The organism is Actinomadura sp. 9N215 (assembly GCF_044326345.1).
Lineage (GTDB): Bacteria > Actinomycetota > Actinomycetes > Streptosporangiales > Streptosporangiaceae > Spirillospora.
Genome location: NZ_JBIRBA010000013.1, coordinates 1 through 57,671 on the forward strand (window position 1 = coordinate 1; position 57,671 = coordinate 57,671).

The window sequence follows — 57,671 nt, forward strand, 5'->3', positions numbered from 1 at the left end:
CCCCCGACCGCAACGCCGGCTTCTCCGCCTGCGACCCCGCCCGCCTCTACCTCCCCGTCATCATGGACCCCATCTACGGCTACCAAGCCGTCAACGTCGAAGCCCAAACCAACAACCCCGGCTCCCTCCTCCACTGGACCCGCAAAATGATCGAAATCCGCCAACGCCACCCCGTCTTCGGCGTCGGCACCTACGTCGAACTCTCCGCCTCCAACCCCTCCGTCCTCGCCTTCACCCGCGAGATCACCGAGGACGAGAGCCCGTGGGGCGAGATGGACACGGTCCTGTGCATCAGCAACCTGTCGCGTTTCCCGCAGCCGGTCGAACTCGACCTGCGCCGTTTCGAGGGCTACTCCCCCGTCGAATGCATGGGCGGCGTCCAGTTCCCGGCCATCGGCGAACTCCCGTATCTGATGACGCTTCCCGGGCACGGTTTCTTCTGGTTCCAGCTGACCCCTCCGGACGACGGCGGCGCGGAATCAAATGCCCGCGCGGAAAGGGCCGTCTGACCGTGCTGCCACCCCATCCGTCCCTCACGCGGGCCATCGCGGAATGGCTGCCCGGGCAGCGGTGGTTCGGCGGCAAGGACGGGCCCGTCGACGACCTTTCCATCGGCACCGCCACCGAACTGCGCACCGGCGACCCCGCACTCCACCACCTCATCCTCGACGTCCACCAGAACGGCACCGTCGACCACTACCAGCTGCTCCTCGGCGTCCGCCGCCACCTGCCCGACCGGCTCAGGCACGCCGAGATCCGCGTGCCGACCGACGCCGCCCCGGACGAAACGGACGGGCCCGGCGGCCGGAAGGCGCGCCTGTACGACGCCGCCCACGACCCCGACCTGACCCGCACGCTGCTGGACGAGCTGGCCGCCGACGCGTCCGTCGGCCCGCTGCGGTTCCGGCACGCCGACGGCGCCCATATCCGGACGGACCTGACGAGCCTGCCCATCACCGCCGAGCAGAGCAACACGTCGCTGCTGTTCGGCGACGCCTACATCTGCAAGCTGTTCCGGCGGCTCAGCCACGGAGTCAACCTCGACCTGGAGGTCAACCTGGCGCTGACGCGGGGCGGGTGCGCGCGCGTCCCGGCCGTCCTCGGCTGGATCGAGCTGGACCCGGGACCCGCCCCCGGCGGGGAGACGGCCCTCCCCGGCGCGCCGGCCGACGCGCCGGCCGGTGAACCGGTCACGCTCGGCCTCCTCTCCGACTATCTGCACACCGGCGCGGACGGCTGGAGCCTCGCGATCGCGAGCGTCCGGGACTGGTTCGCGCACACCCCGCCGCCGCGCGACGCGGGCTGGGAGGGCGAGTGGGCGGAACTGGACGCGAGCGCCGCCGGCGGCGACTTCGCGGGCGAGGCGGAACGGCTCGGCGCGGCGACCGCGGAGGTGCACCGGGCGCTCGCCGACGCGTTCGGCGTGGCGGCGCTCCCCGCCGGCGAGGTGCGCGCGATGGCGGCGCGCATGAACGCCGAGCTGACCGCGACCTGCCGCGCCGTGCCAGAGCTGGCGCCGCACGCGAAGGCGCTCACCGCGGCGTTCCTCGACCTGGCCGCGCGGGCGGAGCCGCTGCCCGTCCAGCGGGTCCACGGCGACTACCACCTCGGCCAGGTCCTGCGCACCGAGAGCGGCTGGACGCTGCTGGACTTCGAGGGCGAGCCGGCGCGGACGCAGCACGAGCGGCGGGCGCTCGCGCATCCGCTGCGGGACGTCGCCGGGATGCTCCGCTCGTTCGAGTACGCGGCGCGGTTCCTCATCGCCAAGCCGGGGACGATGCCGCCCGAGCCCGGCGGCCGCCTGGAGACGCGGGCGCACGCGTGGGCGGCGCGGAACCGGGCCGCGTTCTGCCGGGGCTACGCGGCCGCGGGCGGCCCCGATCCGGCGGCGCATTCGGCGCTGATCCGCGCGTTCGAATTCGAGAAGGCCGTGTACGAGGTGCGGTACGAGGCGCGGAACCGTCCGGCCTGGCTGCCCGTACCGCTGAAATCGCTCGCCCATCTGACCGCCTGAGCAAAGACACCAAAGGCCGCCGCTAATTCCGAGTCATGATCATGCAAAATCGGCGCGCGCGCCAAAATCTCGAAGCGTTCGACGGGTACCCGAACTCTCGGCAGGGAGATCACCTGCCCCGGTGAGAAACCGGACGACGACCCCCGTACCGGGGGAACGGAGAGCACCCGAATGTCCACCGCACATCACGCGCACGGAAACGCGGCAGAAAACGCGGCCGGAAACGGCCCCAGGAAGGGAGCGGGCGTCGGCCATATCGGCCGCGCCCGGGCGGCCATCCGAAAACGGGGAATGCTCCGGGCGGCCGTCACCGTGACGACGACCGGGCTGGCGCTGGCGGTCCCGCTGGGGTCGCAGGCGCTGGCGGCGCTCAATCCCGCCGTGCTGAAGAGCCTGCACCTGGACTCCGCTACGCAGAAGAAGGTCCAGGCGTACGACAGGTACCGGACGCGCGAGGCGACGCAGCGCGAGCGGGCCGGGGAGGCGCTCGCGTTCGCCCGCAAGCAGCTCGGCAAGCCGTACCGGTGGGGCGCGGACGGGCCGAGCGGCTACGACTGCTCCGGCCTCGCGATGGCCGCATGGCGGAAGGCGGGCGTGAAGATTCCCCGCGTCACTTACTCCCAGTACCGGCACGTGAAGCGGAAGGTGAGGCTGGGCGACCTCAAGCCCGGGGACCTCATCTTCTTCCGCGGCCGCAGCCACGTCGGGATCTACGTCGGGGACGGCCGGTACCTGCACGCGCCGCATTCCGGGGCGAGGGTCAGGATCGACAAGCTCAGCGCGCGGCGGAAGAGACAGTTCGCGGGCGCGGTACGTCCTGGCGCTCCCGCCTACAAGGAGTGGTCGCCTTCGGTGAAGGAGCTCGTCGAGAAGATCGACCGGATGAGCGAGGAGAAGAGATCCGACCATAAACCGCCAGATAAGGAGCGGACCCCCCAAATTCCGCCACCTGCCGACACATTGCCCAGATCATCCGACAATCTCCCCGATCACTCCCCCGGCGACGATCCCGCCACGGCGGGCGATCTCGCGGACCGGCCTCCGGGCGGCGACGCACCGCCGGAAGAGACCAGGCCCGAACCGCGACCGAAGTACAAGGCGAAGCCCGCGCCGCGGAAGCCACGCCACGTCCGGCACCACTCGGAATCCTGGGAGAAGTACGCGGGCCCGCTCGACGAACTGACCGCGCCTGGCCACGTACCCCACTGACCACCGGCCCGCCGACCCGCTGAGCCGGCGCGCCGAGCGGCCGCCGAACGGCCGCTGACCAGCCGACTCCCGGTCACGGACAACAGCCACCGCCATGGACGTCGCGCCCATGGCGGTGGCGTACGCATGCCGTCGGCCCGACGATCCGCGCGGACATTTTGGACAGTCCATGCTACGTTGCAGTGAAAACCGTTTTCATTCTCGGGAGTCCTCATGTCCTGTGTTCTGCGCGCCCGGGTGCTCGGGACGGGCGCCGCGCTCGGTGCGGCGGCACTGCTGGCCGGCGGCTGCGGATCGTCGTCGTCGGACGCCACGGCGGCGCCGGACGGCGACGCCGTCTCCGTCGTGGCCTCCACCAACGTGTACGGCGACATCGCGCTGCGGATCGGCGGCGACAAGGTGAAGGTGACGTCGTTCATCAGCGATCCCGGGCAGGACCCGCACTCCTTCGAGGCGGGGACGCGCAACCGCCTCGCGCTCACCAAGGCCCGGGTGGTGATCGAGAACGGCGGCGGCTACGACGACTTCGTCGGCACGCTGCTGAAGGGCTCCGGGTCCAAGGCGGAGGTGCTGAACGCCGTCCGGATCTCGGGGAAGACCGCGCCCGCGGGCGAGGAGCTGAACGAGCACGTCTGGTACGACCTGCCGTCGGTCGGGCTCCTCGCCGACCGGCTCTCGACGGCGCTCGCCAAGGCCGACCCCGGCGACGCGTCGACGTTCACGGCGAACGCCGCCGCGTTCAAGGCCGAGCTGAAGACCCTGGAGGGGAAGCTCGCGAAGCTGAAGGCCGCGCACGCGGGGGACGGCGTCGCGATCACCGAGCCCGTGCCCGGCTACCTGCTGGCGGCCGCCGGGCTGGAGAACCGGACGCCCGAGGCCTTCAGCGAGGCGATCGAGGAGGGCGACGACGTGCCGCCCCGCGTCCTGCGGGACACGCTGGCGCTGATCACGGGGAAGAAGGTCGAGGCGCTGGTCTACAACGCGCAGACCAGCGGGCCGCAGACCGAGCAGCTCCAGAAGGCCGCCAAGAACGGTGGTGTGCCCGTCGTCCCCGTCACCGAGACCCTCCCGGCGGGCCAGCGGTACGTCTCGTGGATGGACGGCAACATCGCCGCCCTGGGGAAGGCGCTGTCGTGATCGCGCTCCGCGACGCCGTCCTGTCGTACGGGGAGCGCAGGCTGTGGCGGCTCGACCTCGACGTCGCGGCGGGCGAGTTCCTGGTGGTCGTCGGGCCGAACGGGTCGGGGAAGACCAGCCTGCTGAAGGTGCTGCTCGGGCTGCGCCGCCTGTCCGCCGGGACGGTCACCGTGAACGGGCGCGCCCCGCGACGGGGAAGCGACCTCGTCGGGTACGTCCCGCAGCACAGGACCGTCGTCCCGCACACGCCGCTGCGGGCCCGTGACCTGGTGCGGCTCGGGATCGACGGGCACCGCTGGGGGCTGCCGCTGCCGAATTCCGGGGCGCGCCGCCGCGTCGAGGCCGCGCTGCGGGACGTCGGCGCCGAGCGATTCGCGGACGTCCCCCTGGAACTGCTGTCGGGCGGGGAGCTGCAGCGGGTCCGGGTTGCGCAGGCGCTGGCGACCGACCCGCGCATCCTGCTCTGCGACGAGCCGCTGCTGTCCCTGGACGCCGAGCACCAGCGGATCGTCGCCGGGCTGGCCGACCGGCGGCGGCGCGACCACGGCACGACCGTCGTGTTCGTCACGCACGAGGTCGACCCCGTGCGGCCGCTGGCCGACCGGGTCCTGGACATGGGCGAGGCCGCCGCATGAACTGGCACGAGATCGTCAACTTCGAGGACTACGGGGCGCTGCTCGCGCTCGTCCAGAACTCGATCATCGCGGGGGCGGTGCTGGGGCTGGTCGGCGGGCTCGCCGGGACGTTCGTCGTCATGCGCGACCTCGCGTTCGCCGTGCACGGCATCAGCGAGCTGTCGTTCGCGGGCGCGGCGGCGGCGCTGCTGCTCGGCACGGGCGTCGCGGGCGGCTCGATCGCCGGGGCGCTGGTCGCGGCCGCGCTGATCGGGGTGCTCGGCTCGCGGGCGCGGGACCGCGGGTCGGTCATCGGCGTGCTGATGCCGTTCGGGCTCGGGCTCGGCGTGCTGTTCCTGTCCCTGTACGAGGGGCGGGCCGCCAACAAGTTCGGGCTCCTCACCGGGCAGATCGTCGCGATCGACACGCCGAAGCTGTCGTGGCTGCTGGCGACGTCGGCGGTGGTGCTGGTGTGCCTCGCGATCATGTGGCGTCCGCTGGCGTTCGCGAGCCTCGACCCGGAGGTGGCGGCGGCGCGGGGCGTGCCGGTGCGGGCGCTGTCGCCGGTCTTCATGCTGGTGCTCGCCCTCGCGGTGGCCGTGTCGATCCAGATCGTGGGGGCGCTGCTGGTGCTGGCGCTGATCTGCACCCCGGCCGCGGCGGCGGTGCGGGTCAGCGCGTCGCCGGTCCTGGTGCCGCTGCTCAGCGCGGTGCTCGCGACGGTGTCGGTGGTCGGCGGGATCCTGCTGTCGGTCGGGTCCAGCATCCCGGTCAGCCCGTACGTCACGACGATCTCGTTCGTCCTGTACGGGGTGTGCCGGGCGGCGGGCGCGCTCCGGACGCGGCGCGGCTGGACGGCCAGGCGCGCCGCCCTGCGGCTCGACACCGTCCCCACATGATCTCTTGGTGCCCGCCCGGCACTCGCGGCCGGGCGGGCGCCGCGCGCCGGACGACGTTCCGGACATGCCGGACGCGTGTTCGCCATGACCTTGCGATTCGCTTACCTGGCTATGGGCATCGTCACCAGACGTGAGGGCATCATCAGGGCTCTTGCGACTTTCGGGGCGATTGGGAGGGACGCGATGTGGGACTTCGCGGGCCGGGACACCGCTATCGACCTGGGCAGCGCCACCGTGCGCATGCACGTCCGAGACCGCGGCGTCGTCTGCCGGGAGCCGTCGCTGCTCGCCCGCTGCAGACGCACCGGACGCATCCTCGCGCTCGGCCGGCCGGCCCGGGACATGGCAGGACGCAACCCCGACGTGACCCTCGTCCGGCCGATCCGGGACGGCGCGCCGACCGAGACCGACGAGGCCGAGTACCTGATGCGGCATCTCGTCCGCAAGCACCACCGGCGCCACTACACGGCGCGCCCGCGGCTGGTCGTGACGGTGCCGAGCGGGCTGAGCTCCGTCCACTTCCGGGCGCTGCAGTTCTCCGCGTACCAGGCGGGCGCACGGCGCCTCACGCTGGTGCCGACGCCGATCGCCGCCGCCATCGGCATGGGCCTGACGTCGTCGGCGCGGCGGGACGTCGCGGTCGTCGCCGACATCGGCGCGGACCTCACCGACGTCGGCGTGATCGCGTTCGGCGGGCTCGTCACGTCCCACACCGCGCACGTCGGCGGGTCGGCGCTGGACCGCGCGATCGTGGCGCTGGTCCGGCGCGAGCAGAACGTGGCGCTGTCGGTGTCGGCGGCGGAGGCCGCGAAGCTGGAGGTCGGGGCGGTGCCGCCGCTCGGGCGGCGGCCGGTGCGGCAGACCGTGGTGCACGGGCGCGACATCGCGACGGGGATGCCGCGCGAGGTCGTCCTCACGACCGTGGACGTCGGCCGGGCGATCGCCGGGCCCGTCGGCGAGATCGTCGAGGCGATCGGCGCCGGGCTCGCGGGCTGCTCCCCCGAGATCTCCGGCGACCTGCTGAGCGTCGGCGTCACCCTCACCGGCGGGTCCGCCCGGCTGCCGGGTCTTGAGCGGCTGATCCGCGACAGGACGGGCCTCGCCGCGCGGATCGGGGACGACACCGGCGACGCGGCCGTGCTCGGCGCCGGGGAGGTGCTGCGCTCGGCGCACTCGCACGAGCCGTCCGCCAGGGAGAGCTCGCCCCGCCCGCACCTCGTGACGACCGTGCCCGAGTTCGAGCACTGATCCCCGGGGCTAGACTCCGGTGCTCATGAGCGACGCACCGTCCTCCAGCCCCCACCCACCGCAGCGCGAGGGTCTCGGAAGCCCGCAGTTGCACGAGGTCTCGGACGGGGTGTTCGCCTACGTCCAGCCCGACGGCACCTGGTGGATCAACAACACCGGCTTCCTCGTCGGGTCCCGCGGCGTGACCAGCGTGGACACCTGCTCGACCGAGCGCAGGACGCGCGCCTACCTGGAGTCGATCCGGTCGGTGACGGACCGTCCCGTCCGGACGCTGGTCAACACCCACCACCACGGCGACCACACGTTCGGCAACTACCTGTTCTCCGGCGCGACCGTCGTCGGGCACGAGGAGACGCGGGCGGGCGCGCTCGCGTGGGGCAAGCCGTTCGACGAGCCTTTCTGGACGAAGGTCGACTGGGGCGACGTCGAGCTCGAACCGCCGTTCCTCACCTACACCGAAGGCGTGACCCTGTGGGTGGACGACCTGCGATGCGAGGTCAGGCACGTCGGCACGGCGGCGCACACCACCAACGACTCGATCGTGTGGATCCCGGACCGGCGGGTCCTGTTCTGCGGCGACCTGCTGTTCAACGGCGGCACCCCGTTCCTGATGCAGGGGTCGGTGTCCGGCGCGATCAAGGTGCTGGAGGAGGTGATCGCGCCGCTGGACGCGGACGTGATCGTCCCCGGGCACGGCCCGGTCGCGGGGCCCGAGCTGATCGACCGCGTCGTCGCGTACGCGCGGTTCGTGCAGACGACGGCCAAGGCGGGGAAGGCGGCCGGGCTGGCGCCGCTGGAGGCCGCGCGGGAGGCCGACCTCGGCCCGTTCGCGGAGCTGACGGACGCCGAACGGCTCGTCGGCAACCTGCACCGCGCCTACGCCGAGCTGGACGGCCTCGAACCCGGCGGGCCGATCGACCTGGCCACCGCCCTCAACGACATGATCGCGTTCAACGGCGGCCGCGCGCTGACCTGCCGCGCCTGACCGCTCTCAGCTGGCCCGCCGCTCCTGACCTCTCAGCGGAGTTCGGCGGTCGTGACGAGGCGGATGCAGGCGGCGGCCCAGGCCCGCGTGGTGCGGTGCGGGTCGTCGCCGGTGAGGGCTTCGGTGAGCGCGTTGAGGGTACCGGCGGCGGTGCTGAGGCCGGTGTGTTCGAGGTCCTTGGCCGCGCGGGCGAGCCGTTCGCGCAGGGCGGGCGTGACGTGCAGGATGCCGCGATGCGCGATGTCGGCGCAGGCGGCGAGCGCCTCGTCCAGGACGTGCCCGAGGGGGTCCGGGGCGGTCGGGGACGGTCCGTCCAGGGCGGTGGTGCCGTCGCCGGGGGCCAGGTCGGGGACGACGACGCCGTCCGGGGTCAGGACGGCGAACGGGTCGACGACCAGGCCGCCGCGGTCCCGGCGGACGGCGCCGCCGACGAGCCGCGGCCGGCCGGCGAGCGCCACGGCGAGCGCGTCGAGCGCGGCGGGACGGTGCGGGCTGTAGGCGGCGGAGACGACGGCCGCCGTGCCCGCCGCGTCCGCGACCACGGCGTCGAGGCGCTGCGCGCCCGGGTGGTAGCCGATGTCGCGGACCTCGGCGATCTCGACGACGTGGACGAGTTCCGCCTCGACGCGGGGCCTGATCAGGCGGGGCGGGAGGGCGTCCAGGGCGCGTCCCGCCGCCTCGAAGTCGCGGACGAGGAGCCCGGCGGGCAGTCCGTACCAGGCGTCGCCGAGCGGCGTGACCGTCGTCTTGGCGATCCGTCCCGCGGCGACGCGCACGACGCGTCCGGCGCTCCGGGTCGCGTTCTCGGACACGACGTTGCCGGTGGCGAGCGACCGGAGCGACGCGCCGATGATGCGGCGTCCGGCGAGGTCGGCGCCGGTCGGCCGCTCCCCGTCCGGGACGCTCCAGCGGCGTTTCAGGACGAGCACGATCCCGGTGCCGGTGTGCGCGAGGAAGACGTCGGCGGTGCGGGACTCGGGGGTGCCCGCGACCCGGCAGCCGACGGCGGCGAGGCGGACGCGGCGCAGCGGCGTCTCCACCGCCTCGTCCGTCCCGAGGACCTGTGAGCGCTGCCCGCCCGACCCGGCCGCCCTGTGCCGGGCGTGGAGCTCGGCGATCAGTTCGGCGACGCGTCCGGGGTCGTGGTCGGCGCGGCGCTCGTGGTGGGCGGTGAGCTGCCCGGACAGGTCGTCCAGCGCGGCGGCGGGCCAGTGCATGCCGCGCGCCGACAGGTCGGCGGAGGCGCGTCCCAGCGCGGCGGCCAGGACGGGACCGGCGTGCATCGCGCCTTCGAGGAGGACCTGGCCCGCGAGGTCCATCGCCGCGTCGAGCCCGTCGCCGCCCGCCGCCCGCCCGGGTTCGCCGCCCACGTCGAGACGGATCTCGCCGCCGGTCAGGCCGCGCTCGTCGGCGGCCCGGAACGCCCACACGGCCAGGACCGTGACCTCGCCGCGGAGCACCGTGACGGCGTCGGTGTGGACGTAGCCGAGCTCGCCCGGCACGAGGAACCGGACGACGCACGTCTGCAACTCCACCTGCGCCACCGGATCGTCGCCGGCCGGACGGCGGATCCTGGCGGAGTAGCCGGTGCGGAACGTGCGGCGCGCGGCGGTGAGGGCGCGCTGCCCGAGGACGCGGGCGAGCGCGTCGTCGTCGAACGCCCCCGGCGACCAGGCCACCTCGGGCTCCGTCCGCTCAGGCTGTTCCTGTTCCTGCTGTTCCGGCTCGGCGGCGGTGTGGCGCTGGTAGGCGAGGATGAGGCAGATCTGGTGGCGGCACGTCCCGGTCGCGGCGCAGGAGCAGGTCGCGGCGTCCAGTCCGCCGCCCGCCGGGAGGGACGTCGTCGTGCCGTCCGGGTACGTCCCGCCGACGGCGCCGTCCGCCGCGACGGTGATCTCGGGACCGCCGCCCGCGTCCAGATCCTTGGCGGCGCGCTTGACCAGGCCACGGTTGGCGAGCGCCGCCAGTGCCTCCGGCGTGAGGGCGACCAGGTCGGCGCGCGCCGGCGGGCTCGTCATCGGCCGATCTTCTCCGCGACGAACCCCGCGAGCTCCCCGGGCGTCATCGCGCCGACGTGCGCGCCGGCGTCGGCGAGGCGGCGCGCCATGTCCCGGTCGTAGTCGGGGTTGGCGTCCTCGCCGAGCGCGGCCAGGCCCAGCACGTGCGTCCCCTGCTCGGCGAGCCGCTTCACCTGCCGGACGAGCAGGTGGGCGTCGCCGCCCTCGTAGAAGTCGGTGATGAGCGCGACGATGGCCCGCCGCGGGTTCTCCACCAGGCCCGCCGCGTACCCGACGGCGCGCGCGATGTCGGTGCCGCCGCCGAGCTGCACCTTCATCAGCAGCTCGGCGGGGTCGGTGACGTCGGACGTCAGGTCGACCACGGACGTGTCGAACGCGACGAGGTGCGTCTTCAGGCCGGGCAGCCCCCACAGGCACGCGGCGGTGACGGCGGAGTGGATCACCGACGCGGCCATGGAACCGGACTGGTCCACGAGCAGGATCAGCTGCCACCGCTCGACGTGCCGCCGCGTCCGCGCGACGAACCGGGGGCTCTCGATGTAGAGGCGGCGCTCGTCCGGACGGTAGTGGGCGAGGTTCGCGCGGATCGTCCGGTGGAAGTCGAAGTTGCGGGAGTTCTTCAGCCGGGTGGGCCGCCGCGACCGGGTGCCGTGGAACGCCTGCCGGACCTCGGTGGCGAGCCGTTCCATCAGCTGCCGGACGACGGTCTCGACGATCCGCCGGGCGAGGGCGAGGACCTCCGGGTCCATCAGGTGCTTGGTGCGCAGCACGGCGCGCAGCAGGGTCTCGTCGGGCTCGATCCGTTCCAGGACGTTGGGGTCGGTGACGACCTCGTGGATCTCGTAGCGTTCGACGGCGTCGCGTTCGAGCCGCTCGATCGTCTCCTTCGGGAAGAGGCGGTGGACGGCGTCGAGCCAGTCGACGGTGGTGAGCTGCGACGGCCCGTCGCCGCCCGTCCGGTCGCGGTCGGCGGGATCGCACTCGCCGCCGGAGCCTGACCCCGCGCCCGAGCCTGGGCCGCGCCGGACGCCGCGTTCGCCCAGGTCGGGGTCGCGGCCGTAGAGCCAGTCGAGCGCGGCGTCCTGTTCGGCGGCCGCGCCGCCGAGCGCGCCGGTGCAGGCCTCCGCGGGCGCGCCGAGCACGAGCCGCCACCGTTCCAGATCAGGCGGGATCACGACTCTCCTTCCGCGGCCTCCATGGCCTCCGGGGCGAGGCCCGCGGCCGCGAGGGCCCGGTCGACGCGCGCCTCCCGGGCGCGCGCCTCTGCGATCCGCAGCGGCGGGGCCTGCGTGCGCAGCAGCGCCCGGGGCGAGCCGCGCAGGCCCCGGCGCTCCAGCAGCCCCCGCGCGATCGTCTCGCGCTCGCGGGGCGGGAAGAACCCGAACGCCTGCCGCAGCGCGGGCAGCGCGACGAGGAAGTCCTGCTCGCCCATCCCGCCGATCAGCTCGTCGAGGACGCCGAGGACGGACGCGTCCGGGTCGAGCACCTCCTGCCGGGCGAGCGCGAACAGCCCGGCGAGCCAGTCGCCGAACGTCCTCGGCCCGGCCGCGCCGCGCACCGCCCGCGCCGCGTCGGACGTGTCGCCGAGCGCCCGGCCGAGCCCGAACGCCGCGCCCCGCAGGTCGGGCGGCGCGTCGGTCCTGGCGGCGACGCGCCGCGCGACGCCGAGCGCCGCGGCCGTGTCGAGCCGCAGCGGGCCGGCGGCGTGCAGCAGCGCGTCCCGGGTGGCGGCGACGGCGCGCAGCCGGCCGAGGTCGGCGGGCCGGGGCCCGCCGCGGATGCCCTCGACCAGCCACAGGACGCGGGCCGCGCACTCGGCGACGACCGTCCCGAACAGGGGGCTGGCGGCGGTGCCGAGGACGCGATCGTGCCGCCACAGCCCGAGGACGACGTCCAGCGCCGCGCCGAGCCCCGCGAGATCGGACGCGCCCGCGATACCGGCGGCGATCGACTCGGCGATCCGCCCGGACTGGGCGGCGCAGCCGCAGAGCGCCGCGTCGAACAGCACGTCCGCGAGCTCCCCCATGCCGGTCCCCGCGGCCGTCATGCGCTCGTCCAGGACGGCGGCCGCCGCGTCGCCGAGCGTCGGCCCGTACGCGCCCGCCTCGATGAGCGCGGACGTCCGGCGGCCCCCGTCATCGGTGACGTCCAGGACCCAGCGTTCGTCCAGCACCGGGTCGGCGCCCGTCGCGGGCCCGGACGTGCGCTCGACGCCGGGGATCCGCAGGACGCGCAGGCGGTGCAGGGCGCGGCTGCGTTCCAGCCCGCGCGGCGCCGTCAGCTTGAGCGCGACCGGCCCGCCGCGGTCGAGGCCGAGCCGTTCCAGCTCGGCGGCGGCGTGGTGGACCAGCGGCGGGGCCGGGGTGTCGCGGTGCAGGCGCCCGACCCGCCGCCCGCTCAGCGCGGCCACCATCTCCGCCACCGCCGGATGCGCGCCCGTCCCCCCGCGCGGGGACGACCCTCCGGCGGCCGGGCCGCGGGACGTCCATGGGAGCCGCTCGTCCAGGTCGTCGTTCACCAGGGCGGAGACCAGGCCGTCCAGGAGGTCGGTGCGCGCGGGCGCGCGGTGCCCGCGCAGGCGCGTCAGCCCGTCGGTGAGGGTGCGGGCGGCGATCAGGTCGGCGGTCGACACGGCCTGCCCGCGCTCCCGCAGCCGCGCCACGACCGTCTCGGTCAGCGCGGCCGCGGCCGAGTCCGGGCCGCCCTCCCAGAGCCGCTGGTAGTACTCGGGGGACGGCATGCCCGACTGGTATCCGGTGAACGCGTCGAGCCGCTGGAACGAGTACGGGACGAGGAAGCTCCCGCCGGTCGCGCCCGCGTTCGGCTCGGGCACGTCCGGCCACTCAGCGTCCTCACCCGACTCGGCGAGGGCTTCGAGCGCGGGCTTGTGGAAGCCGCCGGTCACCACGACGACCGGACGGTCCCCCGCGTCCGCCGCGGCGGCCCGGACCCACTGCGCCATGTACGCCTCGCGCGCCGCGTCGTCCGGCCCCGCCTCGGCCTCGCCGCGCAACAGGGCGAAGTACGCGTCGAGCCGCGCCGCCACGTCCTCGGTGTCGATCTCGAAGAGGTGGTCCCAGAGGATGTCGGTGTTGTCCACGGCGAACTCGCGGCACAGCCGCTCGGTCACCTCGGCGTACCGGCGCTCCGCGTCGGCGTACCGGTTGCTGCGGGCGGCGAACGCCGGATGCCACGCGGGCAGGTCGATGAACCTGAGCTCCGCTCCCGCCGCCCGCCCCTCGTCGAGCGCGACCCACTCCGGCGAGTAGGCGCAGAACGGCGTCCAGCAGGAGTGGACGCGCTCCGCGTCCCGGTGGTAGCCGAAGATCGCGATGGGCGGTTCGTGGCCGAGGAGCAGCTCGCCGATCCGGCCGCCGAAGTCGGCGGGGCCCTCGACCAGCACGTACGCAGGGCGCAGCCGCCGGACCACGTCCCGGACGAGCCGCGCGCACGCCGGGCTGTGGTGCCGGACGCCGACGAACGTGACGGCCATCAGCCGGGCAGCAGATGCCGGGCGGCGTGCAGGGCCCGCCACTGCTCGCCGTCGCGGCGCGGCGCCTGCTGCTCCAGGTAGCGCCGCAGGCGGGCGAGGTCGTCGGGGCTGTCCTTCGCGGCCGTCCCGGCGAGGCACTCGACGATGTCGGCCGCGCCGCCCGCCTCCCCGCGCAGGAACCAGCCGCGGACGCCGACCTGGTGGGCGACCGACACCGCCTCCGCCGTGCTCATCACGGCCGACAGCCGGTCCATGGACCGGCCGTCCTCGGTCGTGGCGTTCCGCAGCTCCCGGAACGTCGTGACGAGCACTTCGAGGACGTCGCGGCGCGGCGCCACCTGGACGCCGCTGCGCTCCAGCAGCCGCGCCGCCTCCCGCTCGACGAGGTCCAGCTCGGTCGCGAAGTCGCCGATCGGGAACACGGTCTCGAAGTTGAACCGCCGCTTGAGCGCCGCGCTCATCTCGTTGACGCCCCGGTCGCGGGTGTTCGCGGTCGCGATGACGTTGAACCCGTCCCGCGCGAACACCATCGCCTCGTCGCCCGACAGCTCGGGGACGGCGAGGACGCGGTCGGACAGCGGCGACAGCAGCGAGTCCTGCACCTCCAGCGGGCAGCGGGTGATCTCCTCGAACCGGACGACCTTCCCCTCCGCCATCCCGGTCAGCAGCGGCGCCGGGACCAGCGACCGCGTCGACGGCCCCTCCGACACCAGCAGCGCGTAGTTCCACGAGTACTTGATCTGGTCCTCGGTGGTCGCGGCGCCGCCCTGGATCGTCAGCGTGGACGTACCGCTCACCGCCGCCGCGATCAGCTCCGACAGCAGCGACTTGGCCGTCCCCGGCTCCCCGACGAGCATCAGCCCGCGGCTGGTCGCCAGCGTGACGAGGGCCCGGTCGATGAGCGCGGTGTCGCCGACGAACTTGCGCCGCACGCCGAGCGCGTCGTCCCCGACGATGAACCGCCGCGCCGCGGTCAGGCCGAGCGCCCAGCCGGGCGGGCGCGGGCCCGCGTCGTCGTCCCGCAGCCGCTCCAGCTCGTCGGCGAACCGGACCTCGGCGGGCGGACGCTGGTGATCGGCGGTGTCGGCGCTCATCCCTCTCCCGGGTCGGCGGGTTCGGTCACGTCGGGGAGGTCTTCCATGGCGCCCAACCGTAGAGGAGGACACCGACATATCGGGATGCCCACCCGCACCGGAAAATGTCGTGAAACCCGCCGGTCACCGGTTGTAGCGTGGCCGCCCATGAGTGAAGCGCGGGCACTTCTGGACAGCGGGGACATCCCCGGACTCATCCGCCATCTGCGTTTCCACGCGGACGGCATGGACCTCGCCGAGGTGGCCGGGCTCATGGAGGGCGCGGCGGCCCGGTCCGGGTTCGACGACATGCGGGAGGCGGCCGCCGCGATGGTCCGCGCGCGCGGCCCGCAGGAGCTCTACGACTTCGGGTACGCGTGTATCGAGCGCGGCGTGCCGTTCCTCGCGATCCCGGCGCTGCGGCGCGCGGTCGACCTGATGCCCGACGAGCCGGTGCTGCTGATGGAGCTGGTCTCCGCGCTGGAGCGGGAGACCCGGCACGCCGAGGCCGTCGGCGCCCTGGAACCGCGCGTGGCGTCGCTGGACCCGTGGCCCGCCCGGTACCTCCTCGCCTTCAACGCGCTGCTGGCCGGGGACGCCGACCGCGCCGAGCGGGAGGCGGCGGCCCTGCCCGCGCCGGACAACGCCGACTGGGAACCCGCCCACAACCGGCTGGCGCGGATGCTCGGCAGGGCGCGGACGGCACGCACCGTCAGCCCGCTGGACGCCCAGGACCTGCGGGGCTGGCATTTCACGATCGGCGGCGGACTCCTCGCCACGATCTCCCCGCACGGGTTCGACCAGGGCATGACGGGACGGTACGCGTACACGTCCGACGGGGTCACGACGTGCCGGCGGGTCCTCGACCGGCTGCGGGTGATCCTGGCCGCGGCGGGCCGGCGGCCCACGTCCGTCGGCCTGCTCCCGGACCGGTCGAGCCAGATCCTGGGCCTGGCCGCGGCGCGGCTGTTCGAGCTCCCGGCGGAGGCGTTCGTCCCCGGGCGGCCCGGCGTGCTGGTGGTCGCGTACGACCTGAACGAGACCGAGACCGACGGGCTGTGGGAGCGCGCCGAGGGGCAGGTGCTGTTCGAGCGCGCCACCTGCTGGACCGACCCCCCGGCCGTCAGCGCCGACGTCAGCGGGCTGCTCCACCAGGTCATGGTCGCCCCGTGGGGCGAGCGGCTCCGGATGGCGCCCGGCGGCGAGGCCGAGACCGTCCCGCCGGACGGGCGACCGGCGGAGGAGCTGGCCGCCGAGATCGTCCAGGCCGTCCCGGAGGCGGACGAGGACTCCGCCGACGGCGCGCCGCCCGACCCCGACGAGACCCTCGCCGCGTTCGCGCGCGCGGTCGCCGGGCAGTGGCTCAGCGGCCCACGCGACGCGGTCCACTCCCCCGGCCCGGTACCGAGCAGCCGCTTCGCCTAGCGGCGCCGCGGCAGACGCCTACGAGCGGGACATGTCGCGCTCCACGGCCTCGGCGGCCTTGCGGGCGGCGATCAGCACCGGGTCCCAGACGGGCGCGAACGGCGGCGCGTAGCCGAGGTCGAGGCCCGTCATCTCCTCGACGGTCATGCCGTTCCACAGCGCGATGGCGAGGCCGTCCACGCGTTTGGCGGCGTTCTCCTCGCCGACGATCTGCGCGCCGAGCAGCCGTCCCGAGCGGCGCTCGGCGACCAGCTTGGTCTTCATCAGGGTGGCGCCCGGGTGGTAGCCGGCGCGGGTCGTGGACTCGACGACCACGCTCAGCGCGTCGAACCCGGCGGCGGCCGCCTCGCGCTCGTTCAGCCCGGTCCGCGCGACCTCGATCCGGCAGATCTTGGACACGGCGGTGCCGACGACGCCGGGGAACGTCGCGTAGCCGCCGCCGAGGTTGATCCCGGCGACGCGGCCCTGCTTGTTCGCGTGCGTGCCGAGCGCGATCGCGACGGGGCCGCCGGAGACGAGGTGGCGGGTCTCGACGCAGTCGCCCGCGGCCCAGACCCGCTCGGTGCGGGTGCGCATCCGCCGGTCGGTGACGATGCCGCCGGTCGGGCCGGTCTCGATCCCGGCGGCGCGGGCCAGCTCGGCGCCCGGCTTCACGCCGAGCCCGAGGACGACGAGGTCGGCGGGCAGGGTGCGGCCCGCGGTGCGGACGGCGGTGACGTGCCCGTCCGGGGACGTGTCGAAGCCCTCGACCGGCTCCCCCAGGTGCAGGTCGACGCCGATGCCGCGGATCGCGTCGGCGATGATCGCGCCCATGTCGGGGTCGAGGGTCCGCATGGGCTGGTCGGCGGCGTCCACGATGGACACCGCAAGGCCCCGCGTCACCATCGCCTCGGCCATCTCCAGGCCGATGTAGCCGCCGCCCACGACCACCGCGCGCTGCGGTTTCCGCTCTTCGAGGACGCGGCGGATGCCGATCCCGTCGTCGAGGATCTGCACGCCGTGGACGCCCTCCGCGTCCGCCCCGGGCAGGCGCGGCCGCAGCGGGACGGCGCCCGTCGCGACCATCAGCTGGTCGTAGGGCTCCCAGCGCTCGCCGCCGCCCTCGTGGTCGCGGACCCGCACCCGGCCGCCCGCCGTGTCGATCTCGACGGCCTCGGTCCGCAGCCGCAGGTCGATGTCGCGGTCGCGGAACTCGGCGGGCGTGCGGGCGATGAGCTTGTCGAGCTCCTCGACCACGCCGCCCACGTAGTACGGGATGCCGCACGCCGAATAGGACGCGTGATGCCCGCGTTCGACGACGAGGACCTCCAGGTCGTCCGGGCCGCGCCGCCTGCGGGCCTGGGACGCGGCGCTCATCCCCGCCGCGTCGCCCCCGATGACGAGCAGCCGTTCCCGTGCGGCCATGGCACATCCCCCTCAGATTCGGTAAACGCGGCGGGCGTTGCCGGACGCGATCAGCCCGGCGACGCGTTCGGCGTCCGCGGCCGTCCAGGCGCCGTCGTCCACGCCCCCGGCGAGAAATCCCGCGAGGCCGCGCCGGAACAGCAGCGCGCCCAGGTGGAACAGCTCCGCCAGCCCGAACGCGTCCGACGAGTAAAGCACCTTCCCGAACGGCGCCAGCTCCAGCAGCTCGGCGATCAGCGCGGGTGCGCGGTGCCCGAGGTTGTGGGTCGCGAGGCCCGCGTCGACGTACACGTTCGGGAGCACCTGGGCGAGGTAGCCCGCGTGCCGGTGGAACGGGTAGTTGTGCAGCAGCATCGCGGGGACGGGGTCCATGGCGCGCAGCAGGTCGATGAGCAGCAGCGGGTCGCCGCGGCGGAGGTCGGCGTCCACGTCGCCGTACCCGACGTGGAACTGGACGGGGAGCCCGGCGTCGACCGCGCACCAGACGAGGAACCGGTGCAGGACCTCGTCGCCGACGCGCGGAGCGCCCGTTCGCATGAGCCGACCGGCCGCGGCCGTGACCTCCGCGGCGGACGGACGTTCGCCCGACAGCTCCAGCCCCGCCCGATACGCGGCGATCGACTTCGCCCCCACCGCGCCGTGGCCCTCGATGCGGGAGCGGACCTCGTCCGCGAAGCGCGCGGCGTCGGCGCCGTCCCTCGCGACCTGCTCCGCGACGGTCTCCAGCCGGACGATCTCGTGCGCGGCCGCGCCCGCGAGGCGGCCGAGCTCGGGCGGGGCCAGGATCGACTGCGGCGTGTATCCGGTGTCGACGCACAGGGCGTCCAGGGCGGCGGCGTCCAGGAAGCGGCGGTTCACCTCGGCCGCGCCCAGCTCGGCGCGGCGGGCCAGGTAGGCGTCCGGCTCCGCGTGCGCGTCGAGGCCGAGGACGGGCGGGCACCAGCGCCGCAGCGCGAACCCGACCTGGGTGTCGAACATGGTGACGCCCGGCGGTCCTGGATGGTCCGCTTCGGTGAGGAGTTCCTCGAACTCCGCGCGGTCCAGGTCCCGGTCGAGGACGCCGTGGCAGTGGTGGTCGACCAGCCGCAGCGACTCCAGGTGCTCCAGCACGGGCCCGTCTCCTCCCTGAAAGCGGGTGATCTCTCTACGATGCCTGTGCGGGACGTCACACGTCGCCCCGTCACGCCGACGCCACTCCGATCGGGAGCCAGCACCGTGGAACAGATCCCTGAGACCGTCCCCGCCGGGCACAGCCTCGACGGGCACGCCCGTGCTCGGCTCGGCACCCGCGCCGCCGAGACCGCGCGGCGGCTGGCCGGGCAGGACATCGTGGCCGTCGCGCTCACCTGGGTGGACGTCAGCGGGATCACCCGGACGAAGACCGTCCCGGTGCAGCGGCTTGAGCACGCGGCGACCTGGGGCGTCGGGATGTCCCCGGTGTTCGACGTGTTCCTGCTGGACGACTCGATCACGTCCGGGAAGCACATCGGCGGCCCGGCGGGGGACCTTCGGCTCCACCCCGACCTGGACCGTCTCCGCATCTTGGCGGCGCTGCCGGGCTGGGCGCACGCGCCCGCGCTCCGGTACGCGCAGGACGGCTCCGTCCATCCGCTGGACACGCGGGCGCTGCTGCGGCGCGAGACGGAGCGGCTCGCGGAGGGCGGATGGTCGGTGAAGGCCGCCTTCGAGATCGAGTGGGCCGTGTCGAAGGGCGACGGCGACGCCTTCACGGCCGCGTGCCGCGGGCCCGCGTACGGGATGACGCGGGTCACCGAGCTGGCCGGATACCTGCGGGACGTCCTGTCGGCGCTGAAGGCGACCGGCGTGACCGTCGTCCAGTTGCACCCCGAGTACGCGGCCGGGCAGTACGAGGTGTCGGTCGCGGCCGAGGACCCGGTCGGCGCGGCGGACACCGCCGTCCTGGTGCGGGAGACGGTCCGGGCGGTGTCGATGGAGCACGGCCTGGCCGCGTCGTTCTCCCCGAAGGTCGAGGCGGACTCGGTCGGCAACGGCGCGCACGCCCACCTCAGCCTGTGGCGCCAGGAGGCCGCAACCGGGACGGAGAACGCGATGGCGGGCGGCGACGGGCCGTACGGGATGACGGCCGCCGGGGAGGCGTTCGCCGCCGGGATCCTGCGCCGGCTCCCGGCGCTGCTGGCGGTCGGGGCGCCGTCGGTGGCCAGCTACCTGCGGCTCGTCCCGTCACACTGGGCGGGCGCGTTCGCCTGCTGGGGGCTGGAGAACCGGGAGGCGGCGCTGCGGTTCGTCACCGGCGCGGAGGGCGAGCGGTCCCGCGCGGCGAACCTGGAGGTCAAGTGCCTGGACGGCGCCGCCAACCCGTACCTGGCGCTGGCGGCCCTGCTCGCCGCCGGACGGGACGGACTCGGCGCCGACCTCCGGCTCCCGGAGCCGGTCGGCGTCGACCCGGCGGCGCTGTCGGCGGCGGAGCGCGCCGCCCGCGGCATCGAGGCGCTGCCGGCGTCGCTGGCGGAGTCGGTCGCGGCGTTCGAGGGCGACGCCGTCCTGCGGGAGGCGCTCGGCGAGGCCGTCACCGACACCGTGTCGGCCGTCCGGCGCGGCGAGATCGCGCTGCTGGACGGCGCGTCCCCGCAGGAGATCGCCGCCGCCACCCGCTGGCGCCACTAGGAGGTGTCCGATGGGGAGACGCCGCCGTCGCCGGGTCCGCCGGTCACCACCGTCCCGGGCTCGAACCGCTGCACGCGGACCTGGACCTCGCCGCACGCGCAGCGGGTGTAGGTCACCACGCCCTCCGACGTCAGATGGCGCGAGAGCACCTCGTAGACCTGGGACTCGGGCCAGCCACAGCGTGGGCATTCCGCCACCGTGCTCATCCCCGTGGAAGTGGGTAAGGGTTGTAACTAGAATGTCATTTACAGCATGGCATGCCACCGGAGGCGACGGCAATGCGGATCACTGGATACAAGAGCCACGGGGTGGCCGCCTCGGCGGCGCTGGTCAACGCCGTCACCAGCACCGGCGGTGACGACTCCGCGGACGCGCTGCGCCGCATCCTGCGCGAGAACGAGTTCTTCTGGCAGCAGTTCCGGGACGAGGACGCCGCCGACTTCCGCACCTGGGGCCGGACCCTGCGCCCGTTCTTCGAGGCCGCCCGCCTGGAGGACGCGATGGCCCTGCTGAACGGCCTCATGCTGCAGGTCCCGATGCACCCGCACCTCGCCGACCACGAGCCGCACGGCCTGCACATGCACTACGCGCCGCCGTCGTCCCGGCTCCCGGACCGGTTCCGCGCGACGACGCTGATGAACCTCGCCGAGCTGATCGTCGAGCACGGCCTCGGCCGGACGGGCGTCTGCGCGGCGGACGGCTGCGACCGCGTGTACGCCGACACCTCCCGGGCGGGACGGCGCCGCTTCTGCTCCGAGTCCTGCGCCAACCGGACGAACGTCGCCGCCTTCCGCGCCCGCCGCCGTACCTGATCCCCGCCTCGCCGATCCCCACCCGGCCAGCCCGGCCAGCCCGTCCGACCCGGGTGACCTGCCTCGCTTTCAGCGGCTTTACCGCAAGATTGCCGACTTGCGGGAAGGAACCCGGCATGTCGTTCGCGTTCCTCCGCCGCCGATCCGGCCGCGGATCCGGCCGGGATCGGCGCGCGGGGCGCTCGCCGCGGCGGGCGGCCGGTCCGATCGCCCGCCGGGAGTTCCGCTCGGACGTGTACCGCATCGCCCGGCTGACGATCACCGCCGTGGCGGCGTACGTGCTGGCGCTGGCGGTGCTGCCGCCCGGCGGGCCGAATCCGCTGCTGTCGCCGCTGACCGCGCTGCTCGTCGTCCAGTTCTCCGTGTACCAGACGATCAGGGCGGGCGTCCTGCGGGTCGCGGCCGTCACCTCGGGGGTGCTGGTCGCGGTGCTGGCCGCGAGCACCATCGGGTTCTCCTGGTGGACGCTCGGCCTGACGATCCTCGCCGCGCTCGTCATCGGGCACGTGCTGCGGCTCCGCGAGCACGTCCTGGAGGCGCCGATCTCCGCGATGCTGATCTTCGCGCTGGGCGCGGCGAGCGAGAGCGGCGCCGCCGAACGGGTCCTGGAGACGCTGATCGGCGCCGCCACCGGGCTGGCCGCGACGCTGCTCGCGCCGACGGTGCGGGTCCGTCCGGCGGAGGAGGCCGTGCAGGACATCGCCGAGAAGCTGCGCGGGCTGGTCGGGGAGATCGCCGACGGGCTGCGCGGCGAGCGGACGGCGGACGAGGCCGCCCGCTGGCAGGACGACGCCGAGCGGCTGGCCCGCGAGATCGGCCGCACCGACCAGGAGCTCGGCGCGGCGGAGGAGAGCGTCCGGCTCAACCCGCGCACCCGGGCGCGGCGGCTCATCGACGCCGGCGTCGCGCTGCGCAACGCCATGGAGACGATGGAGCACTTCACGCTGTCGCTGCGCGGCCTGACCCGGTCGCTGGCCGACGACGAGCGGCTCGGGGACCGGGGCCGGATGCTGACCGACCCGACGCTGCGCCGTGAGCTCGGCGACGCCCTCGCCGGGATCGCCGCGAGCGTCGCCGCCTACGGCCGGCTCGCCCGCGCCGACCTGGCCCGCGACGCGCGGCCGTTCCTCGCCGAGCACGACCTCGAAGTGCGCGTGGACGTCGCCCGCGAGCGCCGCGCCCGGCTCGCCCGCCGGCTGCACGAGCGGGCCGTGGCCGGGGACCCGTGGCCGCTGTACGGCGAGGTGTCCATGGACATCGACCGGCTCATCGAGAACCTGCGCGTCGAGCACCGGGCCCGCGCCCGCGAGCACTGGCGGCGGCACCGTGGCGCGTCCAGGCACCTGCCGGCGCGTCCCGTCCGGGCCGTCCAGCGGGCGGGGCACCAGCTCCGCCGGGCCGCCGGGTCCGCGGCGGACGCGGCCGAGCGGAGCGCCCGCGAGTCCGGCGAGCCGTACCACCGGCCGTGACCGGACATGGCCGGACATGGAGCCGGAAGCAGGACGTAGGGCAGAGACCCGTTCCTGAGGGTTGCCCCTGGGGGTCAGGAACGGGCCTCTGCGCGGATGGACCTCAGCTGGGGCCGGTCAGCGGAAGGTCGGCTCCAGCACGTCGACGCCACGCGTGTTGTCGGCGACGTACACGTACCTACCGTGCCAGTACGGCTGCCAGGACGCGGCGTCCGCCGGGCGGTAGTAGGCGATCTGCCTGGGGTTCGTCGGGTCGCGCACGTCCAGGAAGCGGGTGCCCTGCGCGTAGAACGACTGGACGAGGACGCCGTTCCGGACGTCGAAGTAGTGCGCCGAGCAGTCGTCGCTCTTCGGGTCGCTGCCCTCCTTGCCGGCGACGCCCCACGTCCCGACGGTGTGCAGGCGGAACGGGTCCTCCGGCGTGGAGCGCCAGCCCTCGCCCCGGTAGGAGCCCTTCAGCGACGCGATGACGAGCAGCCCGTCGCTGGCGCAGCCGTCGTTGAACGTCTCCTCGGTGACGTACAGCAGCTTGCCGTCGCCCCACCTGCGCGGGTCGGCGGCCTGGTTCCGGGTCCAGCCGGTCGCACGGTAGCTGTTGTGCATGAACGTGGAGTTGGTTGTGGCCTCGTCGAGCCCGCCGCCCGCGTACGGGACGGGGTCCCACGCCTTGGCCGTGCGCCAGCGCTTCTTCACCGGGTCGTAGTGCCGCCCGGACGTGTGGTACCCGCGGACGCCGCCGCGCCCGGACGCCCACGCGACCCCGTCGGAGTCGACCTGGATGTCGTGCGTGTAGTCCGTCTTGCCGTCGTTGCGGCCGGTGTCGATCGGGTCCTCGAACACCTTCGGCTTGGCCGGGTCGCGGACGTCGGTGACCCAGACGGGCCGTCCGCCCCAGTCGGCGGGCATCCAGTTCGCCTTCGCGGGGCCGCCCGTCCACAGGTACCGGCAGTCGTTCACGCAGGTGGTGGTGTGCCCGGCGGGGACCTTCACGTACGTGACGTGGCGCAGGCTCTCCGGCTTGGACGCGTCCACGACGTAGATGCCGGACTCGCCGGTCTGGGTGTTGCCGCCGAACGCGCGCGGGTCCCGCGACAGGTAGATGATCTTGCGTTCGGGGTCGAAGTCGGTGTCCTCGGTCTCCCACATGCCGGGCATGTTCAGCTGCCCGACCAGCTTGGGGACGCGGGGGTCGGCGCTGACGTCGTACGCCTTCAGCCCGAACGTGCCGGTCGCGTACATGATCGTCCGCTTGTGCCGGCCGTGGCCGTAGTCGATGAACATCAGCGAGATGGCGCCCTTGGCGTCGGTCACCCCGCCGACGCGCCGCACGCCCTTGATCGCCTCGGACTTCGCGCCGGTCGCGGCCGTCCGGTGGTAGTGCCCGGAATGGCGGGCGCCACCGGCGCCCTCGGCCTCGGACGCGGACTTCTCGGTCTGGGCTCCGGGCGGCTCGGGCGGGCACGCCCAGGCGGTCCCGGCGGCCGTCAGCGCCACCGCCGCCACGACCGCGCCGCCGCCCCGGACCAGGCGCCGGACGGAACCGGATGTGCGGATCATCGCACCTCCAAGGGAGAGATCATCGCAGGCGCCAGTGTGAACGAGCCGGGAACGTTGATCAACAGTCAGCCGGGTCACGAAATGGACTCAGCACCGTAAGGACTGGTCGGACCTGTCGTCCTGCCGTACCCTCGCGCTCGTCCCGCCTAGGCTCCCGGGAGAGGCCGTTGAAGAGCTCCACCCGCACCGCAGCCCTGATCGCCGGGGCCGTGGCGGTCCTGCTGGCCCCGTTCGCGGCGCTCCGGGCGGCGAGCGGGCCGGACGACCCGCGGATCACCGTCGGCGCCGCGGCCTCGGCGACGCTGCTGCCCGGCGACGTCCGCGACCCGGCCGGACGGATGATCGCGAACGCGGTGTGGACGGGCCTCGTCTCCTACGACCCGAAGACGGGCGCACCGGTGCAGGCCGCCGCCGAGTCGATCACCAGCCCGGACCGGAAGGCCTGGACGATCCGGCTGCGCCCCGGCGGCACGTTCCAGGACGGCACGCCCGTCACGTCCCGCTCCTTCACCGATGCGTGGACGGCCGTCCTGCGCTCGGGCTGGGCGGGGTCGCGCCTGCTCACCGACGTGGCCCGCGTCAAGGGCGCCGAGAAGGGCGCGGACGAGATCCCCGGCCTCAAGGTCAAGGACGCCCGGACCTTCGAGGTGACGCTCGACCGCCCGCTGACCGGGTTCCCGGCGCTGCTCGGCGACCCCGCGTTCTTCCCGCTGCCCGGCGGCGTCCTGAGGTCGCGGGACTGGACGTCCTACGGACGCGCCCCGGTCGGCAACGGCCCGTTCCGCGTGACGTCGCGGAGCGCGCGGGAGATCGTCCTGGAGCCGCGGAAGGGCGGCCGCTCGATCGTCGTCAAGGCGATGCCGGACGCGCGCGCGCAGTACGCCGCCGCCGAGTCCGGCGACCTCGACGTCGCCACGCAGGTCCCGGCCGGCCGGCACGAGTCGATGGAGGCCGACTTCGGCGACCGCCACCGCGCCGTGCCCGGACGCGACGTGACCTACCTGGCGTTCCCCGAGAGCGAGAAACGGCTCGCGTCGCCGACCGTCCGGCAGGCGCTGTCCATGGCGATCGACCGCGCCGCCGTGACCGAGGGCCCGCTCGGCTACCAGTACTCCCCCGCCGACGCGCTCGTCGCGCCCGGCATCCTCCCCGGTCACCGCGAGGGCCAGTGCCGCCCGTGCGTGCACGACGGAAAGGCCGCCGTGGCCGCGCTGGCCGACGCGGGCGGGCTCACCGGACCGCTGAACCTCTGGTACGAGGCGAACCGCGGCGACGACGCCTGGGTGAGGACCGTCGCCGACCAGCTCCGCAAGGAGCTCAGGCTCGACGCGCGCCCGCACCCCGTCACCGGCCTGGCCAAGGCCCTGGACGACCGCGAGGTGGACGGTCCGTTCGTCGTCCACACCACCGCCGCCTACCCCGCGCCGATCGCGGCGCTCGCACCGCTGCTGGACGCCGGGACCGGCTTCGACGACGACTACACCGCCGATCTCGTCGCCCAGGCGGAGCGCGCGGCCACCCCGGACGAGGGCGTGATCCCGGCACGTCTCGCCGAGAGCGCCCTGCTTCGGGACCTGCCGGCGATGCCGCTGTGGACCTACCACGACCACCTGGTGTGGTCGGAACGCGTCCGCGGCGTCACCGCCGGAGCCTTCACCGGCCTCCGCCTCGCCGACCTGTCCGTCAAGGACTGATCGTCACGGCGCGGACGGGCCGTCGTCGGCGGGCTTCACGGCCTTGCCGGTGATCGGCGAGATCGTGCCGGCGCACAGGTCGCGGCTTCGCAGGTTCTCGACGATCGCCGGGATCGCCTCGATGGTCGCCGGATATCCGTCGTGCATGAGGATGACCTCGCCGGACTGGACGGTGACGGCCTCCTCCACGATCTCCTCGGCGGACTTGCCGCTCCAGTCCCGGGTGTCGACGTCCCAGATGATCTCGGCCAGGCCGAGCCCCGCCGCGACCGACTTCACCGTGGCGTCCGTGTTCCCGTACGGGGGCCGGAACAGCGCCGGCGCCGTCCCGGTGATCTTCTTCAGCAGGTCCTGGGTGCGTTCGAGCTCCGTCCGGATCTCGTCCTCCGGCAGCTTCGTCAGCTGCGGATGCGACCAGCTGTGGTTGGCGATCCACATGCCGGCCTCTTTCTCGGCGGCGACCAGCGGCTCGTTCTTCTCCGCCTTCTCACCGATGTTGAACAAGGTGGCCCGGACGCCGTTGTCCCGCAGCGCGGAAAGGAGCGGGACGGTGTATTCCGGCGTGGGGCCGTCGTCGAAGGTCAGGCCCACGTAACCCGCCTCGCACTCGCCGTCCCCGGGCGAGGGCGCCGCATGGGCGGAGGGTGTCGCGGCGACCAGGAGCCCGGCCGCGAGCGCCGCGGCCGCCGCGCGGACGGGGCCGCGGAAGGCCGGGGCGGATTTTCCGGGGGCGGGGGCGTGTCGGGGCATGCGCGTTCCTCACGGTGATCGTCCGCGGGCGGGACCCCAATTGTGAAAACACCCCCGAAACCCATGTCAACAATTCGGCGCGGCCATTCCGGTTTGTGAAATTTCATTCGGCGGATCAAGTCGCGGTTCAGAGCGTGAGTTAATGGAGCGGTCGGTCTCGCCCGCGTCCAGCGGGACGTGTCCGTCGTCCACGAGGTCACACGGCAGGTCGGTGACCTGATCCACGGAGGGTCCAGTGCGCGTCCACCATCTCGACTGCGCTCCCATGCTGGAGATCGAGCCCGCCGACGGGCCGGACGGCCCGCTGCGGCCCGCGCGGGCCGTCGGGCACGTCCTGCTGGTCGAGACGGACACGTCCGGGCTCGTGCTGGTGGACGCCGGCATCGGCCTGGGCGACATCGGTGACCCGTCCGCCCGGCTGTACGACGACTGGGTGGAGCTGGTCGGGCCCACGCTCGACCCCGCCGCGACGGCCGTCCGGCAGGTCGAGGCGCTCGGGTACGCGGCGGGCGACGTCCGGCACGTCGTCCCGACGCACCTGCACCGCGACCACGCGGGCGGGCTGAGCGACTTCCCGGACGCGGCCGTCCACCTGTTCGAGGCGGAGCGCGCGGACGGCGGCAAGACCCCCGCGCAGCTCGCGCACGGCCCGAAGTGGGTCGCCTACGCGGACGGGCAGGGCGAGTCCTGGCACGGGTTCGACGGCGTCCGGCCCCTGGACGGCGTGCCCGAGGACGTCCTGCTGGTCCCGCTCGGCGGCCACTCGCCCGGACACGCCGGCGTGGCGGTGCGGGACGGGGGCCGCTGGCTGCTGCACGCCGGCGACGCGTACATGTACCACGGGGAGGTCGACCGTCCCGAGCCCGTCACGCATCCGCTGATGGAGTTCGTCCAGGAGGGCGCGGAGGTCGACCGGGAGCTGCGGCTCGCGAACGTGGCACGGCTGCGCGGGCTCGCGCGGGGCGGCGAGGTCGAGGTGTTCTGCGCCCACGACCCGTGGGAGCTGGCCCGCTACCGCTGAGACAGCCGGTGCGAGAGGCCGGTGTGGCGGCGGCCCGCGCCCGCCGTGCGGACGGCGGCGGCCAGCGCCCGGCGCGACCCGACGAGGACGACGAGCCTCTTCGCCCGCGTGATCCCCGTGTAGAGCAGGTTGCGGCGCAGCATCATCCACGCGCCGGTGGTGAGCGGGATGACGACGGCCGGGTACTCGCTGCCCTGCGAGCGGTGGATCGTGATCGCGTAGGCGTGGGCGAGTTCGTCCAGCTCGTCGAACGCGTAGTCGACGCTCTCGTCCTCGTCGGTCACGACGGTCAGCGACTGCTCCTCCAGCGACACCGACGTGACGACGCCGACGGTGCCGTTGAACACGCCCGCCTCGCCCTTGTCGTAGTTGTTGCGCAGCTGGGTGACCTTGTCGCCGACGCGGTAGACGCGTCCGCCGTAGCGGCGTTCGGGACGTGCGTCGTCGTGCGGGGTGAGGGCCTCCTGGAGCCGCGCGTTCAGTTCCCCGGCCCCGGCCGCGCCCCGGTGCATCGGCGTGAGGACCTGGACGTCGCGGCGCGGGTCGAGGCCGAACCTGCGCGGGACGCGGTTGGCGACGACGTCCACGGTCAGCTCGGCGGCCTCGTCCTGCTCCTCGCACGGGAACAGGAAGAAGTCGGGGTAGCCGTGCGTCTGCGGGTGGTCGCCGGAGTTGACGCGGTGCGCGTTGACGACGATCCCCGACCGCTGCGCCTGCCGGAAGATCTTCGTGAGCCTTACGCGCGGGATCACCTCGGCGCCGAGCAGGTCGGCGAGCACCTCGCCCGCGCCGACGGACGGCAGCTGGTCGACGTCCCCGACGAGCAGCAGGTGCGCGCCGCGCGGGATCGCCTTGACCAGCTTGTTCGCCAGGATCAGGTCGACCATGGAGCACTCGTCGACGACGACCAGGTCGGCGTCCAGGGGGCTGTCCTGGTCGAACTTGGCGTCGCCGCCGGGCTGGAGCTGGAGGAGCCGGTGGACGGTCGCGGCCTCGTGCCCGGTCAGCTCGGCGAGCCGCTTGGCGGCCCGTCCGGTCGGCGCCACCAGGACGATCTTCGCCTTCTTCGCGGCGGCCAGCTCCACCACCGACCGGACGGTGAAGCTCTTGCCGCAGCCGGGCCCGCCGGTCAGCACCGACACCTTCGACGTCAGCGCCAGCTTGACGGCGTCCTCCTGCTCGGGCGCGAGGTCCTGCCCGGTGCGCTGCCTCAGCCACGGGAGCGCCTTGCCCCAGTCGACGTCGGCGAACGCTTTGAGTCGGTCGGTCGGCGTGTCCAGTAGGTCCAGGAGGCCGCGCGCGAGGGAGCGTTCGGCGCGGTGGAACGGGACCAGGTAGACGGCGGGGATCGTCGCGGCGTCCTCGCCCTCGCCGGGGATCGGCTCCCGGACGACGCCCTCGTCACGGGCCAGCTCGTCCAGCGCCGGGACGATCAGCTCCCGCCCCACGCCGAGGATCTTCTCCGCCGCCGTGACGAGGTTCGGCTCGGGCAGGAAGCAGTGGCCGTCGTCGGCGGCCTCCGACAGCGTGTACTGGAGGCCCGCCTTGATCCGCTCGGGGCTGTCGTGCGGGATGCCGACGGCCTGCGCGATCGTGTCGGCGGTCTTGAAGCCGATGCCCCACACGTCCGACGCGAGCTGGTAGGGCGTCCTGCGGACGGTGTCGATCGACTCGTCGCCGTACCGCTTGTAGATGCGGACGGCCAGCGACGTCGACACGCCGACGCCCTGGAGGAAGACCATCACCTCCTTGATGGCCTTCTGCTCCTCCCACGCGTCGCCGATCCGCTTCGTCCGCTTGGGCCCGAGGCCCTGGACCTCGACGAGCCGCTCCGGCTCCTCCTCGATGATCCGCAGGATGTCGGTGCCGAAGTGGCCGACCATCCGGTCCGCCATCACCGGGCCGATCCCCTTGATCATGCCGGAGCCGAGGTAGCGGCGGATGCCCTGGATCGTCGCCGGAAGCACGGTCGTGTACGAGTCGACCTCGAACTGCTTCCCGTACTTGGGGTGCGAGCGCCACCGTCCGACGAGGCGCAGGCTCTCCCCCACCTGCGCACCGAGCAGCGCGCCGACGACGGTGAGCAGGTCGCTGCCGCTCTTGGCGGTCGCGACGCGGGCGACGGTGTAGCCGGTGTCCTCGTTGGCGTACGTGATCCGTTCCAAGACTGCGTCAAGCTCCGCCGGACGCGGCGCGGCGTCGGGCGTCGGGGAGGTCGGCACGGTCACCATGATGGCCGATCCCCGCGACGGGAGGTCACGATCCCCGCGACGGGAAGTGACGACGGCAACTTGGCCGGATCCGGCAGGCGTTCTAGATCTTGCGGTGATCGCGACGTACGGTCCGGGCGCACCCCGTACGGCGCATGAGAGGTAATGCTGGTGTTCCGCTCCCGAACCCGGGCGCTGGCGGCGCTGACCGCCCCCGCCGTGTCACTGACCCTCATCCTGTCCGCCGCACCCGCCGCGGCGTCGCCCGCAGGCGGCGAGAAACACCCGATCCCCGGCTTCACCGACGAGAACTCCGCGTGGCAGCGGCGGTACGAGAAGCAGTTCAGTGCCGTCCCGTCCGCGAAAGTGGCCCGCGACCTGGACGCCGAACTGGCGAGCGAGCCGGGCCTCGCCACCACCACCGGCGACTGGCGCCGCGTGCAGCGCATCGTGGCGCGCTTCAAGTCGTACGGGCTGAAACCCGAGGTCACGACCTACTACGCCTACCTGTCCATGCCGGAGCGCGTGAAGGTCGAGATGACCGCGCCGGACCGGCGGACGCTGCCGGTCAAGGAGAAGAAGCGGCCCTGGCAGAAGCACTTCGACGACGTCATTCCGGGGCACAACGGGATGTCGCCGTCCGGGGACGTCCGCGGCGAGGTCGTGTACGCCAACTACGGGCGGCCCGAGGACTTCGCGCTGCTGGAGAAGAACGGCGTCTCCGTCAAGGGGAAGATCGTCCTCGCCCGGTACGGGGCGGTGTTCCGCGGGATCAAGCCGCGCGAGGCGGCCAGGCGGGGCGCGAAGGGCGTCCTCATCTACTCCGACCCCGCCGACGACGGGTTCACGAAGGGCAAGGTGTACCCGGAGGGTCCGTGGCGCCCCGCGGACGGCATCCAGCGCGGCAGCATCGCGCAGATCCAGCTCGCGGCCGGCGACCCGCAGACGCCAGGCTGGCCCGCGGTGAAGGGCGCGCACCGGATCCCTCCTTCGGAGGCGCCGATGCTGAAGGACCTCGTCCCGACGACGCCGATCTCCTACGGCGCGGCGGAGCCGCTGCTGCGGGCGCTGAAGGGCGCCGAGGTGCCGAAGGAGTGGCAGGGCGGCCTGCCGTTCACGTACCGCTTCGGGCCGGGCGGGACGGAAGTCCATCTGGACCTGAAGAACAAGTTCGAGGTGCGTCCGCTGTGGAACGTCACCGTGCGCGTCCCGGGAAGCGAGCACCCTGAGCAGGAGGTCATCCTCGGCGCGCACCACGACGCGTGGGCGTACGGGAGCAGCGACAACCTGTCCGGTACGGAGAACGTGCTCCAGGTAGGGCGCGGCCTAGGGAAACTCCTGGAGAAGGGATGGCGCCCTAAGCGCACCATCGTCCTGGCCACCTGGGACGGCGAGGAGTACGGCCTGTTCGGCTCCACCGAGTACGCCGAAGAGCGTGCCAGGCAGCTCCGCAACGCCGTCGCCTACGTGAACATGGACGGCGCCGGCGGCTCGAATTTCGGCCCGTCGACGACCCCGGCCCTGGACCAGTCCGTCATCGACGCGACCAAGGAAGTCCAGTGGCCCGGCACGGACGGCACCCTGTACGAGGCATGGAAGAAGCAGAACGACGGCAAGACGCCGATCGGCCGCATCGGCGGCGGCTCCGACTTCCAGGCGTTCTTCCAGCGGTACGGCGTGCCCGCCATGGACCTGGGCTCGTCCACGACCGGCAGCGCCGGCCAGTACCACTGCTCGTGCGACGACCACTACTGGATGTCGAACTTCGGTGACCCGACCTGGGGCTACCACACGGCGATGTCACGGCTCGTCGGCATCGTCGCGCTGCGGCTCGCCAACGCCGACGTGGTCACGCTCGGGTACCGTCCCTACGCCGCGGAGACGGCGCGGTACCTCGCCGACTTCACCGACGAGCAGCGCAAGCGGCTGGGGTCGGTGGTCGTGGACGTGTCCCGCAGCGTCGCGCAGGCCAAGGCGTGGCAGGACGCCGCACGGGCCCTGCAAGCGCGCGCGGACGAGGCGCTCCGCGACGGCGACACCGCCGCGTTCCGCCGCCTCAACGACCGGATCATGCAGGCCGAACGCGACCTGCTGACCCAGGACGGGCTGCCCGGACGTCCGTGGTACAAGCACCAGATGTACGCGCCCGGCATCGACACCGGCTACGCCACGCAGCGGCTGCCCGCGCTCTACGACGCGCTGTTCGTCGACCGGGACGTCCGTACCGCGAAGGCGTACGAGGCCCGGCTGTACCGCAGCCTGCGCGACGCGACCCGCACCCTAGACCCGCGAGGAGACGGCTGAGGGAGTCGCGCCGGTCGAGACCTCCAGCACGCCCGTCTCGGTGACCAGCGCGGTCACGAGGCGGGCGGGCGTGACGTCGAACGCCGGGTTGACCGCCGCCATCGAGCCGGGGGCGGCGGGCACGCCCCTCCAGGACCGGACCTCCTCGGGGGCGCGCTCCTCGATCGGGATCCCGCCGCCGTCCGGGACGGCCAGGTCGACCGTGCTCCACGGCGCGGCGACGACCAGCGGGATCCCGGCCTCGGCGCACGCCAGCGCCACCCCCAGCGAGCCGATCTTGTTGGCGGTGTCGCCGTTGGCGGCGATCCGGTCGGCGCCGATGACGGCCACGTCCACGAGGCCGCGCAGGATCGTGCTCGGCGCGGCGGCGTCCACCTGGACGGCGCAGGGGATCCCGGCCTGGCCGAGCTCCCACGCGGTGAGCCGGGTGCCCTGGAGGAGGGGGCGCGTCTCGTCCGCGTAGACGAGCTCGACGCGGCGCCGCTCGTGCAGTTCCCGGACGACGCCGAGCGCCGTGCCCCACCCGGCCGTGGCGAGGGCCCCGGCGTTGCAGTGGGTGAGGATGCGGAGCGGCCGGTCCTCCGTCCGGTGGAGGATCCAGTCCGCGCCGAGCGCGCCGATGGCGCGGTTGCCGCGGACGTCCTCGTCCAGGATCGCCTGGGCCTCGGCGACGACCGCGTCCGCGCCCCCGGCGACGAACGGCCGCACCCGGTCGACGGCGGCGGCCAGGTTGACCGCCGTGGGGCGGGCCCCGCGGACGAGGTCGATCGCGGCGTCGCGGCGGGCGTCGTCCCACCCCTCGCGGGTCGCCTGCCGGACGGCGATGGCGACGCCGAACGCGCCCGCCACGCCCAGCGCGGGCGCTCCCCGCACGACCAGCCGCCGGATCGAGTCCACGAGGGCGCCGACGTCGCGCACCACCACGTACTCGACCCGTTCGGGCAGGAGCGTCTGGTCCAGCAGCCGGAGCCCGTCGCCCGTCCATTCGAGGGTCCGCACATCGGTCGTCATGGTGTCCATCATGCCCGGAAAATCCCCGGAAAGCCCCACGCCGCCGGGCTTTCCGCCTCCGCCCGCTCCGCCTCGTGACCTGCGGTAACTTGACATGAGTCGAACCCATGTTCGAAATTGGACGCAGCGGCGGGGAGAGGAGGGACGGGCGTGCCGGAGGCGGCGCTGCGCGAGCTGGCGGCGGCACTCGACACCGGAGTGCCGGACGCGGTGCCCGTGCTGCCCGCGCTGCGCGCCGTCGTCCCCGGCGGCGGGCTGCGGCCCGGCTCCGTCGTCGGCCTCGACGGGCCGGGCGCCGCGTCCCTCGGCCTCGCGCTCGTCGCGGGCGTCTCCCGGCACGGCGGGGAGGACGGCGCGGGCGGCTGGTGCGCGGTCGTCGGCGTCCCGGGCTTCGGCGTCGTCGCCGCCGCGGGCATGGGCGCGGTCCCCGAACGCCTCCTCCTCGTCGACGACCCCGGCGACCGCTGGCCCGACGTGGTCGCCGCCCTCGCCGAGGCCGTCGACCTGATCCTGCTGTGCCCGCCGGAGCGGCCCGGCGCGGCCGCCGTCCGGCGGCTGTCGGCGCTGGCCCGCAAGCACGGCTGCGTCCTCACGCTGACCGGCGCGTTCGCCCGCGACTGGCCCGGCGCCCGGCTCCGCCTCCGGATGGACGACGTCGCCTGGGAGGGCCTCGCCGGGGGGCACGGGCGGCTGGCCGGACGCCGCGTCCAGGTCGTCGCCGAGGGCCGCGACGCGCCGGGCCCCGGCCGCCGCGCCCGCCTCTGGCTCCCCGCCCCGGACGGCGCCGTCAAGCCGGACGAGACCGTCCGGCCGCCGCTGGAGCTCGTCCCCCCGCCGGAAGACAGGGCGATCGCATGACCCGGGTCCTGGTCGTCTGGTGTCCGGACTGGCCCGCCACGGCGGTCGGCGTGGACGCCGCCACCCCGGGGGCCGTGGTCGAGCAGGGGCAGGTCGCGGCCTGCACGGCGGCGGCGCGGGCCGAAGGCGTGCGGCGCGGGCAGCGGCTCAGGGACGCGCAGCGCCGCTGCCCGGAACTCGTGGTGCGGGAGCGCGACGTCGACGCCGAGGGGCGGCGTTTCGAGACGGTCGCGGCGGCGGTCGCGGCGCTGACGCCCCGGGTGGAGGTGGTGCGGCCTGGGCTGTGCGCGATCCCGGCGCACGGCCCGGCCCGGTTCTACGGCGGCGAGGAGGCGCTGCGCGTCCTCGTCCAGGACACGGTCGTCGAGGCCGGGCACGACTGCGGCTCCGGCGTCGCGGACGGGCTGTTCGCGGCGGAGCTGGCCGCGCGCGCCGGACAGGGCGGGGTGGTGGTCCCGGAAGGCGGCGCGGCGGGGTTCCTCGCGCCCTATCCGCTGTCGGTCCTCGATCGTCCTGAGCTCGCCGACCTGCTGCGGCGGCTCGGGATCAAGACGCTCGGCGACTTCGCGGCGCTGCCGTCCGGGCACGTCGCGGGGCGGTTCGGCGCGGACGGCGCGCTCGCGCACCGGATGGCCAGGGGCGAGGAGCCGCGCCCGCTCGCGCCCGTCACCGGCGCCGAGGACCTGACGGTCCGCGGCGACTTCGACCCGCCCGCCGAGCAGTCCGAGCGGGTGGTGTTCGCGGCGAAGCGGCTCGCGGGCGAGCTGCACGAGGCGCTCGCGGCGGGCGGGTTCGCGTGCGTCCGACTGGAGGTCGCGGCCGGGTTCGCGGACGGGCACGTCCTGCGGCGCCTGTGGCGGCACGACGGCCTGTCGTCCCTGGCCGTGGCCGAACGGGTGCGCTGGCAGTTGTCCGCCCACCGTCCGGCGGACGGGTCCGAGGACGTCTGGGGCGGCGTGACCTGGCTGGAACTTGCGCCCGACCAGCTCGTCCCGGACGAGGGGCGGCAGGAGGGCCTGTGGGGCCGGACGTCCGTCACCGACCGGATCGCGCGGGCCGCCGACCGCGTCCAGGCCCTGCTCGGCCACCACGGGATCACGCGGCCGGTGCTCGTCGGCGGGCGCGGGCCCGGCGAGCAGGTCGTCCGCGTGCCGGTCGGCGACCTGCCTCCCGCCGACCTGCCCGAAGGCCCCTGGCCAGGACGCGTGACGGCGCCCGCCCCGGCGTCCGTCCCCCCGACGCCGCCCGACGTCGAGCTGGTCGACGCCGCCGGAGCGCCGGTGGTGGTGTCGGCGCGCTGCGAGGTGTCCGCGCCGCCCGCCGCGCTCGCGCTGCGCGGACGTCCCGCCGCGATCACCGGATGGACGGGCCCGTGGCCCGCCGACGAACGCTGGTGGGACGCCGACCGTTCGCGCCGCCGCGCCAGATTCCAGGTCACCACGGACGACGGCGCCGCCTACCTGCTCGCCGTCGAAGGAGGCCGCTGGCACATCGAGGGCGTCTATGACTAACTGGCACAACCCGCCGATCTCATGGCGGGAGTTCGAGGAGCGGCTGTCGTGGCGCCGGTCCGAGCAGCACCCGTCCGAACAACGCCCGGACGAACCAGCCGAGCCGGACGAGCCGCCGCGCGGTCCCCTTCGCGCCGGGACGGACGTGCCGTGGGCCGAGCTGCACTGCCATTCGTCGTTCAGCTTCCTGGACGGCGCCAGCGACCCGTCCTCGCTCGTCGAGGAGGCGGCGCGGCTCGGCGTGCGGACGATGGCGATCACCGACCACGACGGCATGTACGGCGCGGTCCAGTTCGCGCAGGCGGCGAGCGGCTCCGGGATCGGGACGGTGTTCGGCGCGGAGCTCAGCCTGGGCCTGCCGGGCCCGCAGACCGGCGAGCCCGACCCGGCCGGACGGCACCTGCTGGTGCTCGCGCGCGGCGCCCCCGGCTACGCGCGGCTCTGCTCGGCGATCACAGCCGCGCAACTCGCGGGCGGGCGGAAGGGCCGTCCCGTCTACGACCTGGACGCGCTGGCGGCCGCGCACGACGGGCACTGGGCGGTGCTGACCGGCTGCCGGAAGGGGCCCGTCCCGGCGGCGCTGGAGTCGGGCGGCCCGGACGCGGCGGAGCGGGAGCTGCGGAACCTCGTCGCCATGTTCGGACGCGAGAACGTCTTCGCCGAGCTGATCGACCACGACCAGCCCGACGACGACCACCGCAACGACGTCCTGTTCGAGCTGGCCCAGAAGGTCGGCGTGGATGTCGTGGCGTCCAACAACGTGCATTTCGCGGCGCCGGGTGCGGACGCGAGGCTGGCGCAGGCGATGGCCGCCGTCCGGGCCCGGCGCAGCCTGGACGACATGGTGGGCTGGCTCCCGGCGAGCGGCACCGCGCACCTCAGGAGCGGCGCGGAGATGGCGAAGCGGCTGGCGCGGTTCCCCGGCGTCCAGGAGCGGACGGTCGCGCTCGCCGAGGAATGCCTGTTCGGCTTCGACGTCGTCGCACCTCGCCTGCCGGACTGGCCCGTCCCCGACGGGCACGACGAGGCGAGCTGGCTGCGGCACCTCGTCGACGAGGGCGCGCTGAAGCGCTACGGCCCGCCCGAGCGGGAGAAGGTGTCCGGCGCGTACGCGCAGATCGCCAAGGAACTGGACGTCATCGAGGACCTCCGCTTCCCCGGCTACTTCCTGATCGTCCACGACATCGTCGAGTTCTGCCGCGAGAAGGGGATCCTGTGCCAGGGGCGAGGCTCGGCGGCCAACTCGGCGGTCTGCTACGCGCTCGGCATCACGGGCGTCGACGCCGTCCGGCACGGGCTGCTGTTCGAGCGCTTCCTGTCCCCCGGACGCGACGGCCCGCCCGACATCGACCTCGACATCGAGCACCGCCGCCGCGAGGAGGCCATCCAGTACGTGTACCGCAAGTACGGGCGGGAGTGCACGGCGCAGGTCGCGAACGTCATCAGCTACCGGCCGCGCATGGCCGTCCGGGACGCGGCCCGCGCGCTCGGCTTCTCCCCCGGCCAGCAGGACGCCTGGTCGAAGGGCATCGACTCGCGCGACCCGGTCGGCTCGGAGGCCGACATCCCGGGCCCGGTCATGGAGCTGGCGAACCGGATGCTGCGGCTCCCCCGGCATCTCGGCATCCACTCCGGCGGCATGGTGATCGCGGACCGTCCGGTCGGGGAGATCTGCCCGATCGAGTGGGCGACGATGCCGAACCGCAGCGTCCTGCAGTGGGACAAGGACGACTGCGCCGCCGCCGGGCTGGTGAAGTTCGACCTGCTCGGCCTCGGCATGCTCGCCGCGCTGCACGACTGCTTCGACCTGGTCGACGAGCACCACGGCCGCCGGTACGACCTCCAGTCGATCCCGCCGGACGACGACCTCGTCTACGACATGCTGTGCGACGCCGACACGGTCGGGGTGTTCCAGGTCGAGTCGCGGGCGCAGATGGCGACGCTGCCGCGGCTGCGGCCACGCGAGTTCTACGACCTGGTGGTGGAGGTGGCGCTGATCAGGCCCGGCCCGATCCAGGGCGGGTCCGTCCATCCGTATCTGCGGCGGCGAAAGGGCCTCGAACCGGCCCGGTGCCCGCATCCGCTGATGGAGCCCGCGCTGTCGCGGACGCTCGGCGTCCCGCTGTTCCAGGAGCAGATGATGCAGCTCGCCGTCGACTGCGCCGGCTTCACGCCCGCCGAGTCGGACCAGCTCCGCCAGGCGATGGGCGCGAAACGCGCGCCCGAGCGCGTCGAGCGGCTGAGGGCGCGCCTGCTGGACGGCATGGCCGAGCGCGGCATCCCCGCCGACATCGCCGAGAGCGTGTACGAGAAGATCCTCGGCTTCACCGGGTTCGGGTTCCCGGAATCGCACGCGCAGAGCTTCGCGCACCTGGTGTACGCGAGCTCCTGGCTGAAGCGGCACCATCCGGCCGCGTTCACCGCCGCGCTGGTGCGCAACCAGCCGATGGGCTTCTACTCCCCGCAGAGCCTCCTGGCCGACGCCCGGCGGCACGGCGTCGTGGTCAGGGGCGTGGACGTCAACGCCAGCGACGTCCACCCCACGCTTGAGGAGGCCGTGGAGGTCGACTCCGATCATCCGCACGCGCCGTCCGAGCCGCAGCCCGCGATCCGGCTCGGCTTCGCCGGGATCCGGAACCTGGGCGACGCGGCGGCGGAGGCCATCGCGGCGGGACGGCCCTACGCGAGCATGGAGGATCTGGCGCGGCGGGTGCCGCTGTCGTCCGGGGCGCTGGAGGCGCTCGCGACGGCGGGCGCGGTCGACCGGTTCGGGCTGTCGCGGCGGGAGGCGCTGTGGGCGGCGGGCGCGCTCGCGGGCTCGGGCCCCGGGCAGCTGGAGGGCGTGACGCCGGGCGCGTCCGCCCCGCCGCTGCCCGCGATGACGCCGATCGAGGAGACGCTCGCCGACCTGTGGGCCACCGGCGTGTCCCACACCCATCCCGTCGCGCACGTCCGGGAGGCGCTGGACGAGCTGGGCGCGCTGTCGTCCACCCGCCTCGCGGAGACGCCGGGCGAGACGAACGTCGTCGTCGCCGGGCTCGTCACCCACCGGCAGCGTCCCCCGACCGCCGGCGGCATCGTCTTCATGACCCTGGAGGACGAGACGGGCATCATCAACGTCGTGTGCCCGCCGCAGGTGTTCCAGCGGCACCGCGGCCTCGCCGTCGACTCGCAGGCGCTGCTGGTCAGCGGGCGGCTGGAGCGCGCGGACGGCGTCGCCAACGTCCGCGCGACCCGGCTGCGGCGGCTCCCCGTACCAGGACGCGTCCGCGCCCGCAACTTCCACTGACGGCGGATCGGGCGGCCCGCGCTAGAACCTCGCACCGTCCTCTGTCATCGTATGGATCGTTGGGGCCGCGTGCCGCCGTGGGTGCGGTCGCCAGGACGCGGCTCATGGGGGCGGAAGGTGATCTCCATGGACGCGACCTCCCTGCGTGAGCTGCGCCCAGACGATCCCACGCGGATCGGCTCGTACCGCATCGAAGCCAAGATCGGCGAGGGCGGGATGGGCGCGGTGTACCTCGGCCGCGACCCGGGCGGGCGGCCCGTGGCGGTCAAGGTCGTGCGGCCCGCGCTGGCGGGCGACCGGACGTTCCTCGCCCGCTTCCACGACGAGGCCGCCAACGCGCAGCGCGTCGCGTCGTTCTGCACCGCGCAGGTCCTGGAGCACGGCGATGACCTCGGCCTCGCCTACATGGTCACCGAGTACATCGACGGCCCGTCCCTGCTCGACCACGTCGCGGAGAAGGGCGCGCTGTCGCCCGGCATGCTGCACGGCGTCGCGGTCGGCGTGGCCGCCGCGCTCGTCGCGATCCACAGCGCGGGGCTGGTGCACCGCGATCTCAAGCCGAGCAACGTGCTGCTGTCCATCTCCGGCCCCCGCGTGATCGACTTCGGGATCGCGCGGGCGCTGGACATGGCGTCGTCGCACACCCGCACCGGCCAGGTCGTCGGCACCCCCGGCTGGATCGCGCCCGAGCAGATCACCACGCAGAACATCACCCCGGCGGTGGACGTGTTCGCGTGGGGCTGCCTCGTCGCGTACGCGGCGAGCGGGCGCAACCCGTTCGGGCAGGGCTCGTTCCAGATCCTGGCGGCCCGCGCCGTGCACGCCGAACCGGAGATCGGCGACCTGCCGGGGTCGCTGTCCGGGCTCGTCCGGTCGGCGCTGCGCAAGGACCCCGAGCAGCGGCCCAGCGCCCGCGACCTGCTGCTCGCCCTGGTCGGCGGCGCGGGCGAGGCGGACGTGACGTCCGAGCTGGGCCAGACGTGGTCGGCGCCGCCGCCCGTCTTCCCGGCCGGCGGCGACCCGAACGCCACGTCCCGGGACGTCACCGCCCCGGCCCCCGTCACCACCCCGGTCCCGCCGCCCGGCCCGTCGCCGTCGCCCGTGCCCGCTCCCGGGCCGACCCCGCTGACCACACCGTCCACCGAGCGGGTCGAGTACGGGTACTCCCGGCGCACCACGTTCATCGTGTCCGCCGTCGCGGCCGCCCTCGTCGCCGCCGCCGTCGCCGCGGGCCTCTACTACCTCGCCCGGCCGGACGACGACCGGCCGAGCGGGGGCGGCGCGCCCGCGACGGCGCTCCCGTCCGGGCCGATGCTCGTCCGGATCGACACGGCGTCCGGCTGGCCGAAGGAGTGCCACGGCGACCTCGGCCTCTACAAGCCCGGCGACCGGACCGCGACGACGCTCGTCGGCGGGCCGCAGTGCGACATCCTCCCCGAGCGGTCGCCGGACCAGAAGCGCATCGCGTTCACCAGGCAGCTCGACAAGGCGGCCGAGGCGTGGGTGGTGAACGCCGACGGCGGCGGCGCGCGGAAGGTCACCGACATCGTCCGCGGCAGCCGGGTCACGTGGTCGCCGGACGGCGCCCGCCTGGCCTACGTCGCCGAGAAGGACGGCTTCCGGCAGATCTTCACGATCCCCCTGGACGGCGGCCGGGCCACCCAGCTCACCACCGACCCCTCGTTCAAGGACGACCCGATGTGGTCGTCGACGAACCGGATCGTCTTCTGGAGCAGGCAGACCGGCGACGACCAGATCTACACGCTCGACCCGGGCCGTCCCGGCTCCCCGTGGACGCGGCTGACCAAGGACGGCGTCCGGTCCGTCGACCCGGAGTGGTCCCCCGACGGGCGCCGGATCGCCTTCACCCGCGGCCCCGACGAGCACAGCAACATCTGGATCATGAACGCGGACGGCTCAGGACCGCGCCAGCTGACCACCGGCGCCGAGGACGACATGGACCCGGCGTGGTCCCGCGACGGCAGCTGGCTCTGCTACGTGCGCGGCGCGGTCGCCAGCCCGGTGATCCACGCCGTGCGCGCGGACGGCACCGGCGACCGCGTCCTCACCCCGGCGAACCGCACCTTCGGCCACCCCTACTGGGGGTAGTCGGCGGGCCGGCGGCCGCGTGCTAGTCGCCGCGGGACGCGGCGGCGGGCTCCCCCGGGGTCTCCGGCGCCCCCGGGGCGCCGACGGCCGGGGGCTGGAAGCGGGCCAGGGCGCTCGGCCACCACATGTGCCGTCCGACGTCCAGGTTCAGGGCCGTGACCAGCACCGACCGGACGATGAACGTGTCGAGCAGCACCCCGAACGCGACCGCGAAGCCGAGCTCGGCGACGAACACCAGCGGCAGCGACCCGAGCGCCGCGAACGTCCCGGCGAGCACCGCGCCCGCCGAGGTGATGACGCCGCCGGTCGCGGCGAGCCCGATCAGCGCGCCGCGCCGCGTCCCGGCCCGTTTCGCCTCCTCGTGGACGCGGGTCATCAGGAAAATGTTGTAGTCGGTGCCGAGCGCGACGAGGAACACGAACGACCACAGCGGGAACGACGGGTCCGCCGAGTGGAATCCGAACACGTGGTTGAACATGAGCGCGCTGACGCCGAGCGCCGCCCCGTACGACAGCACGACCGTCGCGACGAGGATCAGCGGCGCGACGAGGGCGCGCAGCAGCATCGCGAGGATGCCGAACACGACGACGAGGACGATCGGGATCACGAACTTCTGGTCGCGGCGGGACGCGTCGTTGATGTCGAGCGTCACCGCCGACGAGCCGCCGACCTCGGCGTTCGCGCCCGGCACGGCGTGCACGGCGTCCCGCGCGTTCTTGACGGCGGTAAACCCGCGTTCGGTGTCGGGCCCCGCGGCGAGCGTGCCCTCCAGGTAGACGAGGCCGCCGGACGGCTGCCCCGGGTTGTCGCCGGCGAGCTTGACGTCCGCGATGTCGGGGACCTTGGCGAGGGCGGCGCGGACGGCGTCCTGCGTCCCGTCCTTGGCGACGATCTGGATGGGCGAGCCGCTGCCCGCCGGGAAGTGCCGTCCGAGGACCTCCTCGCCCGTGACCGAGTCGGGCTTGCCGGTGCTGAACGACTCGCTGGCCGGCAGCGAACCCGTCCGCAGCCCGAACAGCCCGGCCGCGAGCGCGCCGAGCACGACGGCCGTGACCAGCCACGTCACCCGCGGCCTGACGGCGACGGCGGCGCCGACCCGCGCCCACATCCCGCGTTCGGCGGGCTCGTCCGTGCCGAACCTGGGGCGCCGCGGCCAGAACATCCACCGCCCGCAGATCACCAGCAGCGCGGGCAGCAGCGTCACCATCGCGGCGAGCGCGACGGCGACGCCGATCGCCATCACCGGGCCCATGCTCTTGGTGGAGTTGAGGGTGGCGACGAGCAGGCACAGCATGCTCAGCGCGACCGTCGATCCGCTCGCGACGATCGCGGGCCCGGCGCGGTGCAGCGCGATCGCCATCGCCTCGTGCCGGTCCTTGTGCCGCCGCAGTTCCTCCCGGTAGCGGGCGATGAGCAGCAGCGCATAGTCGGTGCCCGCGCCGAACACGAGCACGGTCAGGATGAACGCCGCCTGCCCGTTCACCGTGAGCCCGGCGTACTCGGCCAGCAGGTAGATGGCCGCCTGCGCCGCGATCAGCGCGAACCCCACGCAGACCAGCGGCGCGAGCCACAGGATCGGGCTGCGGTAGGTGAGCAGCAGGATCCCGATGACGATGGCGGCGGTGATGAACAGCAGCGACTTGTCGAACCCGGCGAACACGTTGCTGAAGTCGCCCGCGTACCCGGCCGGTCCGGTGACGTGCGCCTCAAGGCCCGGGGCGCCCTTCTGGACGATGTCGCGGTAGTCGTCGACGGCCGGGCCGAGCAGATCCCACCCGTCGTTGCCGACCTGGACGTTGACGAGGGTCTCCAGCGCCTTCCCGTCCTTCGACGGGACCGGGCCCTGGACGCTGACGGCGAGCCGCCGCGGCGGAGCCGAGCCCTTGGGGTCGCCGGTGACGGCCTGGAGGCGCGGCACGTCCGCCGCGGCCTTCGCCCGGTCGGCGGCGGTGATCGCGGCGCCGTCCCGGTGGTAGACGACCACGGCGGGGAACGTGTCGGCGGGCACGAACCGCTCGGACAGCTCGACGATCCGCGTCGACTCGGCGTCCTCGGGCAGCCACGCCGACGCCTCGTTCGACTGCGCGCCGGTCAGCTTGCCCGCGAGCGGCATCGCCACGGCGAGCAGAACGATCCAGACCCCCAGCACGACCCACTTGCCGCGCCGTCCGCAGGGCAGGGAGGCGAACTTGTACGCACGCGTCATCGGAACCCCCAGTTTTTCAGGCCACCGATCTTCCGCCGCCGATTCCCGCTCGGCAAGACATATCGCGTCTTAAGGGGCCCGGAGGCCGGTTCCGGTCAGCCGCTTGCGCAGACCCCGGCACGCAGTCCGGGCACTGTTCCCGCTGCTCAGGCTCCCGGTCGACCCCAGCCCTCATCCCCGCCCTCACGCCCCGGCCGCCCCCCGCACTCAGGCCCCGGTCGGCCTCGGCGCTCAGGCCCGTCCCTCGAACCCGGTCAGCCCCGGTCCTCAGGTCCGGTCCTCAGGTCCGGTCCTCAGGTCCGGTCCTCAGGTCCGGTCCTCAGGTCCGGTCCTCAGGTCCGGTCCTCAGGTCCGGTCCTCAGGTCCGGTCCTCAGGTCCGGTCCTCAGGTCCGGGGCTCGGGTCCGGTGGTCGGGGGCCCGTTCTGAGGTCGCGGTGCTCGGGTCCGGTGATCATGTCGAGGCGGCGGAGGATCACGCCCTCGCGCAGCGCCCAGGGGCAGATCTCCAGCTTGGTGAGCTCGAACAGGTCCATCGCGGCGTCCGCGACGATCGCGCCGGCGAGCAGCTGCGGGGCGCGCCGCTCGGACACGCCGGGCAGCTCGGCCCGCTCGGCCGCCGACATCGACGCCAGCTTCTCCGCCCAGTCGGTCAGGTCGTCGCCCGCGAGCGACCGCCGCTGGTACGGTCCATCCGCCGACGGCGCGGCGCCCGCGATGCGCGCGAGCTGCTTGAACGTCTTGGACGTCGCGACCGCGTGGTCCGGCGGGCCGTACCGGGTGACGTCCCCGACCCGGCGCGCGATCTCCGCCCGGACGTGCCGCCGCATTCTGCGGGCCTCGTCCGGGGGCGGCGGGTCGGCGGTGAACCGGTCCCGGGTCAGCCGGCCCGCGCCGAGCGGCAGCGAGAACGCCACGTCCGGCTCCTCGTCGATGCCGGACGCGATCTCCAGCGACCCGCCGCCGATGTCGACCACGAGCAGCCGTCCCGACGACCAGCCGAACCAGCGCCGGACCGCGAGGAACGTCAGCCGCGCCTCCTCCTCGCCGGACAGCGCCCTGATGTCGATCCGCTTGTCGGCGCGGATGCGCTCCAGGACCTTCTCGCCGTTGGCGGCGTCGCGGACGGCGGACGTCGCGAACGCGACCAGGTCCTCGACGCCCTTGTCCTCCGCGATCTGCAGCGCGTCGTCGACGAAGTCCCGCAGCTGGGTCTCGCCCTCGTCGGAGAGGCGGTCGCGTTCGTCCAGATGGTCGGCGAGGCGCATGTCCGCCTTGTGCGAGAACGCGGGCAGGGGCCGGGCTCCCTCGTGGGCGTCCACCACCAGCAGGTGCACGGTGTTCGATCCCACGTCCAGCACGCCGAGTCGCATGCTTATGACGCTAGCGGACGGCCTGCTAAAGACCAGGGCAGACCACCCCGCAACAGGCCATGACCGGCGCATTACCTACACAGTGTGACGGCGAGGACACAGAAATATGACCGTCCGGCCCCATCGGCGGCGGGGCCGGTGGCCGGCGACGGCTACGGTGTCGGGCATGAGGGGGTGCCGGGCATGACGACCGGATCGGAACGGCGCTGGCGCGTGCCGCACGGGCAGGTGGCGGTGAAGTGCGCGGGGGCGGCGGCCGTCACGGCGCTCGTCGTCCTCTACAGCCAGGACCGCCAGTTCCTGTTCCTGGCGGTCGCGGCGGCCATCGGCCTGAACGCGCTCGCGCTGCGCGACCTGGTCGCCCCCGTGCGGCTCGCCGCCGACGGCGACGGCGTCACGGTCGTGACCGGCTACGCGAGGCGCCGCCGCGTCCGGTGGGACGAGGTGACCGCCATCCGGGTGGACGAGCGGCGCCGGCTGCTCCTGCACACCCGCATGCTGGAGATCGAGACCGTAGACGACCTGCACCTGCTCAGCGCGTTCGACCTGGGCGCGGACGTCCACGACGTCGCCGACGAGCTGTACCGGCTCCGCGCCCGCACCGGCCCCTAACCCCGCTCCGTCACGGGCCCGCCGGTCACAGACCTGCGGGGGGCGGGGGGAGGTCGTCTGGGGTGGGGAAGGAGCTCTGCGCGCCCGCCCGGCGGACGGCGGCGGCCCCGGCCCGTGCGGCGTAGCGGGCCGCGTCCGGCAGCGCGTCGCCGCGCGCGAGCCGCAGGCACAGGGCGGCGGTGAACGCGTCGCCCGCGCCGGTCGTGTCGACCGCCTCCGCCTCCGGGGACGCGATCCGGATCGGCGCGGCGGCGCCGGGGGCCGTGCCGTCCGCGACCACGGCGCCGTCCGCGCCGAGCGTCACGACGACCGACCGGGGCCCTGACCCGGCGAGCTCCGCCGCCATCGCGCGCGGATCCCGGGGGGCGCCCTCGCCCAGCAGGTAGGCGGCCTCGTGCTCGTTGACGACGAGGGGGTCGCAGCGGGCGAGCAGCTCGTCCGGGACGGGAGCGGGCGGCGAGAGGTTGAGGACGATCCGCCCACCCGCCCCGGCGGCGACGCGGGCGGCGGCCTCCACGGCGGGCAGCGGCACCTCCAGCTGGAACGACACGACGGACGCGCCCGCGATCATCGCGCGGGCCGCGGCGACGTCGTCCGGGCCGAGCCGGGCGTTGGCGCCGGGCGAGACGATGATGCTGTTGTCGCCGTCAGGCCCGACCGTGATCAGCGCGACGCCGGTCGGCGCGCCCGGCGTCGTGACCAGGTGGGCGAGGTCCACGCCGTCCGCCGCGAGGGCGCGGCGCAGCAGCTCGCCGTGGCCGTCGTCGCCGACCCGTCCGACCAGCCCGGCCCGGGCGCCGAGCCGGGCCGCCGCGACCGCCTGGTTGGCGCCCTTGCCGCCCGGGTGCGTGGCCAGGTCGGAGCCGAGGACGGTCTCCCCCGGCGCGGGCCGCCGGTCGACGCCGACCACCAGGTCTGCGTTGACCGATCCGACGACGACGACATCCCAGTCCCGTGTGCCCACGGTGTAACGGACTACAGGGGCCGGGGCCGTCCGCGCAACCGCGCTCCGCCCAGACCCTGGCCCGGTCACCGCATGCGCAGCTGGGCCAGGTCGACCACCTCGGACAGCTCCGCCACGGACGGGTAGTACCCGCGGCCGACGAACGCGCCGTCCTTCGTCGCCAGCAGCGCGCTCTCGCCCCGCACCCCGGCGAACTCCGCCCACACCCGGTGCGCCCCGCTGAGCCGTACCGCGGTCACCCGCAGGCCGCCGGGCCCCGTCCAGCTCCTTTGATCATCCCCCATGCACAGAACGTTATGCTCTGTGACTTTCCGTGACTCACGCGGCCTCCGTGCCGGGTCACGAGCTGTTCCATGCGCGCTGACGGCGGGCGATCTTCTGGAACGCGTCCTTGAACGCGGTGAAGCGCTCGTCCCCCAGCTCCCGCCGGTGGCGCCGCTCGATGGCGGCGAGGATGGCGCGGGCCTTGGCGATCTCGTCGAGGCCGTGCTCGGTCGGGACGACGCGCTTGGCGCGGCGGTCGGCGGGGTCGGGCTCGCGCCGGACGTAGCCGAGGGCGGCGAGCTCGTCGACGATCGTCCCGACGATCTGCTTGTGCTGGCCGGACCGGGCGGCGAGCTCGGTCGCGCGCAGCCCGTCCCGGTCGAGGAACGCGAGGACGGTGCCGTGCCGCGGCCGGACGTCCGGATGCCCCTGCTCGGCCAGGCGCTGGAACAGCTCCTCCTGGAGTGCCCGCATCAGCTGTCCGGCCAGCATGCCCAGGTCGGGGTCCGCGCGCCCCGCGCCCGTGGACGCCGCCTCCATGACCGCCTCCATTAGTCACTAAGCTTGACTGTCAACGCTCACGACTGTAGCGCGCTCCCCATAGGGTCGGGCCCGTGGAACGCCGAGACTCCGTTGGAGGAGCGATGCACATCCGCCGCACGAGCGTGCACCATGCCTGGGACAACGCGATCGCGCCCGTCGCGACCGTCGCGCCGGGCGACGAGCTCACCGTCGAGACCGCCGAGGCGAGCGGCGGGCAGCTCGGCGCGGACTCCGGCACGGCCGAGGTCGCCGCGCTCGACTTCGGCCGCGTCAACCCGGTCACCGGCCCGTTCCGCGTCGACGGCGCCGAACCCGGCGACGCCCTGGTGATCGACGTCCTCGACCTGGAGACCGGCGCCTGGGGCTGGACGGCCAACATCCCCGGCTTCGGCTTGCTCGCCGGCGACTTCCCGGACCCGCACCTGCGCGTCTCCAAGATCTCCGGCGGGTTCGCCGAGCCGCTGCCCGGGCTCCGCGTCCCGGTCGTCCCGATGATCGGCACGATCGGGGTGGCGCCGCCCGAGCCCGGCGCGCACTCGATCGTCCCGCCGCGCCGCTGGGGCGGGAACATGGACGTCCGGCACGTCGGGCCGGGCGCGCGGCTCGTCCTGCCCGTCGGCGTGGACGGCGCCCTGCTGTCCCTCGGCGACGCGCACGCCGCGATGGGCGACGGCGAGGTGTGCGGCACGGGCATCGAGACCGACGGCGTGGCCCGACTCCGCGTGGACGTCCGCAAGGGCGCCGCCCCGCCCACCCCGATGATCGAGACGCACCCCCGCACCCACCGGACCGGCGCGGCGCTCGCCACCACCGGCGTCGGCCCCGACCTCATGCAGGCGGCCAAGGACGCCGCCCGCACCCTCATCGACGAGATCGCGGCCCGCACCGGCCTGGCCCCCGTCGACGCCTACCTCCTCGCCAGCATCGCCGCCGACCTGAAGATCTCCGAGGTCGTGGACGTCCCCAACTGGATCGTCTCCGCCCACATCGAACTGTCCTACCTGGCCTGAGCGGCGGGCCGCGCGAAGCTCAGCCCGCGGTCTCGAACCTCCATTCGCCGGAGCCGATCTCGAAGACGGCGCGGCCGTCGCGCATGCCGATCCATCTGGCGTCCGCCGGGGCCTTCGGCCTGGCGGCGCCGCCGAGGAGCGGGATCTCGACGCGGGCCCTGGTGCCGGGCGGGACGGTCACGTCCAGCCGGAGGCGCCGGCCGGTGCGCCGCCAGGACGTCGCCGCGTGGCCGCGCGGCGTCTCGTAGGTCGCGGCGGCGTGGGTGACGTCGCCGACGACGGCGGGCCGGACGAGGAGCGTCTCGTAGGCGACGGAGTCGTCGGCCTGGCCGAGGCCAGCGAGACCGGCGTGGAACCATTCGTCGATCGCGCCGAGCATGAAGTGGTTCTGCGAGTTGCCGGACGTGGGCCCGTCCCAGTTCTCGGTCAGCGACGTCGCGCCGTGGACGACCTGGTACCCGTAGCTGGGGTTGCCGGTCTGGGTGGCGAAGGCGTGGATGACGTCGTCGCGCCCGGCGGCGGACAGGACGTGGAACACCGACGGCAGCGCGATCTCGCCGACGGTGAGGTGGTAGCCCTTGGCCTTGATGGCGTCCACGAGGTGGGCGAGCACCGCGTCCCGCTTCCCGGCCGGGACGACGCCCATGTCGAGCGCGAAGGCGTCGCAGGCCTGGCTGCCGGACCCGTAGGTGTCTCCGGTGGCGTACTTCGCGTTGAACCCCGATCCGATGTCGCCGGCGTGGGCCTCGTACTTCGCGGCGTCGCCGTGCTCACCGATGACCTTGGCGATGCGGGCGAGGGCGGACACGGCGCGGTGGTAGCCGAACGTCGCGGTGACGCCCGTCGGGGTGCTGGTGTCGAACGCGATCCAGTCGCCGAGGCCGTAGTCGAGGAGGTGGCCGTCCGCCTTCCGGGTCAGGTAGTCCACGTAGCGGACCATGTTCGGGTAGTACGTGCGCAGCGTGGCGGCGTCGCCGTAGGCGCGGTACATCTGCCAGGGCGCGAACACGATGACGTTGCCCCAGTTGGGGTCGTCCCTGAACCCGCCGCCGAACACGGTGAACTCGGGCGCGATGTCGGGGACGAGACCGTCCCCGGTCTGGGCCTCCGCGATGGCGCGGACGATCTCGCCGTAGTAGGCGGTCACGTCGTAGTTGCGCGCGACGGCCGGGAAGACCAGGTTGGCCTGCTCCAGCCAGCCGAGCTTCTCCCGGTGCGGGCAGTCGGTCAGGACGGAGTACATGTTGCTCTGCACCGCCCGGTCGATGATCTTGTGGACGTCGTTGAGGAGGCCGTGCGAGCAGGTGAACGAGCCCGCCTCCTCGTTGGCGGCGCGCAGCACGATGCCGGTGACCGTACCGTCGTCCGGCGCGGACGGCAGCCCTTCGAGCTGCACATAGCGGAACCCGTGGTAGCAGAACCGGGGATGCCACGTCTCGGTGCCCTTGCCGGACAGGGTGTAGGCGTCCCAGATCGGCGAGCCGGTGGTGTGCTGGCTGACCGTGCCGTCCTCGTTGAGCAGCTCGCCGGGGCGCATCGTGACCTTCGTCCCGGCCGGTCCGCTGACGCGTAGCTTCGGCCAGCCCGCGAAGTTCGTCCCGAGGTCGACGACGTAGACGCCGTCCTTCGGCTTGGTGATCTTCTTGGTGCGGAAGGTGCCGGCGGGCTCGATCGGCGGCGACATCCGGGCGGCGAGGGCGGCGGTCGGCGAGGCGACCTTCACGGCGTCCGACCAGTCCCTGTCGACACGGCGGGCGTCGTGGTCCTCGCCGCCGAACCAGTTACTGAACGTCGTCGCGCCGAGGGCCGTCCGCCAGGACGCGTCGGACGCGACGACCTCGCGGGAACCGTCCGTGTAGGTGATTTCGAGCTGGGCCAGGAGGGTGGGCTTGCCGTCCGAGCGGGTGAGCTTCTCGTAGCGGCCCGGGGTCGGCGGCACGTGCGCCATGCCGTTGCCGAGTTCCACGTGCACGGTGTTGCCGCCGCGATGGAGCAGCCTCGTCACGTCGTAGGTGGTGTAGACGAGACGCTTCTTGTACGTGCTGTACGGCGGTTCCAGGACGGCGTCGCTGACGGGCCGTCCGTTCACGGTGATGTCCAGGACGCCGAGCGCTGTCGCGTACAGGCGGGCCGTGCGGACGCGTCGCCGACCGAGGTTGAAGTCGCGCTTGAAGACGGGGAGCGCCTCGGGCTGGAGGTGCAGCGGCGGCGGCGCCTCCTGACCCTTCACGGTGGTGGCCGTGTCGAACGTCTTGCCGTCAGTGGACGTCTGGACGGAGAAATCCTCAGGGAAGTTGGCCGTTTTCTCGTTGTCGGTCATGACGTCCGTACGCGGGTACAGCAGGACGCGGTCGAACCTCTGTTCCTTGCCCAGGTCGATCAGGATCCAGATCGGGTCGGCGAGGTCCTGGTCCTGGCGCTGCATGCTCGTGTAGCCGAAGGGGGCGGCGTCGCTGGTGAGCGAGCCGTCCGTGACGGCCTTCGGCTCCCACTGCCCGCCGACGGTGTAGCTCTCCGACGCGGACACCGGCGTGTTCAGCGCCACGTTCGCGCCGGACGTCCCGTCCTTCACCTGGATCTCGGCGAGCTGGAGCCGCGACACCTTGTACGGCCAGCCCTCCTTGATCGGGAGGCCGAGCCGGGTCACGTTCAGCCGGACGTACCGGGCCGAACGGGCGGCGAACGTCACCGTCGCGGGCTTCGGCTCCGGGCCGGCCGACCACGCGGGGTGGCCGATCCACTGGGCCGTCCAGTCGGCGGCGGCGAGGAGGCCCATCTCGACGTGGGACGGATCGCTCCACGCGGACGCGCGGCCCCGCTCGTCCCACACTCTGACCTGCCATGACGCCCGCTCGCGGGACTTCAGCGCGCGTCCGGCGTACACGGCGGAGACCGCGCCGCCCGCGACCTTCCCGGAGTCCCACAGGTCGGGACGGTGCAGGCGCGCGTCCGAGCTGGCCACGCGCACCTGGTAGGCCGTCTGCGCGGCGTTCTCGGGACCGGTGGCGAAGCGCCAGCTGAGGGTCGGCTTCGTGTCGTCGATGCCGAGCGGCGACCGCAGGTGATCGGCCCGCAGACCGACCGGCCGCAGCGTGCGCGCCCCGCCCCGGCTGGCGGCGGGCTCCGCGGCGGCGGGCGACGCGATCGCGCCACCGGCCGTGACGGCCGCGGCGGCGACGCCTCCGGCCTGGACGAACTTCCTTCTGGACAGCGCGTTCCTGGACGATGCACTCATCCGGGTCTCCTTCGCGGGGGTTTCGGTGAAGCGAAGCGGGTGGGGTTCAGGGCCTCACCTCGACGAGGTCGACCTCCAGGAGGTCGGCGACCGCCTTCAGATCGGCGACGCGGTGGCCGGTGCCGAGGGCCCAGTGGTGGGAGATGCCGGTGGCGCTCCAGGCGTCCGTCCACTCGCCGGGGTCGCAGCCGAAGTCGACGCGGGACGTGGTGTTGCCGATCTGGAGGAGCGGGCCGTCCACGGTCTCGCCCTCGGACGCGGCGAACGCGAACCGCCCGTCGCGGCGCTGGATGATCCCGAACGCCGTGACCGGGCCGTGCCGCACGTCGAACTCGACGGACACGCCGTAGCCGCGCTTGCCGTGGTAGACGCCGAGGCCGCGCAGCAGCGGCCGCCGGGCGCTGATCGCCAGGTGCGCGGGCCCATCGTGGCCCATCTCGACGTGCCCGCGCCGGAAGTCGAGCGCCTGCAGCTCGGTGAACGAGCCGCCCGCGCCGAGCCGGTCGGCGATCAGCATGGCCAGGGACGTGCGCAGCTCGTACTCCCCCGCCGCCGGGACGCCGCGGGCGGTGAGCAGCGACGCGCCGAGGATCATCCCGGCGCCGAGCCGCTCGTGGATCTCGCCGTCCAGGCCACGGTGGTAGTAGGCGAGGCTGTCGAGGGCGAAGTCGTCGACGAGGCGGTCGAGCCCGGCGGAGACGCGGGCCGCCCAGGCGAGGTCGTCGCCGTTCACGGACGGATCCAGCTCGAAGATCTTCTCCGCCTCGGCCCGCTTCGCGGCCGCCTCCGCGTCGGTGACCTTCTCCACCCGGACGCGCAGGTCGTCGAACTCCAGCACCTCGACGTGCCCGCCGAAGTTGGCGGACACGAGCGTGAGGTCGGTGGAGACGTCCAGCATGCCCGGGTACAGGTGGCCCATCAGCCCGTGCCGGCCCCGGCGCAGCGCGGCCCGCACCCCGGCCGCCCGCACCCACCGGCCGATCCTCGTCCAGGCCCGCTCGTCCTCCAGGTGTCCGGACACGGACCGGAACGGGACGCCGCAGCGCGCGAACGCGTTCGCCATCTCCGGCAGCGGGCAGGCGCCGCAGTAGGCGAGCCACTGCCCGGTGTCGAACGTCGCGTGGTCCATCGACTCGGTCGGCTGCAGGTTGATCAGCAGGACCGGCGCGTCCGCGCGCTGCGCGACCGGGACGAGCATCGTCGCGGTCATGTAGGTGGTGAGGAAGCCGACGATGAGGTCGCAGCCGGCGGCGCGGAGCCGTTCGGCGGCGGCCGCGCCCTCCCGCGCGTCGGAGATGAACCCGGCGTCGACGACTTCCGCGCCGAGCCCCCGCATCCGCTCGGAGACGCGCTCGGCCGACCGCTTCAGCTGCGGCAGCAGATCCGGGAACTGCGGCCAGTAGGCGCCCAGGCCGCCGGCGACGAGGCCGACCTTCACCGGCGGTGGTTGCGCTGTCCTGTCTGGCATTCCTCTCCTCCTTGCGGCTAGCGGGCTGTGAGGGTGTGGCGCCCGGCGGGCGTCCCGTCGACGTAGACGTAGGCGCCGTCGCCGGACACGCCGGGCGCGGTGGGCCTTCCGTTCGCCCAGACCGTCCGGCCGTCGAGGGTGACGCGGCGGGTGGACGCCGTGACCGGCACGGCGAGGCGGCCGCGGGTGCCGCGCGGCGCGGTCACCGTCAGCTGGAACCCGTGCCTGCCCTTCCGCCAGGACGCCGCGATGTCGCCGCGCGGCGTCGGGACGGTCCCCTCCGCCCACGTCAGGTTCCCGGTGAACGGGACGACCGCCCAGGACGAGAACCCGGGCGCGGTGGGCCGGACGCCGAGGACGCGCGTGCTCAGCGTGACGGTCGGCTGGGCCGCCCAGCCGTGCGCGAGGCTGGAGAACTGCTTGAGGTTGGGCGTGCCGTCGGGCTGCATGTGCTCCCAGAACGCGGTGCCCGGGTCCTGCCTGAGCTGGTGGCCCCAGTACCTGCGGATCAGCTCCAGCCCGGCCGCGTCGCCGGTCTCCAGGCGGGCGTCGGCCTCGAACCCGCTCGGCAGCGGCGCGTAGAACGGCGGGATGCTCGCGTTCGGCGTCGACTGGGAGACGGTGAGCGAGCCGATCTCCGTCCAGTTGTTCCTGCGGAGGTAGGCCAGCGACCGGGTGGCACGGTCGCCGGAGGCGATGCCGGTGAGGACGGCCGCGACGTTGCCGTCCTGCGGGTAGGCGCCGGGGATCTCGCGGGACAGGCGGTAGGCGCCGGTCTCCTCGTCCCAGAGCTGATCGTTGACGGCCTTCTTCACGGCGGCGGCGCGCTCCGCGTACACCGTCGCGGCGGACGCGTCGCCGCGCGCCTTCGCCATCGCGGACATCTGCGCGAGGTTGCGGGCGTACAGGGCGTTGACGTACGTCTCATGCCCGCAGTTCCGGTATCCGTAATGGCCGCAGGAGCCCGACTTCTCGAAGGCGATCAGGCCCTCGCCATCCTTGCCGTCCTCGCCGTCCTTGTCGTCCTCGGCCCGGACGGACTCCAGCCACGCGGTCGCCCTGGTGAGCTGCGGCCACCATCTGTCCAGGTAGGCGCGGTCGCCGGTGTACCACCAGTGGTCATACATGTTGGAGACGAACCAGGTGACGTACTCGCCGTAGGTGCGCAGCTCGTTCTGGTTGTGCTGGCCGACGAGGCTGGCGGCGGGCATGTAGCCGTCCGGGAGCTGCTGGGCGGCCAGTGACGACAGCGAGTTCTGGACCGAGCCCATGTCGTAGGTGCTGACGTACGCGACGGGCGCCTGGACGGCGAGGTCGCCCTGCCAGACGATCCGGTCGCGTTTGCCGCCGTCGTAGATGACGGACGTGTTCGGGTCCGCGTGCGGCACCGGGTCGTCGGCGTGGTCGCCCTCGCCCGGCTCGTAGGGCCACTTCTTCGCGGTGCCGGACGCGCCCGTGTTGATCTGGACGGTGTACGCGCCCGCGTACCAGATCTTGTTGAGCAGGTCGTCGCTGGACAGGAAGTGGCCGCGGTAGCCGTCCAGGTCGCGCTGGCCGGGCGCGGCGGTGAAGTCTACGGACACGGCGTCGACGTCGACGTGACCGGGGCCGTCCAGGAAGAGGGTCGCGTACCGGAAACCGCCGCGCAGGTTCGCGTCGCGAACGGTGCCGGGGAGGGCGACGCCGTCCAGGGAGAGGGCGTGGCTGTCGGTGTCCCGCGTGTAGGGCTGTCCGGGGAAGCCGTTCCAGATGTTGGCGGTGTCGCAGCCGGGCGCGATCCTGCCCTGGCCGTCGTTGGCGTCCGGGGTCAGCGCCATGTACTTCACCGACTCGGAGAAGCAGGCGCGCAGCTTCGGCCGGGTCCCGTCCGGGCCAGACCGCGCGCCCGTCACGCGGACGTTCAGATGCCCGGCGACCTCCTTCCCGAAGTCGATGATCAGCAGCGGGGAGCCCGTCCGGTCGGCGGCGCCGGTGAGCCGGACGGAACGCCCGCCCTTCTTCAGCGCGGCGTCAGCCCGTCCGTCGATCTTCCCCTGGCGCGGGTCGGCCTTGAAGATCTTGGCGGGCTTGACGTCGCGGCTCGACGGCGCCAGCACGTAGGGCCGCCACTGCCCGGGACGCGGCGTGTACGAGGCGTCCTGCCAGGGGTCGCGGGGGCCGTGCGGGGCCGCGCCCGCGGGGAGGGCGAGCGCGGCCGCGCTGGTGACCGTGAGTGCGGCGGCGACGGCGGCGCGGGCGAGGGAACGGCGTGCGGTGGGGGGAACCATCTTCTCTCTTTCCGTCAGCGCGAGGCGGTCAGGGTGGAAGTGCCGGTCAGGCCGGGGACCTGCACGAAGCCGTCCCGGACGACGACGCCAGGCCGCACGGCGGTGCCGTCCCGCCAGACGATCCGGCCGTCGACGCGGACCTCCTCGGCGCCGGACGCGGGCACCCCTGCCGTCGCCGTCGTGCCGCGCGGCGCGGCGACGCGGAGCGTGAACGTCGTCCCGGACTGCCGCCACCCGGCCGTGATGGCGCCGTGCGGCGTCGGCACCCTGCCCTGCGCCCAGCGCGGGCCGCTCGCCGGGCGCGGGAGGACGGTGAACGTCCCGAACCCGCCGGACGTCGGCGTGACGCCCAGGACCTGGTTGGTGAGGAACGACGTCGGCGCTGCGGCCCAGCCGTGCGACAGGCTCGTGTAGGAGCCGAGCTGTGGCGCGCCGGACGGGCTGACGTTCTCCCACAGCGTGCCGGGTTGGCGCCCGCCGAGCATCGGGTACCAGGTGCGGCGCAGCAGCGACATCGCCCCGGCCATGTCGCCTTCGCCGGAGTGCGCGAGCAGCGAGTGGGACGACACGAACGGGCTGATGTACCGCGGGACCACGCCGCCCGCCGCGTCCACGGTGAGGTCGCCGTTGGGGTTGGCGAGCCTGTCGCCGAAGAACTTCAGCACGGACGCGGCGCGCTCGCCGGTGGCGACGCCCGCGACGACCGCCATGGCGTTGCCGTCCTGCGGGTGGCGGGCGTCGGACGGGCTGACCTTGTACGCCCCGGCCGCCGGGTCCCACAGGTGGTCGTTGATCGCCTTGGCGGTGCGGGCGGCGTGCGCGCGGTAGGTGTTCGCGAGTCCGGTCTCGCCCTTGGTCTCGGCGGCCCGCGCGGCCTGCCCGAGCACCTTGACGTACAGCGAGCCGACGTAGGTCCCGCCCGCGTCGTTGCCGTAGCCCCAGGTGCCGCCCGCGCCCTTCATGGTGAGGAGGCCGTCGGCCCCGGCGTTGGACTCCAGCCAGGCGACGTTCTTCTTCATCGCGTCGTACCACTTGTCGAAGAACGCCTGGTCGCCGGTGTAGAGGTAATGGGTCCAGTAGTTGTGGACCCACCAGGCCGCGTACTCGCCCCAGGCCATCTGGTAACCGTGCTTATCGGTCAGGTACATGCCGGGGATCTGGCCGTTGCCCGCCTGGCCCTTCGCCATGAACCCGACCGCGTTCGCGGACGGCGCCGCCAGGCCGGTCGACAGGTACGACACCGGGTCGGCGATGGCGTTGTCGCCGCCCCAGATCATCCGGTCGCGCTTGGCGCCGTCGCTGATGATGCTGTCGCCCTCGCCGACGATCGCGTCGTTGCGGACGGGCCCCTCCCGTCCCGGGTAGGGACGTCCGGTCGCCGGGTCGATCGTCGACAGCTGGACGGTGTAGGCGCCCGCGTACCAGAGCCGGTTGAGGGTGTCGTCGCTGGACAGGAACGCGCCCTTGTAGCCGTCCAGGTCCGGGTTGGCGGGGTCGGCGGTGAACTTCAGCCGCAGGTCGGACAGCCGGGCCTCGCCGGGCCCGTCGAGGAACACCATCAGGTAGCGGAACCCGCCGCGGATGACGGGGTCGGTCATCGCCGTCCGGCCCGGCTTCGTCTCCAGGTAATGGGTCTCGGTGGCGAGGCCGACCGGATCCTGGCTGTAGTCGGACGCGGTGGTGAGGTACTGCGCGCTCTCGCTGAACGCCAGGCCGAGCTTGGGCGTGCCCTTGCGGACGTCCGCGGTGACCTGGATCTGCCCACCGACCTCCCGCCCGAAGTCGTAGACGACGTAGGGACGGCCGTATTCGTTGGACGTGAGCGTCGTCGTCCCATGGCGGAACGCACCGGACGGGTTTCTGACCGTCCCGCCATAGGGCGCGACAGGGGGACGACCGTTTTCGCCGAGCGTCCACACGGCGTGAATGCGGGCTCCAGGCCCGGGCTTGCCGGTGTTCCGGAACGTGACCCGGATGTCCTTGGACGCCCCGACGAGCTGCTGCGGAACCGTGACGTCGTAGTGGACGAGACCCGCCTTGTCCCCGCTCCACACTCCCGCCTGCGCCGAGTCTGGCTTGCGCTCGTGGACGACGTTGCCGTTCACCAGGACCTCGTAATTGGCGGTGGCGCTCCCCGCCTCCTCCACGCGAAGCGTGACGGCACGGCCGGGCGTGACCCGCATGCGGTAGCCGAAGCTCGCCCCCGCCTTGTCGCCCGTCTGGCGCGTCATCACGCCGTCCGCCTTGCCGGTCGTGGACGACCCGGCGTCCAGGTCGTGCCCGTCCTTCTCCGACGCCTCGGACGCGGCCGTCACGTAGTCGCCGTTCAGCCCGTGCGACTCGTCCACCTTCACCGGCCGGACCGTCCGGCTGGAAGGCGCGAGAACGTAATGGTCGGCGCGGGAAAGGGACGGCAGCCCGAGCGGATCCCGGGGCACGGACGCCGCGGCGCCGGACGGGACCGCGACCAGCGCCGCCACGCCCAGCCCCAGACCGGTGACGAGGGAAACCTGCGAACGCGTGAACTTCTTGGCCAGATGCATCGTTGACCTTTCGGGTTCGATTTGGTCGAGCGGGCCCATCACGGCCGGCCGGCGGCCCGGGTGGGGACGGTGCGGACGCGGCGATGTGAGCGCCGCGGCCGTGCGGTCCGGGCCGCCGGCCGGCCTCCTCAGCGCAGGAACGCGGCCGGGACGCCGGCGTCCACGGGGATGTGCAGTCCGGTGGTGTGGGTCAGGTCCCCGCCGGTGAGGGCGAAGACGGCGGCGGCGACGTGCTCGGGCAGCACCTCGCGCTTCAGCAGCGTCCGCTGCGCGTAGAACTCGCCGAGCCGCTCCTCCTCGACGCCGTACACGGCGGCGCGCCGCGCGCCCCAGCCGCCCGCGAAGATCCCCGAGCCGCGGACGACGCCGTCCGGGTTGACGCCGTTGACGCGGACGCCGTGCTCCCCCAGCTCGGCGGCGAGCAGCCGG

Annotated in this window: 42 protein-coding genes (1 of these 42 running past the window's edge); 21 read left to right on the forward strand and 21 right to left on the reverse strand. The window is 73.9% G+C overall.

Annotated elements, in window-relative coordinates; all coding sequences use genetic code 11:
- The 8 genes from ACH34T_RS21855 to ACH34T_RS21890 form a co-directional block, all read left to right on the forward strand.
- A partial coding sequence (locus ACH34T_RS21855; protein WP_395994044.1) for an alpha-glucosidase C-terminal domain-containing protein occupies nt 1–509 on the forward strand: 509 nt, incomplete at its 5' end.
- Between the two features lie 2 nt (nt 510–511).
- Nucleotides 512–2,014 carry an aminoglycoside phosphotransferase gene (locus tag ACH34T_RS21860; protein ID WP_395994045.1) on the forward strand — a complete coding sequence of 501 codons (1,503 nt, stop codon included), beginning with the start codon at nt 512–514 and terminating at the stop codon, nt 2,012–2,014.
- 291 nt (nt 2,015–2,305) lie between these two features.
- The gene (locus ACH34T_RS21865; protein ID WP_395994046.1) at nt 2,306–3,223 is read left to right on the forward strand and encodes an NlpC/P60 family protein; all 918 of its coding nucleotides are present in this window, start codon (nt 2,306–2,308) and stop codon (nt 3,221–3,223) included.
- 213 nt (nt 3,224–3,436) lie between these two features.
- Entirely contained in the window at nt 3,437–4,360 is a 924-nt protein-coding gene (locus tag ACH34T_RS21870; RefSeq protein WP_395994047.1) for a metal ABC transporter solute-binding protein, Zn/Mn family, read from the forward strand.
- Nucleotides 4,357–4,995, forward strand: coding sequence for a metal ABC transporter ATP-binding protein (locus tag ACH34T_RS21875; protein WP_395994048.1), 639 nt, complete (start codon nt 4,357–4,359; stop codon nt 4,993–4,995). Before ACH34T_RS21870 ends, ACH34T_RS21875 begins: the two co-directional genes overlap by 4 nt.
- Nucleotides 4,992–5,873 carry a metal ABC transporter permease gene (locus ACH34T_RS21880; protein WP_395994049.1) on the forward strand — a complete coding sequence of 294 codons (882 nt, stop codon included), beginning with the start codon at nt 4,992–4,994 and terminating at the stop codon, nt 5,871–5,873. Before ACH34T_RS21875 ends, ACH34T_RS21880 begins: the two co-directional genes overlap by 4 nt.
- A 183-nt stretch (nt 5,874–6,056) precedes the next feature.
- Nucleotides 6,057–7,121, forward strand: a complete 1,065-nt coding sequence (locus ACH34T_RS21885; RefSeq protein ID WP_395994050.1) for a rod shape-determining protein — start codon at nt 6,057–6,059, stop codon at nt 7,119–7,121.
- A 25-nt stretch (nt 7,122–7,146) separates the two neighbouring features.
- Nucleotides 7,147–8,106 (forward strand): MBL fold metallo-hydrolase, encoded by a 960-nt coding sequence (locus ACH34T_RS21890; RefSeq protein ID WP_395994051.1) that lies wholly within the window; start codon nt 7,147–7,149, stop codon nt 8,104–8,106.
- A gap of 32 nt (nt 8,107–8,138) precedes the next feature.
- Here the strand turns inward: ACH34T_RS21890 and ACH34T_RS21895 are convergent, their stop codons facing one another.
- The 4 genes from ACH34T_RS21895 to ACH34T_RS21910 are packed head-to-tail and all read right to left on the reverse strand — an operon-like array spanning nt 8,139 to nt 14,711.
- A complete protein-coding gene (locus tag ACH34T_RS21895; protein WP_395994052.1) occupies nt 8,139–10,124 on the reverse strand; it encodes a hypothetical protein in 1,986 nt (661 codons plus the stop codon).
- On the reverse strand, nt 10,121–11,299 hold the full coding sequence (locus ACH34T_RS21900; protein ID WP_395994053.1) for a VWA domain-containing protein: 1,179 nt from the start codon (nt 11,297–11,299) through the stop codon (nt 10,121–10,123). Before ACH34T_RS21900 ends, ACH34T_RS21895 begins: the two co-directional genes overlap by 4 nt.
- A complete protein-coding gene (locus ACH34T_RS21905) occupies nt 11,296–13,617 on the reverse strand; it encodes a DUF5682 family protein (RefSeq protein ID WP_395994054.1) in 2,322 nt (773 codons plus the stop codon). Before ACH34T_RS21905 ends, ACH34T_RS21900 begins: the two co-directional genes overlap by 4 nt.
- A complete protein-coding gene (locus ACH34T_RS21910) occupies nt 13,617–14,711 on the reverse strand; it encodes an AAA family ATPase (RefSeq protein WP_395994055.1) in 1,095 nt (364 codons plus the stop codon). Before ACH34T_RS21910 ends, ACH34T_RS21905 begins: the two co-directional genes overlap by 1 nt.
- Nucleotides 14,712–14,858: 147 nt before the next feature.
- On the opposite strand from ACH34T_RS21910, the gene ACH34T_RS21915 reads away from it, so the two are divergent.
- Nucleotides 14,859–16,115 (forward strand): hypothetical protein, encoded by a 1,257-nt coding sequence (locus tag ACH34T_RS21915; protein WP_395994056.1) that lies wholly within the window; start codon nt 14,859–14,861, stop codon nt 16,113–16,115.
- An 18-nt stretch (nt 16,116–16,133) separates the two neighbouring features.
- Here the strand turns inward: ACH34T_RS21915 and ACH34T_RS21920 are convergent, their stop codons facing one another.
- Together ACH34T_RS21920 and ACH34T_RS21925 are read right to left on the reverse strand one after the other, a co-directional pair.
- Nucleotides 16,134–17,519 (reverse strand): FAD-dependent oxidoreductase, encoded by a 1,386-nt coding sequence (locus ACH34T_RS21920; protein ID WP_395994057.1) that lies wholly within the window; start codon nt 17,517–17,519, stop codon nt 16,134–16,136.
- 12 nt (nt 17,520–17,531) lie between these two features.
- Nucleotides 17,532–18,629: an amidohydrolase family protein gene (locus ACH34T_RS21925; protein ID WP_395994058.1), complete on the reverse strand. Its 1,098-nt coding sequence runs from the start codon at nt 18,627–18,629 to the stop codon at nt 17,532–17,534.
- A 105-nt stretch (nt 18,630–18,734) separates the two neighbouring features.
- Between ACH34T_RS21925 and ACH34T_RS21930 the strand changes: the two genes are divergently transcribed.
- Nucleotides 18,735–20,165, forward strand: coding sequence for a glutamine synthetase (locus tag ACH34T_RS21930; protein WP_395994059.1), 1,431 nt, complete (start codon nt 18,735–18,737; stop codon nt 20,163–20,165).
- Here the strand turns inward: ACH34T_RS21930 and ACH34T_RS21935 are convergent.
- On the reverse strand, nt 20,162–20,371 hold the full coding sequence (locus ACH34T_RS21935; protein ID WP_395994060.1) for a hypothetical protein: 210 nt from the start codon (nt 20,369–20,371) through the stop codon (nt 20,162–20,164). The genes ACH34T_RS21930 and ACH34T_RS21935 overlap by 4 nt on opposite strands.
- 72 nt (nt 20,372–20,443) lie before the next feature.
- On the opposite strand from ACH34T_RS21935, the gene ACH34T_RS21940 reads away from it, so the two are divergent.
- Nucleotides 20,444–20,977 (forward strand): CGNR zinc finger domain-containing protein, encoded by a 534-nt coding sequence (locus tag ACH34T_RS21940; RefSeq protein ID WP_395994061.1) that lies wholly within the window; start codon nt 20,444–20,446, stop codon nt 20,975–20,977.
- A gap of 116 nt (nt 20,978–21,093) precedes the next feature.
- On the forward strand, nt 21,094–22,446 hold the full coding sequence (locus ACH34T_RS21945) for an aromatic acid exporter family protein (RefSeq protein WP_395994062.1): 1,353 nt from the start codon (nt 21,094–21,096) through the stop codon (nt 22,444–22,446).
- Between the two features lie 117 nt (nt 22,447–22,563).
- Here ACH34T_RS21945 and ACH34T_RS21950 read toward each other — a convergent pair whose 3' ends face one another.
- A complete protein-coding gene (locus tag ACH34T_RS21950; RefSeq protein WP_395994063.1) occupies nt 22,564–24,003 on the reverse strand; it encodes an LVIVD repeat-containing protein in 1,440 nt (479 codons plus the stop codon).
- A gap of 167 nt (nt 24,004–24,170) precedes the next feature.
- Here ACH34T_RS21950 and ACH34T_RS21955 point away from each other — a divergent pair, with 167 nt between their 5' ends.
- On the forward strand, nt 24,171–25,697 hold the full coding sequence (locus tag ACH34T_RS21955) for an ABC transporter substrate-binding protein (protein ID WP_395994064.1): 1,527 nt from the start codon (nt 24,171–24,173) through the stop codon (nt 25,695–25,697).
- A gap of 3 nt (nt 25,698–25,700) precedes the next feature.
- On the opposite strand, the gene ACH34T_RS21960 is transcribed toward ACH34T_RS21955, so the two are convergent.
- Nucleotides 25,701–26,447 (reverse strand): polysaccharide deacetylase family protein, encoded by a 747-nt coding sequence (locus ACH34T_RS21960; protein WP_395994065.1) that lies wholly within the window; start codon nt 26,445–26,447, stop codon nt 25,701–25,703.
- 235 nt (nt 26,448–26,682) lie between these two features.
- Between ACH34T_RS21960 and ACH34T_RS21965 the strand changes: the two genes are divergently transcribed.
- Nucleotides 26,683–27,468 carry an MBL fold metallo-hydrolase gene (locus tag ACH34T_RS21965; protein ID WP_395994066.1) on the forward strand — a complete coding sequence of 262 codons (786 nt, stop codon included), beginning with the start codon at nt 26,683–26,685 and terminating at the stop codon, nt 27,466–27,468.
- Here ACH34T_RS21965 and ACH34T_RS21970 read toward each other — a convergent pair.
- A complete protein-coding gene (locus ACH34T_RS21970) occupies nt 27,459–29,690 on the reverse strand; it encodes an ATP-dependent RecD-like DNA helicase (protein ID WP_395994067.1) in 2,232 nt (743 codons plus the stop codon). The two genes, ACH34T_RS21965 and ACH34T_RS21970, sit on opposite strands and share 10 nt — an antisense overlap.
- A gap of 159 nt (nt 29,691–29,849) precedes the next feature.
- Between ACH34T_RS21970 and ACH34T_RS21975 the strand changes: the two genes are divergently transcribed.
- Nucleotides 29,850–31,982, forward strand: coding sequence for a M28 family peptidase (locus ACH34T_RS21975; protein WP_395994068.1), 2,133 nt, complete (start codon nt 29,850–29,852; stop codon nt 31,980–31,982).
- On the opposite strand, the gene mtnA is transcribed toward ACH34T_RS21975, so the two are convergent.
- A complete protein-coding gene (gene mtnA, locus ACH34T_RS21980; protein WP_395994069.1) occupies nt 31,959–32,993 on the reverse strand; it encodes an S-methyl-5-thioribose-1-phosphate isomerase in 1,035 nt (344 codons plus the stop codon). The genes ACH34T_RS21975 and mtnA overlap by 24 nt on opposite strands.
- 150 nt (nt 32,994–33,143) lie before the next feature.
- Between mtnA and ACH34T_RS21985 the strand changes: the two genes are divergently transcribed.
- From ACH34T_RS21985 to ACH34T_RS22000, 4 genes are all read left to right on the forward strand, one after another.
- Nucleotides 33,144–33,851, forward strand: coding sequence for a hypothetical protein (locus ACH34T_RS21985; protein WP_395994070.1), 708 nt, complete (start codon nt 33,144–33,146; stop codon nt 33,849–33,851).
- Nucleotides 33,848–35,362: a DNA polymerase Y family protein gene (locus tag ACH34T_RS21990; RefSeq protein ID WP_395994071.1), complete on the forward strand. Its 1,515-nt coding sequence runs from the start codon at nt 33,848–33,850 to the stop codon at nt 35,360–35,362. The genes ACH34T_RS21985 and ACH34T_RS21990 overlap by 4 nt, the downstream gene beginning before the upstream one ends.
- On the forward strand, nt 35,355–38,651 hold the full coding sequence (locus ACH34T_RS21995; protein WP_395994072.1) for an error-prone DNA polymerase: 3,297 nt from the start codon (nt 35,355–35,357) through the stop codon (nt 38,649–38,651). The genes ACH34T_RS21990 and ACH34T_RS21995 overlap by 8 nt, the downstream gene beginning before the upstream one ends.
- A 126-nt stretch (nt 38,652–38,777) precedes the next feature.
- A complete protein-coding gene (locus ACH34T_RS22000; RefSeq protein WP_395994073.1) occupies nt 38,778–40,760 on the forward strand; it encodes a protein kinase in 1,983 nt (660 codons plus the stop codon).
- A 22-nt stretch (nt 40,761–40,782) separates the two neighbouring features.
- Here ACH34T_RS22000 and ACH34T_RS22005 read toward each other — a convergent pair whose 3' ends face one another.
- Nucleotides 40,783–42,966 carry an MMPL family transporter gene (locus ACH34T_RS22005; protein WP_395994074.1) on the reverse strand — a complete coding sequence of 728 codons (2,184 nt, stop codon included), beginning with the start codon at nt 42,964–42,966 and terminating at the stop codon, nt 40,783–40,785.
- A gap of 371 nt (nt 42,967–43,337) precedes the next feature.
- Nucleotides 43,338–44,336, reverse strand: coding sequence for a Ppx/GppA family phosphatase (locus ACH34T_RS22010; protein WP_395994075.1), 999 nt, complete (start codon nt 44,334–44,336; stop codon nt 43,338–43,340).
- A 183-nt stretch (nt 44,337–44,519) separates the two neighbouring features.
- Between ACH34T_RS22010 and ACH34T_RS22015 the strand changes: the two genes are divergently transcribed.
- Nucleotides 44,520–44,948: a PH domain-containing protein gene (locus tag ACH34T_RS22015; RefSeq protein WP_395994076.1), complete on the forward strand. Its 429-nt coding sequence runs from the start codon at nt 44,520–44,522 to the stop codon at nt 44,946–44,948.
- A gap of 25 nt (nt 44,949–44,973) precedes the next feature.
- Here the strand turns inward: ACH34T_RS22015 and ACH34T_RS22020 are convergent, their stop codons facing one another.
- From ACH34T_RS22020 to ACH34T_RS22030, 3 genes are all read right to left on the reverse strand, one after another.
- Nucleotides 44,974–45,912, reverse strand: a complete 939-nt coding sequence (locus ACH34T_RS22020; RefSeq protein WP_395994077.1) for a ribokinase — start codon at nt 45,910–45,912, stop codon at nt 44,974–44,976.
- A gap of 65 nt (nt 45,913–45,977) precedes the next feature.
- Nucleotides 45,978–46,196, reverse strand: coding sequence for a hypothetical protein (locus ACH34T_RS22025; protein WP_395994078.1), 219 nt, complete (start codon nt 46,194–46,196; stop codon nt 45,978–45,980).
- 55 nt (nt 46,197–46,251) lie between these two features.
- Complete coding sequence (locus tag ACH34T_RS22030; protein ID WP_395994079.1) at nt 46,252–46,716, reverse strand: MarR family winged helix-turn-helix transcriptional regulator; 465 nt, start codon at nt 46,714–46,716, stop codon at nt 46,252–46,254.
- A 104-nt stretch (nt 46,717–46,820) separates the two neighbouring features.
- On the opposite strand from ACH34T_RS22030, the gene ACH34T_RS22035 reads away from it, so the two are divergent.
- Nucleotides 46,821–47,729: an acetamidase/formamidase family protein gene (locus ACH34T_RS22035; protein ID WP_395994080.1), complete on the forward strand. Its 909-nt coding sequence runs from the start codon at nt 46,821–46,823 to the stop codon at nt 47,727–47,729.
- A 19-nt stretch (nt 47,730–47,748) separates the two neighbouring features.
- Here ACH34T_RS22035 and ACH34T_RS22040 read toward each other — a convergent pair whose 3' ends face one another.
- The 5 genes from ACH34T_RS22040 to ACH34T_RS22060 all read right to left on the reverse strand — a co-directional run.
- Complete coding sequence (locus ACH34T_RS22040; RefSeq protein WP_395994081.1) at nt 47,749–50,964, reverse strand: family 78 glycoside hydrolase catalytic domain; 3,216 nt, start codon at nt 50,962–50,964, stop codon at nt 47,749–47,751.
- Between the two features lie 46 nt (nt 50,965–51,010).
- Nucleotides 51,011–52,432 carry an arabinose isomerase gene (locus tag ACH34T_RS22045; protein WP_395994082.1) on the reverse strand — a complete coding sequence of 474 codons (1,422 nt, stop codon included), beginning with the start codon at nt 52,430–52,432 and terminating at the stop codon, nt 51,011–51,013.
- A gap of 17 nt (nt 52,433–52,449) precedes the next feature.
- The gene (locus ACH34T_RS22050) at nt 52,450–54,699 is read right to left on the reverse strand and encodes an alpha-L-rhamnosidase C-terminal domain-containing protein (protein ID WP_395994083.1); all 2,250 of its coding nucleotides are present in this window, start codon (nt 54,697–54,699) and stop codon (nt 52,450–52,452) included.
- A gap of 14 nt (nt 54,700–54,713) precedes the next feature.
- On the reverse strand, nt 54,714–57,242 hold the full coding sequence (locus ACH34T_RS22055; protein ID WP_395994084.1) for an alpha-L-rhamnosidase C-terminal domain-containing protein: 2,529 nt from the start codon (nt 57,240–57,242) through the stop codon (nt 54,714–54,716).
- Nucleotides 57,243–57,370: 128 nt separating this feature from the next.
- Nucleotides 57,371–57,671 carry the end of a bifunctional aldolase/short-chain dehydrogenase gene (locus ACH34T_RS22060; protein WP_395994085.1) on the reverse strand. Its footprint extends 1,751 nt past the window's final position, so the window shows 301 of its 2,052 coding nt (coding positions 1,752–2,052); its start codon lies off the right edge, out of view; the stop codon is at nt 57,371–57,373.

What these genes read in the sequence shown, in the direction of transcription:
- ACH34T_RS21865 (WP_395994046.1), top strand. Translation starts at nt 2,306, where the DNA reads ATGCTCCGGGCGGCCGTCACCGTGACGACGACCGGGCTGGCGCTGGCG.
- ACH34T_RS21870 (WP_395994047.1), top strand. Translation starts at nt 3,437, where the DNA reads ATGTCCTGTGTTCTGCGCGCCCGGGTGCTCGGGACGGGCGCCGCGCTC.
- ACH34T_RS21880 (WP_395994049.1), top strand. Translation starts at nt 4,992, where the DNA reads ATGAACTGGCACGAGATCGTCAACTTCGAGGACTACGGGGCGCTGCTC.
- ACH34T_RS21885 (WP_395994050.1), top strand. Translation starts at nt 6,057, where the DNA reads ATGTGGGACTTCGCGGGCCGGGACACCGCTATCGACCTGGGCAGCGCC.
- ACH34T_RS21890 (WP_395994051.1), top strand. Translation starts at nt 7,147, where the DNA reads ATGAGCGACGCACCGTCCTCCAGCCCCCACCCACCGCAGCGCGAGGGT.
- ACH34T_RS21895 (WP_395994052.1), bottom strand. Translation starts at nt 10,124, where the DNA reads ATGACGAGCCCGCCGGCGCGCGCCGACCTGGTCGCCCTCACGCCGGAG.
- ACH34T_RS21905 (WP_395994054.1), bottom strand. Translation starts at nt 13,617, where the DNA reads ATGGCCGTCACGTTCGTCGGCGTCCGGCACCACAGCCCGGCGTGCGCG.
- ACH34T_RS21910 (WP_395994055.1), bottom strand. Translation starts at nt 14,711, where the DNA reads ATGAGCGCCGACACCGCCGATCACCAGCGTCCGCCCGCCGAGGTCCGG.
- ACH34T_RS21915 (WP_395994056.1), top strand. Translation starts at nt 14,859, where the DNA reads ATGAGTGAAGCGCGGGCACTTCTGGACAGCGGGGACATCCCCGGACTC.
- ACH34T_RS21920 (WP_395994057.1), bottom strand. Translation starts at nt 17,519, where the DNA reads ATGGCCGCACGGGAACGGCTGCTCGTCATCGGGGGCGACGCGGCGGGG.
- ACH34T_RS21935 (WP_395994060.1), bottom strand. Translation starts at nt 20,371, where the DNA reads ATGAGCACGGTGGCGGAATGCCCACGCTGTGGCTGGCCCGAGTCCCAG.
- ACH34T_RS21940 (WP_395994061.1), top strand. Translation starts at nt 20,444, where the DNA reads ATGCGGATCACTGGATACAAGAGCCACGGGGTGGCCGCCTCGGCGGCG.
- ACH34T_RS21945 (WP_395994062.1), top strand. Translation starts at nt 21,094, where the DNA reads ATGTCGTTCGCGTTCCTCCGCCGCCGATCCGGCCGCGGATCCGGCCGG.
- ACH34T_RS21950 (WP_395994063.1), bottom strand. Translation starts at nt 24,003, where the DNA reads ATGATCCGCACATCCGGTTCCGTCCGGCGCCTGGTCCGGGGCGGCGGC.
- ACH34T_RS21960 (WP_395994065.1), bottom strand. Translation starts at nt 26,447, where the DNA reads ATGCCCCGACACGCCCCCGCCCCCGGAAAATCCGCCCCGGCCTTCCGC.
- mtnA (WP_395994069.1), bottom strand. Translation starts at nt 32,993, where the DNA reads ATGACGACCGATGTGCGGACCCTCGAATGGACGGGCGACGGGCTCCGG.
- ACH34T_RS21990 (WP_395994071.1), top strand. Translation starts at nt 33,848, where the DNA reads ATGACCCGGGTCCTGGTCGTCTGGTGTCCGGACTGGCCCGCCACGGCG.
- ACH34T_RS21995 (WP_395994072.1), top strand. Translation starts at nt 35,355, where the DNA reads ATGACTAACTGGCACAACCCGCCGATCTCATGGCGGGAGTTCGAGGAG.
- ACH34T_RS22000 (WP_395994073.1), top strand. Translation starts at nt 38,778, where the DNA reads ATGGACGCGACCTCCCTGCGTGAGCTGCGCCCAGACGATCCCACGCGG.
- ACH34T_RS22005 (WP_395994074.1), bottom strand. Translation starts at nt 42,966, where the DNA reads ATGACGCGTGCGTACAAGTTCGCCTCCCTGCCCTGCGGACGGCGCGGC.
- ACH34T_RS22010 (WP_395994075.1), bottom strand. Translation starts at nt 44,336, where the DNA reads ATGCGACTCGGCGTGCTGGACGTGGGATCGAACACCGTGCACCTGCTG.
- ACH34T_RS22015 (WP_395994076.1), top strand. Translation starts at nt 44,520, where the DNA reads ATGACGACCGGATCGGAACGGCGCTGGCGCGTGCCGCACGGGCAGGTG.
- ACH34T_RS22025 (WP_395994078.1), bottom strand. Translation starts at nt 46,196, where the DNA reads ATGGGGGATGATCAAAGGAGCTGGACGGGGCCCGGCGGCCTGCGGGTG.
- ACH34T_RS22030 (WP_395994079.1), bottom strand. Translation starts at nt 46,716, where the DNA reads ATGGAGGCGGCGTCCACGGGCGCGGGGCGCGCGGACCCCGACCTGGGC.
- ACH34T_RS22035 (WP_395994080.1), top strand. Translation starts at nt 46,821, where the DNA reads ATGCACATCCGCCGCACGAGCGTGCACCATGCCTGGGACAACGCGATC.
- ACH34T_RS22040 (WP_395994081.1), bottom strand. Translation starts at nt 50,964, where the DNA reads ATGAGTGCATCGTCCAGGAACGCGCTGTCCAGAAGGAAGTTCGTCCAG.
- ACH34T_RS22045 (WP_395994082.1), bottom strand. Translation starts at nt 52,432, where the DNA reads ATGCCAGACAGGACAGCGCAACCACCGCCGGTGAAGGTCGGCCTCGTC.
- ACH34T_RS22050 (WP_395994083.1), bottom strand. Translation starts at nt 54,699, where the DNA reads ATGGTTCCCCCCACCGCACGCCGTTCCCTCGCCCGCGCCGCCGTCGCC.
- ACH34T_RS22055 (WP_395994084.1), bottom strand. Translation starts at nt 57,242, where the DNA reads ATGCATCTGGCCAAGAAGTTCACGCGTTCGCAGGTTTCCCTCGTCACC.